The sequence below is a fragment of the Trichocoleus sp. FACHB-46 genome, assembly GCF_014695385.1.
GTDB lineage: Bacteria > Cyanobacteriota > Cyanobacteriia > FACHB-46 > FACHB-46 > Trichocoleus.
On sequence record NZ_JACJOD010000014.1, the window covers coordinates 230,685 to 288,355 of the forward strand.

51 protein-coding genes (2 of these 51 cut by a window edge) are annotated in these 57,671 nt (G+C 50.4%); 25 read left to right on the plus strand and 26 right to left on the minus strand.

The annotated features are described in order from the left end of the window. The 3 genes in view from H6F72_RS11375 to H6F72_RS11385 are tightly spaced (at most 58 nt apart) and all read left to right on the plus strand, a layout consistent with a single transcriptional unit that may run on beyond the window. Positions 1-288 carry the final stretch of a Uma2 family endonuclease gene (locus H6F72_RS11375; RefSeq protein ID WP_190434906.1) on the plus strand. 450 nt of this gene lie to the left of the window's left edge, so 288 of the gene's 738 nt are visible here — the last part of the coding sequence; its start codon lies off the left edge, out of view; the stop codon is at positions 286-288. Positions 289-346: 58 nt separating this feature from the next. Beyond that, positions 347-1,153 carry a DUF1838 domain-containing protein gene (locus H6F72_RS11380; RefSeq protein WP_190434908.1) on the plus strand — a complete coding sequence of 269 codons (807 nt, stop codon included), beginning with the start codon at positions 347-349 and terminating at the stop codon, positions 1,151-1,153. A gap of 24 nt (positions 1,154-1,177) precedes the next feature. Beyond that, the gene (locus H6F72_RS11385; protein ID WP_190434913.1) at positions 1,178-2,488 is read left to right on the plus strand and encodes a CHAT domain-containing protein; all 1,311 of its coding nucleotides are present in this window, start codon (positions 1,178-1,180) and stop codon (positions 2,486-2,488) included. 208 nt (positions 2,489-2,696) lie between these two features. Here H6F72_RS11385 and H6F72_RS11390 read toward each other — a convergent pair whose 3' ends face one another. Beyond that, positions 2,697-3,731 (minus strand): VOC family protein, encoded by a 1,035-nt coding sequence (locus H6F72_RS11390; RefSeq protein ID WP_190434915.1) that lies wholly within the window; start codon positions 3,729-3,731, stop codon positions 2,697-2,699. Positions 3,732-3,833: 102 nt separating this feature from the next. Here H6F72_RS11390 and cax point away from each other — a divergent pair, with 102 nt between their 5' ends. Continuing rightward, the gene (gene cax / locus H6F72_RS11395) at positions 3,834-4,931 is read left to right on the plus strand and encodes a calcium/proton exchanger (RefSeq protein ID WP_190434919.1); all 1,098 of its coding nucleotides are present in this window, start codon (positions 3,834-3,836) and stop codon (positions 4,929-4,931) included. A 199-nt stretch (positions 4,932-5,130) separates the two neighbouring features. Here the strand turns inward: cax and H6F72_RS11400 are convergent, their stop codons facing one another. Further along, positions 5,131-6,399 carry an acetylornithine/succinylornithine family transaminase gene (locus H6F72_RS11400; protein WP_190434921.1) on the minus strand — a complete coding sequence of 423 codons (1,269 nt, stop codon included), beginning with the start codon at positions 6,397-6,399 and terminating at the stop codon, positions 5,131-5,133. Between the two features lie 153 nt (positions 6,400-6,552). Between H6F72_RS11400 and H6F72_RS11405 the strand changes: the two genes are divergently transcribed. Next, entirely contained in the window at positions 6,553-8,235 is a 1,683-nt protein-coding gene (locus tag H6F72_RS11405; RefSeq protein ID WP_242016884.1) for a sodium:proton antiporter, read from the plus strand. Between the two features lie 112 nt (positions 8,236-8,347). On the opposite strand, the gene H6F72_RS30730 is transcribed toward H6F72_RS11405, so the two are convergent. Continuing rightward, positions 8,348-8,473, minus strand: coding sequence for a hypothetical protein (locus H6F72_RS30730; RefSeq protein ID WP_255525014.1), 126 nt, complete (start codon positions 8,471-8,473; stop codon positions 8,348-8,350). A 150-nt stretch (positions 8,474-8,623) separates the two neighbouring features. Continuing rightward, entirely contained in the window at positions 8,624-9,301 is a 678-nt protein-coding gene (locus tag H6F72_RS11410) for a TrkA family potassium uptake protein (RefSeq protein ID WP_190434922.1), read from the minus strand. A 162-nt stretch (positions 9,302-9,463) separates the two neighbouring features. Between H6F72_RS11410 and H6F72_RS11415 the strand changes: the two genes are divergently transcribed. After that, positions 9,464-10,552: a potassium channel protein gene (locus H6F72_RS11415; RefSeq protein WP_348228299.1), complete on the plus strand. Its 1,089-nt coding sequence runs from the start codon at positions 9,464-9,466 to the stop codon at positions 10,550-10,552. On the opposite strand, the gene H6F72_RS11420 is transcribed toward H6F72_RS11415, so the two are convergent. Further along, positions 10,549-11,199: a zinc ribbon domain-containing protein gene (locus H6F72_RS11420; RefSeq protein ID WP_190434927.1), complete on the minus strand. Its 651-nt coding sequence runs from the start codon at positions 11,197-11,199 to the stop codon at positions 10,549-10,551. The genes H6F72_RS11415 and H6F72_RS11420 overlap by 4 nt on opposite strands. 220 nt (positions 11,200-11,419) lie before the next feature. On the opposite strand from H6F72_RS11420, the gene H6F72_RS11425 reads away from it, so the two are divergent. The 3 genes from H6F72_RS11425 to H6F72_RS11435 are packed head-to-tail and all read left to right on the plus strand — an operon-like array spanning position 11,420 to position 14,750. After that, positions 11,420-12,853 carry a circularly permuted type 2 ATP-grasp protein gene (locus tag H6F72_RS11425; protein ID WP_190434932.1) on the plus strand — a complete coding sequence of 478 codons (1,434 nt, stop codon included), beginning with the start codon at positions 11,420-11,422 and terminating at the stop codon, positions 12,851-12,853. A gap of 13 nt (positions 12,854-12,866) precedes the next feature. Next, complete coding sequence (locus tag H6F72_RS11430) at positions 12,867-13,817, plus strand: alpha-E domain-containing protein (protein ID WP_190434935.1); 951 nt, start codon at positions 12,867-12,869, stop codon at positions 13,815-13,817. Between the two features lie 30 nt (positions 13,818-13,847). Beyond that, on the plus strand, positions 13,848-14,750 hold the full coding sequence (locus H6F72_RS11435; RefSeq protein ID WP_190434936.1) for a transglutaminase family protein: 903 nt from the start codon (positions 13,848-13,850) through the stop codon (positions 14,748-14,750). Between the two features lie 6 nt (positions 14,751-14,756). On the opposite strand, the gene H6F72_RS11440 is transcribed toward H6F72_RS11435, so the two are convergent. Continuing rightward, on the minus strand, positions 14,757-15,632 hold the full coding sequence (locus tag H6F72_RS11440; protein ID WP_370527485.1) for a peptidase: 876 nt from the start codon (positions 15,630-15,632) through the stop codon (positions 14,757-14,759). A gap of 37 nt (positions 15,633-15,669) precedes the next feature. On the opposite strand from H6F72_RS11440, the gene H6F72_RS11445 reads away from it, so the two are divergent. Continuing rightward, the gene (locus H6F72_RS11445) at positions 15,670-16,671 is read left to right on the plus strand and encodes a nuclease-related domain-containing protein (protein ID WP_190434940.1); all 1,002 of its coding nucleotides are present in this window, start codon (positions 15,670-15,672) and stop codon (positions 16,669-16,671) included. Positions 16,672-16,676: 5 nt separating this feature from the next. On the opposite strand, the gene H6F72_RS11450 is transcribed toward H6F72_RS11445, so the two are convergent. From H6F72_RS11450 to H6F72_RS11460, 3 genes are all read right to left on the minus strand, one after another. Then, entirely contained in the window at positions 16,677-16,883 is a 207-nt protein-coding gene (locus H6F72_RS11450) for a glycogen debranching protein (RefSeq protein WP_190434961.1), read from the minus strand. Positions 16,884-17,025: 142 nt separating this feature from the next. Continuing rightward, positions 17,026-17,541, minus strand: a complete 516-nt coding sequence (locus tag H6F72_RS11455) for a GNAT family N-acetyltransferase (protein ID WP_190434964.1) — start codon at positions 17,539-17,541, stop codon at positions 17,026-17,028. A 103-nt stretch (positions 17,542-17,644) separates the two neighbouring features. Then, positions 17,645-18,880, minus strand: a complete 1,236-nt coding sequence (locus H6F72_RS11460) for an RNA polymerase sigma factor, RpoD/SigA family (protein WP_242016885.1) — start codon at positions 18,878-18,880, stop codon at positions 17,645-17,647. Positions 18,881-19,646: 766 nt separating this feature from the next. Here H6F72_RS11460 and priA point away from each other — a divergent pair. Continuing rightward, positions 19,647-22,175 (plus strand): primosomal protein N', encoded by a 2,529-nt coding sequence (gene priA / locus H6F72_RS11465; RefSeq protein WP_242016886.1) that lies wholly within the window; start codon positions 19,647-19,649, stop codon positions 22,173-22,175. An 18-nt stretch (positions 22,176-22,193) separates the two neighbouring features. On the opposite strand, the gene H6F72_RS11470 is transcribed toward priA, so the two are convergent. Continuing rightward, positions 22,194-22,682 (minus strand): hypothetical protein, encoded by a 489-nt coding sequence (locus H6F72_RS11470; RefSeq protein ID WP_199299034.1) that lies wholly within the window; start codon positions 22,680-22,682, stop codon positions 22,194-22,196. A 171-nt stretch (positions 22,683-22,853) separates the two neighbouring features. On the opposite strand from H6F72_RS11470, the gene H6F72_RS11475 reads away from it, so the two are divergent. From H6F72_RS11475 to H6F72_RS11485, 3 genes are all read left to right on the plus strand, one after another. Further along, positions 22,854-24,635: an NAD+ synthase gene (locus tag H6F72_RS11475; RefSeq protein ID WP_190434968.1), complete on the plus strand. Its 1,782-nt coding sequence runs from the start codon at positions 22,854-22,856 to the stop codon at positions 24,633-24,635. Between the two features lie 30 nt (positions 24,636-24,665). Continuing rightward, entirely contained in the window at positions 24,666-25,121 is a 456-nt protein-coding gene (locus H6F72_RS11480) for a hypothetical protein (protein ID WP_190434971.1), read from the plus strand. A gap of 86 nt (positions 25,122-25,207) precedes the next feature. Continuing rightward, on the plus strand, positions 25,208-26,110 hold the full coding sequence (locus H6F72_RS11485; RefSeq protein WP_190434975.1) for a carbohydrate ABC transporter permease: 903 nt from the start codon (positions 25,208-25,210) through the stop codon (positions 26,108-26,110). On the opposite strand, the gene H6F72_RS11490 is transcribed toward H6F72_RS11485, so the two are convergent. Next, positions 26,096-26,803 (minus strand): DUF2834 domain-containing protein, encoded by a 708-nt coding sequence (locus H6F72_RS11490; protein ID WP_190434977.1) that lies wholly within the window; start codon positions 26,801-26,803, stop codon positions 26,096-26,098. The genes H6F72_RS11485 and H6F72_RS11490 overlap by 15 nt on opposite strands. A gap of 128 nt (positions 26,804-26,931) precedes the next feature. Here H6F72_RS11490 and cutA point away from each other — a divergent pair, with 128 nt between their 5' ends. Next, positions 26,932-27,264 carry a divalent-cation tolerance protein CutA gene (gene cutA, locus H6F72_RS11495; protein ID WP_190434982.1) on the plus strand — a complete coding sequence of 111 codons (333 nt, stop codon included), beginning with the start codon at positions 26,932-26,934 and terminating at the stop codon, positions 27,262-27,264. Positions 27,265-27,364: 100 nt separating this feature from the next. Here cutA and H6F72_RS11500 read toward each other — a convergent pair whose 3' ends face one another. The 5 genes from H6F72_RS11500 to psaA form a co-directional block, all read right to left on the minus strand. Continuing rightward, entirely contained in the window at positions 27,365-28,633 is a 1,269-nt protein-coding gene (locus tag H6F72_RS11500) for an inorganic phosphate transporter (RefSeq protein ID WP_190434984.1), read from the minus strand. A gap of 37 nt (positions 28,634-28,670) precedes the next feature. Next, on the minus strand, positions 28,671-30,503 hold the full coding sequence (locus tag H6F72_RS11505) for an EamA family transporter (protein ID WP_190434987.1): 1,833 nt from the start codon (positions 30,501-30,503) through the stop codon (positions 28,671-28,673). 324 nt (positions 30,504-30,827) lie between these two features. Further along, complete coding sequence (locus H6F72_RS11510; protein WP_190434990.1) at positions 30,828-31,286, minus strand: transposase; 459 nt, start codon at positions 31,284-31,286, stop codon at positions 30,828-30,830. A 160-nt stretch (positions 31,287-31,446) separates the two neighbouring features. After that, complete coding sequence (gene psaB, locus H6F72_RS11515) at positions 31,447-33,663, minus strand: photosystem I core protein PsaB (protein WP_190434993.1); 2,217 nt, start codon at positions 33,661-33,663, stop codon at positions 31,447-31,449. Between the two features lie 24 nt (positions 33,664-33,687). Continuing rightward, the gene (gene psaA / locus H6F72_RS11520) at positions 33,688-35,943 is read right to left on the minus strand and encodes a photosystem I core protein PsaA (protein WP_190434996.1); all 2,256 of its coding nucleotides are present in this window, start codon (positions 35,941-35,943) and stop codon (positions 33,688-33,690) included. Between the two features lie 671 nt (positions 35,944-36,614). Between psaA and H6F72_RS11525 the strand changes: the two genes are divergently transcribed. Both H6F72_RS11525 and H6F72_RS11530 read left to right on the plus strand, forming a co-directional pair. After that, positions 36,615-38,930, plus strand: a complete 2,316-nt coding sequence (locus H6F72_RS11525) for a hypothetical protein (RefSeq protein ID WP_190434998.1) — start codon at positions 36,615-36,617, stop codon at positions 38,928-38,930. A 32-nt stretch (positions 38,931-38,962) separates the two neighbouring features. Then, positions 38,963-40,492 (plus strand): thioredoxin-like domain-containing protein, encoded by a 1,530-nt coding sequence (locus H6F72_RS11530; RefSeq protein WP_190435001.1) that lies wholly within the window; start codon positions 38,963-38,965, stop codon positions 40,490-40,492. Between the two features lie 7 nt (positions 40,493-40,499). Here the strand turns inward: H6F72_RS11530 and H6F72_RS11535 are convergent, their stop codons facing one another. Together H6F72_RS11535 and H6F72_RS11540 are read right to left on the minus strand one after the other, a co-directional pair. Further along, positions 40,500-41,285 (minus strand): circadian clock KaiB family protein, encoded by a 786-nt coding sequence (locus tag H6F72_RS11535; protein ID WP_190435004.1) that lies wholly within the window; start codon positions 41,283-41,285, stop codon positions 40,500-40,502. 197 nt (positions 41,286-41,482) lie between these two features. Beyond that, positions 41,483-42,823 (minus strand): type IV pilus twitching motility protein PilT, encoded by a 1,341-nt coding sequence (locus tag H6F72_RS11540; protein ID WP_190435007.1) that lies wholly within the window; start codon positions 42,821-42,823, stop codon positions 41,483-41,485. A 440-nt stretch (positions 42,824-43,263) separates the two neighbouring features. Here H6F72_RS11540 and wecB point away from each other — a divergent pair, with 440 nt between their 5' ends. Further along, positions 43,264-44,376, plus strand: a complete 1,113-nt coding sequence (gene wecB / locus H6F72_RS11545; protein ID WP_190435010.1) for a non-hydrolyzing UDP-N-acetylglucosamine 2-epimerase — start codon at positions 43,264-43,266, stop codon at positions 44,374-44,376. A 66-nt stretch (positions 44,377-44,442) separates the two neighbouring features. On the opposite strand, the gene H6F72_RS11550 is transcribed toward wecB, so the two are convergent. From H6F72_RS11550 to H6F72_RS11560, 3 genes are all read right to left on the minus strand, one after another. After that, complete coding sequence (locus H6F72_RS11550) at positions 44,443-44,724, minus strand: hypothetical protein (protein WP_348252137.1); 282 nt, start codon at positions 44,722-44,724, stop codon at positions 44,443-44,445. 285 nt (positions 44,725-45,009) lie between these two features. Beyond that, the gene (locus H6F72_RS11555) at positions 45,010-45,528 is read right to left on the minus strand and encodes a TIGR00725 family protein (protein WP_190435012.1); all 519 of its coding nucleotides are present in this window, start codon (positions 45,526-45,528) and stop codon (positions 45,010-45,012) included. Positions 45,529-45,623: 95 nt separating this feature from the next. After that, positions 45,624-46,724 carry a peptidoglycan recognition family protein gene (locus tag H6F72_RS11560; protein ID WP_190435015.1) on the minus strand — a complete coding sequence of 367 codons (1,101 nt, stop codon included), beginning with the start codon at positions 46,722-46,724 and terminating at the stop codon, positions 45,624-45,626. 415 nt (positions 46,725-47,139) lie between these two features. Here H6F72_RS11560 and H6F72_RS11565 point away from each other — a divergent pair, with 415 nt between their 5' ends. Beyond that, positions 47,140-47,829, plus strand: a complete 690-nt coding sequence (locus H6F72_RS11565) for a response regulator transcription factor (protein WP_190435018.1) — start codon at positions 47,140-47,142, stop codon at positions 47,827-47,829. A 399-nt stretch (positions 47,830-48,228) separates the two neighbouring features. Here the strand turns inward: H6F72_RS11565 and H6F72_RS11570 are convergent, their stop codons facing one another. The 5 genes from H6F72_RS11570 to rsmA all read right to left on the minus strand — a co-directional run bounded on the left by H6F72_RS11570 (position 48,229) and on the right by rsmA (position 52,293). Further along, a complete protein-coding gene (locus H6F72_RS11570) occupies positions 48,229-48,960 on the minus strand; it encodes a PHP domain-containing protein (protein ID WP_190435133.1) in 732 nt (243 codons plus the stop codon). 419 nt (positions 48,961-49,379) lie between these two features. Further along, positions 49,380-49,580 carry a DUF2811 domain-containing protein gene (locus H6F72_RS11575; RefSeq protein ID WP_190435020.1) on the minus strand — a complete coding sequence of 67 codons (201 nt, stop codon included), beginning with the start codon at positions 49,578-49,580 and terminating at the stop codon, positions 49,380-49,382. A 567-nt stretch (positions 49,581-50,147) separates the two neighbouring features. Next, positions 50,148-50,489, minus strand: a complete 342-nt coding sequence (locus H6F72_RS11580; protein ID WP_190435022.1) for a DUF3082 domain-containing protein — start codon at positions 50,487-50,489, stop codon at positions 50,148-50,150. A 32-nt stretch (positions 50,490-50,521) separates the two neighbouring features. Next, positions 50,522-51,478, minus strand: coding sequence for a 4-(cytidine 5'-diphospho)-2-C-methyl-D-erythritol kinase (ispE, locus tag H6F72_RS11585; protein ID WP_190435026.1), 957 nt, complete (start codon positions 51,476-51,478; stop codon positions 50,522-50,524). Continuing rightward, positions 51,460-52,293 carry a 16S rRNA (adenine(1518)-N(6)/adenine(1519)-N(6))-dimethyltransferase RsmA gene (gene rsmA / locus H6F72_RS11590; RefSeq protein ID WP_190435029.1) on the minus strand — a complete coding sequence of 278 codons (834 nt, stop codon included), beginning with the start codon at positions 52,291-52,293 and terminating at the stop codon, positions 51,460-51,462. The genes ispE and rsmA overlap by 19 nt, the downstream gene beginning before the upstream one ends. A gap of 75 nt (positions 52,294-52,368) precedes the next feature. On the opposite strand from rsmA, the gene H6F72_RS11595 reads away from it, so the two are divergent. From H6F72_RS11595 to H6F72_RS30735, 6 genes are all read left to right on the plus strand, one after another. Beyond that, the gene (locus H6F72_RS11595) at positions 52,369-53,433 is read left to right on the plus strand and encodes an SH3 domain-containing protein (protein ID WP_190435030.1); all 1,065 of its coding nucleotides are present in this window, start codon (positions 52,369-52,371) and stop codon (positions 53,431-53,433) included. A gap of 111 nt (positions 53,434-53,544) precedes the next feature. Beyond that, positions 53,545-54,291 (plus strand): SH3 domain-containing protein, encoded by a 747-nt coding sequence (locus tag H6F72_RS11600; RefSeq protein WP_206755432.1) that lies wholly within the window; start codon positions 53,545-53,547, stop codon positions 54,289-54,291. 6 nt (positions 54,292-54,297) lie between these two features. Next, complete coding sequence (locus tag H6F72_RS11605; protein WP_190435036.1) at positions 54,298-55,263, plus strand: metallophosphoesterase; 966 nt, start codon at positions 54,298-54,300, stop codon at positions 55,261-55,263. A gap of 348 nt (positions 55,264-55,611) precedes the next feature. Further along, on the plus strand, positions 55,612-56,091 hold the full coding sequence (locus tag H6F72_RS11610) for a response regulator (RefSeq protein ID WP_199295758.1): 480 nt from the start codon (positions 55,612-55,614) through the stop codon (positions 56,089-56,091). After that, the gene (locus H6F72_RS11615; protein ID WP_190435039.1) at positions 56,088-57,317 is read left to right on the plus strand and encodes a helix-turn-helix domain-containing protein; all 1,230 of its coding nucleotides are present in this window, start codon (positions 56,088-56,090) and stop codon (positions 57,315-57,317) included. The genes H6F72_RS11610 and H6F72_RS11615 overlap by 4 nt, the downstream gene beginning before the upstream one ends. 241 nt (positions 57,318-57,558) lie before the next feature. Continuing rightward, positions 57,559-57,671, plus strand: the 5' portion of a protein-coding gene (locus H6F72_RS30735) for a hypothetical protein (RefSeq protein WP_255527324.1). It continues 16 nt past the right edge of the window; 113 of the gene's 129 nt are visible here — the first part of the coding sequence; the start codon lies at positions 57,559-57,561; the stop codon falls past the right edge of the window.

Here is a 57,671-nt window from a genome sequence, read left to right on the forward strand (position 1 = left end):
CTGGAATTTGCTGGTTTTCACCTGGTAGATGGCCGCTATGAACCTCTAGAACCTAATTCTCAAGGTTTGCTCTGGAGTCAGCAATTACAGCTATTTTTGGGCATTCATAAAGCTCAGTTGCGCTTCTTTACGGCTGAAGGCCAGCTAGTACCCACGCCAGAAGAATCGGCGGAGGCGGAACGACAGCGAGCTGGACATGCGTGGCAGCGGGCTGAACAAGAACAGCAAAGAGCCGATCGCTTGGCCGAGAAATTACGAGAATTAGGCGTAGATCCTTCAGAGATTTAGCAGAGCGATCGACCAAGCATGAGCTAACTTGAGACTAAAGCATTCCAGGAGAAAATTCATGGTTGCTGAAGTTCAAGAGTTTGATGCTAAGGCCTTTGTCAAAGTACGGGCCTCTCTGGATGCAAGGGAACAAAGCTGGTTAACTTGGGCAGGATCAATTTATGCCTTTATTCCCGGAGAGAAACGGCAACGCCTATTCAAAATGGTGGGTATGAGCGTCAGCCGCTGTATACCAGCAGAGCAGGAGGGAGTCTGGGACTTTGTCTCACGAGAACTGACTTATTACCTCGACCCTCACACCAACGAGATTTTGCATCAATGGCACAATCCTTGGACGGGTGAAACATTGCCTGTAATGCATGTCGCTAACAACCCGGTGCAAGGTTACTTTCAAGGTCAGTTTCCAGCCCAAGTGGATGGTGAAATTGCCACCTTCGTATTTGATTTGTTCCCAACTTATCCCAACCCTCTAGCGGGAGACGATCGGTTTCGGGACTACAGCCCTCAAGCTATCTATCAAGCGGCGGAACTGTTCAAACTTACGGTGCCTTTGGCAGAGCTGCTCAATCCTGAACTCAATTCGGTTTCTCAATTGCACCTCGGCTGGGATCGCATTGGGCCTTGGCTACCCTGGATGAAGATGGGCGATCGCCCTGGTCAGCTCATTTACAGTGCTTACGGTAGCAAGGTAGGTGGCTTGGCTGAGTTGCCACCACAGCTACAGTCAGAGATCAACACTAGAGTTCCCGCTTACCAATCAGCTCCTCAATCTCCTCAAGATGAGTCAGATGTAACTTCTTGGATCTACTTCAAACAGCACTTTGCCGACTATTTAGCAGGAGTCACCTTTCCGATTTCAGAATGAGAAACTGCACCCGGTTTAATCATCATGAAACAAGTGATTCGCCGCATTGGTTTATGGTTGGTACTCTCCCTCTTCTTCGCCTCTGTTGTCCATGCCGCTCCACTAGATACTGCGCTTGACCAAGGAAGGGTAACAGAGGCAGTCCCTCTAATTGAACAAACTTGGGAAAAGCAATACGAAGATTACTTTCGCGTCAATTTTCCAGACCCAACTATTACGGCGGCAGATGTAGCCAAAACCCTGAGTCAACTAGCAACGCAAACAGGCCAAAAGCCAGCTCTGATCTATGTTGTGCCCAGAGCCAAACAACTAGAACTGGTGCTCATTAGCCCTGGTCAACCCCCAGTGCAAAAACGCGTTGCAGCGGCTCCTGCTTCGGTGTTGTTGCCTAAGGTCAAGCAGTTTAGCCTAGCGATCACCGACCCCCGCCTCAAGCCTAGCAATCAGTACTTGCCAGCCGCACAGCAACTCTATGAATGGATGCTCTCGCCGTTAGAAGCAGAGTTGGCTGCTCAAAAAATCGACACGCTGATCTTTTGCTTAGGGGTAGGGCTGCGCACATTACCCTTGTCAGCGCTACATGATGGGCAGCAGTTTCTAGCCGAGAAGTACAGTCTGTCTCGGATTCCTGCTTTTACTTTGACGGATACTCTCTACAGCGATATCCGTAGGGCACCTGTTTTAGCGATGGGCGCTTCTAGCTTTAAGGAGCATATCCCTTTGCCAAGCGTTCCCGTAGAGTTATTCTTGGTGGCTCGCAATACTAAATCTCGGCGATTTTTTCTCAATCAAGACTTCACTTTGGCGAATTTGCAGCGCCAACGCACCAGTCAAGCTTTCAAAATTATTCACTTGGCGACTCACGCTGACTTTCAACCAGGATCTCCTCGCCATTCCTATATCCAGTTGTGGGATGACAAGTTGCAGCTGAACGAAATGCAGCAGTTGCGTTGGCAAAATCCATCAGTGGAGTTGTTGGTGCTGAGCGCTTGCAAAACGGCAATTGGCGATCGCAATGCGGAGTTGGGGTTTGCGGGGTTGGCAGTGCAGGCGGGGGTAAAGTCGGCGATCGCAAGTTTGTGGTATGTCAGCGATAGGGGGACTTTAAGCTTGATGAGTGAGTTTTATCGCCAACTACAAACGGCTCCAATTAAGGCGGAGGCTTTGCGACAGGTGCAAATTTCGCTATTGCGGAAGCAGGTGCGGATTGAAAACGGGCAGTTGCGGAGTTCTAGGGGACCGTTTTCGCTGCCTCCAGAACTGGCAGGGCAGAATGAGGATCTCTCGCATCCTTACTATTGGGCGGCGTTTACGGTGGTGGGGAGTCCTTGGTAGGTTGGGGGTGTTTGGGGTATAGCGAAGTCTGTTGAATTCGAGCCTATGGGGGCACTCGCCCCCAAACCCCCACTGAGGGACGGTTGCGTCCCCCAGGCCCCCTCCAAACGAAGCTGATGGTTGGGTGTTTCGAGTTTGGGGCCGTTACTTTTTAGCGTCTGATTCCTCACCCTTCACTCTTCCTTTTTCATCCTTCCTACTTCATCCCTCATCCTTCCCCACCCACTAATGTCCAAAAGTAACCATCAGGAGCAGTAAAGGAGAAGCTGGGTTCACCAAATTCGTTGGGGATGATGGCTGTGATTTGTTGAGCGGAACTGGATTGGATGCGATCGCACATTGCTTGAAGTCCTTGGACGCGGTAGGTGTAGAGGGACATGCCGAGGCTTCCGGGTTGGGCGTGGGTGTAGCGATCGCTCAGTGGGATGGATTCGGGGAAGCGGATGATATAGAGTCTACCGGAGCGGGCGGCTTGCAGGTCTGTGGCGGAGGAGCGGGGTTCGTCGAAGGCGGTGACGAGGAAGTGTTCTCCGGGTGCTAGGTCAAAGATTTGGCGTCCGGCAGGTGAGCTTTCGTAGCTGGTTTCGACATCGTCGCGGACTCGCACTAAGCCGAGCACGTCTTCGTAAAATTTGAGGCTGGTTTTGCTGTCGTCTTGAATCACCAGTCCCATGTGAGTAAACTGGCTGGTTTGGAAGCGGGCATGTTCGTGGATGGTGCCGTAGTGGGGCAGGCTGTAGCCGAATCGCTGAAACAAGACTTGGCGGGCTAGAGGTTGCAGCAGCAGCATTTCGCGCACGCCGATCGCATCGCTAGTGAAAGGCTGACTTTTGCGATCTTTGTTATAAATGACTTCCCAGTGCGGCTGGATGTAGCGGATGGGCCATCCTGCAATAGCCGCTTCTTCGGCATGGTTCCACAGAGTGAGGGCATCAGCGGTCATGGTTGTGGCCCAGCGATTGCCTTTCACCTTCATAGAATCTAAACCCAAGCCTTCATTGGTGGGATGATCCCAGTGCATTAAACGAATCAGGCCATGATCGGCGTTTTGGTGGTGCAATCGCAGCGATCGCACCGCTGAATTCACGCCGTACAATTGCTGAGCGGTTTCTGCCGTTAACTCGCCAATTTGCCCAATTTGATAGCCAAATTGCTCCCAGTACTGAATCGGGGCTAGTGGGTCCACTACACCGATACAAACTTCGTAGATGCCTGCAACAATTTGGGGTTGGCTGGAAATCATCGAAAATGCCACCAACGAAATTGAAGTGTATAGGCAGCATATTCTAATCTAGCCTGCTAGATTGGCAATGCCCGTTATCTCATCCACGCCACAAGTGGCTTTATGGTAAAAAAACTGTTTTCGCTTGGTCTATTAGTCTTTATCCCTATTTCCATTGCGGCAGAACAACTGCACTGGGGATCACTAGCTGTGTTTATCACCTCAGCGATCGCGATCGTTCCGTTAGCAATTTGGTTGAGTACAGCCACCGAGGAAGTCGCTGTCATCACTGGCCCCTCCATTGGTGGGTTATTAAACGCCGTTTTTGGCAACGCCACCGAGTTGATTATTGCCTTGGTTGCACTCCGGGCAGGTCTGATTGATATTGTGAAAGCCAGCATCACAGGAACCATCATCAGTAACCTGCTTTTGGTGATGGGCCTATCGATGTTTTTGGGTGGTTTGCGCTACAAAGAGCAAGACTTTCAACCGATTGTGGCGCGGGTCAATGGTTCATCCATGACCCTAGCAGTGACCGCACTCGTCTTACCTGCTGTTGTGCTCTACACCTCGGATGGCGTTGAACCAACGGCGATGACCAACCTTTCCCTCACCGTCGCCGCAGTTCTGATCATTGTTTACGGCTTAACTTTGTTGTTTTCTCTTAAAACCCATAGTTATCTCTATGAAGTCGGGCTATCAGATTTGGAAGAATCAACAGCTGCCCAAACTTCGCACTCCGAGGCAACTACGCACAAACCCAGCCTACCGCTCTGGATTGGAGTCCTGATCATAGCCACGCTGGGAGTCGCCTTTGAGTCAGAATTGTTTGTCGGCGTCGTCGAGGAAGCTACCGCAGGCTTAGGACTGACCCCCCTCTTTACTGGCGTTATTCTGTTGCCCCTAGTAGGTGGTGCCGCAGAATATGTGACTGCCGTTCGCGTCGCCATCAAAAACAACATGGACCTGTCCGTCTCCGTCGCCATGGGGTCCAGCCTGCTAGTCGCCCTGCTAGTCGCCCCCATCTTAGTCCTCGTCGGACAAATCATCGGCCAACCCATGGACCTCAGTTTCAACCCCTTTGAAATCGTCGCCGTCGCGATCGCTGTCGTCGTCGCCAACCTAATCAGCCTAGACGGACGCTCTAACTGGCTAGAAGGCGCACTCTTGCTCGCAACCTACACCGTGTTAGGCGCAGCTTTTTACTTCCATCCAGCGTAGGGAAGGGATGAAGGAGGAAGGATGAGGGATGAAAAGTGAAGACACAGAGAAAGGATAAGGAGCCAGAAGTTAGAAACTAAGAAGCAACAACCCCAAGTATCGAAGCACTCACACTTAGATTCGTTTGGAGGGGGTCTGGGGGACGCAACCGTCCCTCAGCGGGGGTTTGGGGGCGAGTGCCCCCAAGGCTCGGATTTAACTAAATTGATAAACTAGCGATCGCCCGCTCCACCGCCTGCAAAGCCAAATTCACCTCCGCCTCACTCACAATCAACGGTGGCACCCACCGCAGCACCTTCGGCCCCGCCGGAACCAACAACAACCCCTCCGCCATTGCCGCCTTCACAATATCGCCCGCTGTTAACGCCACCTCTGGCTGCAACACCAAGCCATTGATCAAGCCCCAACCGCGCACCTCAGCGAGCAAGGTGGGATAACGCTGAGCGATCGCCTCTAACCCAGCCCGCAATTGCTCTCCCCTAGCTTGAACATTCGCCAGCAAGTTTTCCTGCTCCAGCGTGTGGCAGACACTCAAAGACACCCCACAGACAAACGGATTGCCGCCAAAAGTGCTGGCATGATCGCCCGCTTCAAACACATCGCAGAAAGTTTTACACAGCAGCGCCCCAATCGGAATGCCACCCCCCAAACCTTTAGCAGAAGTAAAGACATCCGGTTCAATCCCCAGGTTCTCGTAGCCCCAGAGCTTGCCAGAGCGGCCCATACCGACTTGCACTTCATCCAGCATCAACAAAATACCTGTCTGGTCACAAATTTCGCGAATTCGCTGGAAGTAAGCGACATCGCCCGGATTTACGCCGCCTTCGCCTTGCAACGGCTCCAGCAGAATTGCTGCCACTCGCCGCTCTTGGCTGTCTAACTCCGCGATCGCTGCTTCTAGCGCTGCCAAATCGTTGTAAGGCACATAGTGGAACCCTGGCACCAGCGGATTAAAGTTCTTCTGGTACTTAGGCTGACCTGTAGCCGTAATCGCCGCTAAGGTGCGTCCGTGGAAACTGGCATGGGCGGTGATGATCACCGGATCGCTAATATTCAGAACCGTGTGAGCATACTTACGAGCTAGCTTGATCGCTCCTTCATTGGCTTCCGCGCCAGAGTTACAGAAAAAGGCGCGATCGGCGCAGGAATGCTCCACTAACCACTTGGCCAATTCACCTTGCTGCGGAATGTAGTAGAGATTGGAGACGTGATGGAGAGTTTGGATTTGCTGCGTTACAGCGGCCACCAAAGCGGGGTGAGCATGACCCAAGGTACAGGTGGCAATTCCAGCCACAAAGTCTAGATACTCTCGGCCTTCTGTGTCCCAAACGCGGCAACCCAATCCTCGCTCTAACGCCAAGGGAAAACGCCCGTAGGTGGTCATGACATATTCATCAAACTCAGCTGCATTAAAGGGAGCAGCTGCTGGCTCTACAGGAAGATGTGGGACTAGCGTTTCTGGGCTCACAGACTTAATCCTTGTACGAGTACTAAACTGCGAAAAACTGGTCAGACTCCTAGATTAATCGAATTTTGCGAAAACCTGTGCAGCTTCCAGGCAGAGTTTATTCAAGGTTTCTTAACGACTAAACTTTGGACTGAACTATAGGGCAACTTCAGCTTGCTCAATCAATCTTGTCGTTTGCAACTACCTCTTTCCCAAGCCATGCACTTGAGCCAACTGACTGGATTTTCTGGAAACATATCTTTATTGCTGATCACTTCCAATCAAGGGCAAGTTGCAGCCTTAGTTCCCACGCTGATTATTCTGTTGCTCGTCGCCACGGTCGTTGCCTTGTTGTCGCGACGATTTCGGATTCCCTATGTGACTGGGTTGGTATTGGCAGGACTGGCGATCGCGGAATTTTTGCCCAATCGCATCGGCCTGGATTCTTCCCTGATTCTGAATTTGTTTCTGCCAATTCTGTTGTTTGAAGCAGCGATCAACACTGATATCAGTCGTCTGCGGAGTCTGATAAAGCCGATTGTGTTGTTAGCAGGACCCGGTGTGGTGATCGCATCGGGGATCACAGCCATCATCCTGAAATTTGGTTTAGAACTCGCCTGGATTCCAGCCCTCCTGCTTGGCGTGATTCTAGCGATCACCGATACGGTTTCGGTCATTGCTGTGTTTAAGGAAGTTCCAGTTCCAGCACGGCTTTCCACCATCGTCGAAGGAGAGAGCTTATTCAACGACGGCATCGCTCTCGTTTTATTCAGCTTAATTTTGAAGGTTTATGAAACGGGCTCCGTCACTGTAGGCGAAAGTATTCAAGAACTAATCGTGGTGATTGTGGGGGGTTCTTTAGTCGGGGCGGCTTTAGGGTACTTAAGCACTGAGTTATTTGTGCGCTCAGATGACCCACTCAGCAGCATTTTGCTCACTGTAGCCGTGGCGCTCGGAGCCTTTCAGCTTTCCCAGTTGATTGCCGTCTCCGGGGTGGTAGCAGTGGTCGTGGCGGGTTTAATTCTCGGTAACTTGGGCTTGTCGCGGGGGGTGTCTGCATCTAGCCGGATCACGCTGTTGAGTTTCTGGGACTACGCGGGATTCGGAGTCAATACCTTTATCTTTTTGCTAATTGGCTTGGAAATTGATTTACCCGTGCTGTGGCGGACGCTGCCTGCGGTGTTGCTAGGAGTCCTCGCCTACCAAGTCGGGCGATCGCTCTGTGTGTACCCTTTGCTAGCAGTCGTGGGTTGGTTCGATCGTGCTGTGCCGTTACGCTGGCAACATGTGCTGTTTCTCGGCAATATCAAAGGGTCGTTGTCGATGGCCTTAGCGCTCAGCTTGCCAGCCAGCTTACCCGGGCGCGGCGAATTAATTGTGTTGGTGTTTGGGGCAGTGTTGCTGTCGTTGGTGGTGCAAGGATTGGGCTTACCTTGGGTCGTTCGGCAGTTGCAACTGTCTCAAATCTCCGATGCAGGCCAACAGGTGGAAGAGTTACAGGCGCAGCTCATTGCTGCCAAAGCAGCTCAAGACGAGCTGGATGGTTTACTCAAAACTGGAGTGTTGCCCCGCTCTATCTTTGAAGAAATGCGCTCTGGCTATCAGGTGCGCGTGGTCTCGGCAGAGAAAACTCTACGCGACTTGTTCAACCGCCGCATTGATACTGCCAATGTGGGCAATGGAGCGGCAGAAACCTTTGGCGATCGCATCAAGCTCGATGCCATCCGCAGACGCTTACTTTTGGTAGAAAAAGGCGCACTCAATGATGCGTTGCGGAAACGGGTTTTGTCTGAAGTGATCGTGCGATCGCGTTTGCGCCAGATTGATGAGCAATTATTAAAGCTAGAAGACGATTAAGAAGCTTTATCTAAGATTTTGCTTGAGGTGGTTCTACCTTAGCTTTTTGAGGGCCGAGTCAATGGCTGACTTCATTCGCCCTCAATAGCGACCACCCCTAGCAAATAACTACTTATTTCTGCACTTTAGAAGGCTCTTGACTACTAGGTGGAGTTGGCAAAATGGATTTCACCTGACCATCAGAAGGCTGAGATAATTTAGCACCAGTTTGATAAGGAATGGCAAATTCGGGTTTCATAAGTAATAAGGGTGTTTGTTATTAGATATTTCAGGTTTCATGTTAGTAGTTTGAGCCCCCAGATTTTCTCTATCTCAAGCATTGTGATGCAAGGCTAACTCCATGTAGGAGTTCCACCTCATGACATATCTCCTTCAAAAGGCTTTTGTATCAAGTGCAGCCCTGCACAAAATCAATCACCTCATGCAGGGTTCCTGGCTTAGTGACAATCAAAATGGTTGATCCGGGTTCTAACACGGTGCTGCCGTTGGGGATTTTCAGCGAGGTTTGCGGGTGGGTTTGATAGCCAATGATCAAAGATCCGGTCGGAAAGCGTTGATCTTGCGCCACTTCTGCCACACTGCGCCCGACCACATGACATTGGTTGGGAATCGCTAGCTTTAATACTTCAATCTGGCCTTGCTCAAAGTGCATGATCGATTCCACCTCTGGATATTCGATCGCATTCACCATTGTCGATACCGCTAGCTCGATCGCATTGATCACATGCGTCGCTCCAGCAATGCGGTAGGGTTCACCAAAGTCTCGATGCCGCATCCGCACCATGATTTGCGGCACCCCGTAATGCTTACCTAAAGTAGCCATTGCCAAATTCAGGGCATCATCCCGTAAGACCGCAGCCAAAGCATCGGCTTTGCGAATTCCCGCTTCCAGCAAAACTTCTGTGCTGACAGCACTGCCTTCAAAAGCCATGACTCCCACTTGCTCGCGGGCGTAGCGGCAAGCCACTGGGTCAATGTCTATCACCGCCACCGTATGTCCTAAATCCACCAATCTCTGGGCCAAGTTAAGCCCGATTAGCCCTGCTCCCCCAATCAGTACGTACATTGCTTTCCCTTGATGAAGGCCCCTTGCTTTACTTTACAAGTTGTCAACAACTCGCGGCTGTACCACGAGTCACCTGTCCTAGAGAGAGGAGCTCGCAACGTTTTTGCACCACACCCCTCGATCGCGGGTATTCTGCAAACAGAGACCCTTTAGCGTTGCTATGTGAATCCCGATAACCTCTTTAACTCTCAAGCCACCATTGAGCAAAGATATCGACGCATCAAAGCTGAATTGATCGGCGGCGCGATCGCTCTCATGGGAGTGTTTCTGATTGGCACGGTTTGGTATTGCTGGGTTGAGGGGTGGCGCTGGCTGGATGCTGCCTACATGACCGTGATCACCCTAGCGACCGTTGGCTTTATGGAAGTCCATGAGCTGGGCGATCGCGGACGGTTATTTACTATCATCTTGATTTTGATGGGAGTGGTGGCGATCGGCTATATCGTCAATCGGTTCACAGAAGCATTGATTCAAGGGTACTTTCAAGCAGGACTGCGGTTACAGCAGCGACGGCGCATCATGGAATCACTGACACAACACTATATTCTCTGTGGCTTTGGGCGAACGGGTCGTCAGATTGCCTTGGAGTTTAAGGCCGAGGGCATCCCCTTTATTGCCATTGATTCTGATCTGGCGGAGGTGCACGAAGCGCAGGAGCTAGGCTATGTGGCCATTCAAGGCGATGCCACGCTCGACGAGGTACTAACTGGGGTGGGGATTGAGCGAGCCGTTTGTTTGGTAGCAGCTTTGCCTTCCGATGCCGAGAATCTCTACACCGTGCTTTCGGCCAAAACTCTGAATCCGCAAGTCCGGGCGATCGCCAGAGCCAGCACCGAAGAAGCCCTCAAAAAGCTACAACGAGGGGGTGCAGATGCCGTCGTATCGCCTTACATCACGGGCGGTAAACGCATGGCCGCCGCTGCCCTCAGACCTCAGGTGATGGATTTTGTCGATGGTATTTTGACTGGGACAGACCGAGCATTCTACATGGAGGAGTGTTTGCTAGAGCCAGGCACTTGCCCCTATGTCGGCCAAACTCTACGCGAAGCTCGTCTGCGATCGCAAACCGGAGCCTTAGTGCTAGCGATTCGTCGGGCCGACGGTAGCTTGATTGCAGGTCCCACTGCCGACACCACCTTGATGACCGGAGATGTGCTCATTTCTATGGGAACCGCCGAGCAACTGCGCGAACTCAATCAAGTCCTGGGTCCAATTCGCCACCGCGTGCCCCGCCTCCCCAAGCACACCTAAGGTGCGGTTAAAGCATGACCACATTGAGCACAAAAGCGATCGCTGAGGCTAACTGCTTTGCCACACTGCGAGCAGAAGCGCTGGGCTGATTCGGTGGAGGAAGGTGCGGGAGCGGGAGCAGGAGTTAAAGGAGTTGAAGTGACGGGAGGGGTGCCAATCTGCATTTGCAGATTGCCCATTCGCATCTGCATGGGTTCTAGCTGCATTTGCATATCTCCCATCTGCATAGGTGGCATAGACGGCAGCGGCGACATCGGTGGCAGGGGTGATAGCGGAGAGATCGGCAGCATGGGTGGCATAGATGATGCCGCAGCAGCACCAGTATTGGTTCCAGCCACTGGTTGGAGTGGTAAAGTTTCTGCCCCTGTCAAGCTGGGTGGCGCAGTCAACAGATTGAGCCTGCCCCCTGCCAATTGCACAAAGAACTGGCCTTGAGCCGATTCAATCCGCAAGATCCAGCCAGCCGGAGTTCGGAATAAGGTGGGCGGCACCACCCAATGACCTGTGGTGAGGCTAGTCCACTGACTCTGCTGCTGACTAGAACTGGCGCTGGTCAAGGCGATCGCAGTTTGGGTTCCTACGTTCTCGACCTGGAGTTGCTCGGTACTGCTGAGATTGCCAATGTAAGCCATAGAAAGATTAAGCATGGCGATCGCGTTCATTAGCAAGTTAACGTGGAAGTTCGGAGAACGGGTATTAAGATTCCCTAGAAAAGTTTCGGGCAGGTTTCAGGAACAGCGGCGAGTGATAGAAATTGTTATTTGACTCTAAAGCGTTCTAAAGAAGATTCCGTATCAGCGGCTACAGTATCGAACTCTCTCAGCCTCTATCAAGGATGAATGACTCCAGCAAGGTGGGTGGTTTGCCGTGCGATTTGATCACTATGATCCAGAGGGTTTTTATGACGAGTTGTTTATTGCCAAAAGTAAGCCCCGTCCGGAAGCCACCCTCTTAATCGAGCGGTTTAATTCTTTCTCCGCTAGTGAAATCAAACGTCGCCAGCAATCTGCCCAGATCGCCTTGATGAAGTTGGGCGTAACGTTCAATGTCTATAGCGATGGTCAGGGCACCGAGCGCATCATGCCCTTTGACATCATTCCCCGCATTGTCTCGGCGCAGGAATGGAAAGAACTAGAACAAGGCTTAAAGCAACGCATCTACGCGCTGAACTTGTTTCTGCATGACATCTATAACGAGCAAAAAATTCTGCGGGATAGTGTGATTCCGGCAGAGCTGATTTATTCAGCCACCGGATTTCTCAAGCCTTGCCTGGGATTAAACCCGCCGGGAGGGATTTGGTGCCACATCACCGGGACTGATTTGGTACGCGATCGCGATGGTCGCTGGTATGTGCTGGAAGACAACCTCCGCTGTCCTTCTGGCGTGTCCTATGTGCTAGAAAATCGCCGCGTCATGAAGAGTACTTTCCCGCAACTCTTCAACACCATGCCGATTCAGCCCGTAGAGGACTACTCCAGTCACCTGCTAGAAACCTTGCTGAATCTAGCCCCAGAGCATCTGAGCGATCCTACCGTGGTGGTGCTGAGTCCTGGCATCTATAACTCAGCCTACTTTGAGCATTCCTTTCTGGCTCAGCAAATGGGCGTGCAACTGGTGGAAGGGCGAGATCTAGTCGTGGCGGATGGCTATCTACAAATGCGGACCACCAAAGGGTTGCAGCGCGTGGATGTAATCTACCGCCGCATTGATGATGATTTTATTGATCCCCAAGCCTTCCGCTCAGACTCGTTGCTCGGTGTTCCCGGACTGATGGAAGTGTACCGCTCTGGGCGAGTGGGGCTAGCTAATGCGCTAGGGACAGGCGTGGCTGACGATAAAGTCATCTACGCCTATGTGCCGCAGATTATCCGTTACTACTTGGGCGAAGACCCCATTCTCGCCAACGTGCCGACTTATCTGTGCTGGGAACCCCAACAACAAAGCCACGTTTTGGCTAACCTGGACAAACTAGTGGTCAAAGCTGCGAATGAGTCGGGGGGATATGGCATGTTGATTGGTTCCCAAGCCTCGGCAGCAGAGCGGGAAGCCTTTGCCGAGAAAATTAAGGCTAGCCCCCGCAATTACATCGCTCAGCCCACCCTTTGTCTCTCCCGAGTGCCTACCTTGATGGAAGAGCAAATCGAAGGTTGCCACGTCGATCTGCGCCCCTACATTCTCTACGGCAAAAACATTTATGTCAGTCCTGGCGGTTTAACCAGGGTGGCGTTGCGAAAAGGCTCTCTCGTCGTCAACTCCTCGCAGGGCGGCGGTAGCAAAGATACTTGGGTGGTCTGCAAGTAAGGAGATAAAAGTGATGCTCAGTCGAGTTGCAGATTCAATTTATTGGCTGAATCGCTATGTGGAACGAGCCGAAAATGTTGCTCGTTTTATTGAAGTGAATCTGAATTTATTGCTAGATTCTCCCCCTGGGGTAACTCAGCAATGGGAACCTCTAATCCTGACCACAGGTGATTTGCCTTTGTTTCAACAACGCTATGGTGAGGCGACCGCAGAGAATGTGATGCGGTTTCTCACCTTCGATCGCCACTATCCTAATTCCATCCTCTCTTGTCTGTCAGCAGCGCGCGAGAATGCCCGTTCTGTGCGTGAGGTGATCTCCTCCGAGATGTGGCAGCAGCTGAATGCCTTCTACTTTATGGTGAAAGAGGCGGCTGAGACAGATTCGCTGCCAGAGTGGCAGGACTTCTTTACTGAGGTAAAAATGTCTAGTCACTTATTCGCAGGCATCATGGATGCCACGATGACCCACGGCGAAGGTTGGCACTTTGGGCAGATTGGTCGCTTGTTAGAAAGAGCTGACAAAACAGCGCGGATTCTGGATGTGAAGTACTTCATCTTGCTCCCCTCCGCCAAAGATGTGGGCACCACCTTGGATGAGTTGCAATGGATGGCGTTGCTCAGATCAGCGAGCGCTTATGAAATGTACCGTAAGCGGCAGCGGCACCGAATCAACCCCACTGCCGTAGCGGAGTTTCTGATTCTCGATCGCGAATTTCCCCGGTCGATTCAGTTTTGCATCCTGCAAGCGGAGCGATCGCTGCATCGCATTACGGGCACCCCAACCGGAACCTGGAGCAATCCGACTGAGCGGGCAGTGGGACGGTTACGATCTGAACTCGGCTACCTGACGATTGACGACATCATTGAAGCAGGGTTACATGAGTTTTTAGATAAAATTCAGCGACAACTGAATGACATTGGCGAAAAAGTCTTTTCTACCTTTGTCGCCGTCAATCCGGTATAAGCATTGGCCCCTCACTCCTCCTGACTTTCCTTGCATTACCAAATCGCCCACACCACTACCTACAGCTACAGTCAGCCTGTGACGCTGGCTCCGCACTTGGTCAGGCTGCGTCCCCGCTGTGATGCCAGCCAATCCTTGCAGTCCTTCTCGCTGGTGGTTGATCCCAAACCACTGGGCATCTCGCAGATCACGGATTTAGATGGCAATGCGGTGGTTAAGCTGTGGTTCCAGCAAGAGTTGACCGATCGCTTGCAGATTCAAGTGTTGTCGCAAGTTGAAACCCTCCGCAGCAACCCTTTCGACTATTTGATGGAGGCTTGGGCGCTGAAGTTGCCGATTGATTATCCTGCCTCCCTCCATACACAGCTCAAACCCTACCTAAGCGGGCAAACGCTGCATTACTCCACCAGCCTTGATCCCGTCGCCGTGAAATTGGCCCAGGAGATCCATCAAGCGACTGGAGGAGATGCGATCGCGTTTCTCTCCGAGCTGAGTCAACGCATTCACCAAACCTGTAAACATACGATTCGAGAATTTGGCGAACCCCTAGCACCAGGGATCACCTGGGCGCAACGCTTAGGCTCCTGCCGCGATTTGACCGTGTTGTTTATGGAAGCTTGTCGGGCGATGGGGTTGGCGGCGCGGTTTGTCAGCGGCTACGAAGCGGGCGATCACCAAGCTACCGAGAGACATCTCCATGCTTGGGCAGAAGTATATCTCCCTGGAGCAGGCTGGCGTGGCTACGATCCCACCCAAGGTTTAGCCGTAGCCGATCATCATATTGCCTTGGTTGCCAGTGCAGCTCCAGCTTACGCAGCTCCCATTTCTGGGACGTTGAATCGAGCGGGTGCAGTGCAATCTAGCCTGAAATACCACCTATCGATTCAAGCCCGCACAGACTTTGGGCTATCCCAATTTGCCACGAATGCTTAACAGCTTTTAGTCGATAGGGATATCTTCGTTTGAGTCTTGCAGGGCGTGCTCCCACTCAATCTCTGGCATACATTCAAAGGCTTGACGCAAACAGGCTTCCCAATGTCTGCGAATTTGAGCTAAGTAAGGTGCGCCAATCCGGAGCCGCAGTTCATGCTTGATCCGGAAGCTATTAATTTCATACATGACCAAGCTGATCGGCGGCCCCACCGAGATATTGGATTTCATGGTGGAGTCAATCGATAGCAAGGCACATTTAGCCGCTGCTTCTAGAGGCGTCTCAAAGGTCAAGGTGCGATCGAGAATCGGCTTGCCATATTTAGTTTCGCCGATTTGCAAAAATGGGGTGTCTTTAGTGGCGTGGATGCAGTTGCCCTGACTGTAAATCATATACAGCTCTGGCTCTTGCCCTTTGATCTGTCCGCCGAGAATCACGGTACAGGTGGCATCAATGCCATCTTGCTGCAACCAAGAGCGGTCTTGCTCCTGAATTTGGCGCAGCTTTTCGCCGATGTAACGGGCAATCTCATAGAAGTTGGGCAAGGTATGAAGATTCACTTCTGCCCCAGACTGGAGGTCTTGCCGCAGCAGGGTTAAAGCGCCTTGCGTCACCGACAAATTCCCTGAGGTGCAGAGCAGCAGAATCCGCTCTCCGGGCTGAGACAGGTCAAACAGTTTTTGGTAGGTGGAGATGTAGTCAACGCCAGCATTGGTGCGCGAGTCCGCAGCCATGACCAAACCAAATTTAGTCAGGATTCCCAGACAGTAAGTCACGGTGGGTTCGGGGATGAAGAATTTTCCTTGATTGTAGAGCCAGAGCCGTTCTGGGAAAACTTTTTTTAAGATGAGCGATCGCCTTAAAAGATTGGGACAAGCGATCACCCAACGAGTTGAGCTTCAAAATCATGCAGGATAGCCAATGATTGTCAAAGAATTGGATGCTTTTGTCTCCCAAAATAAGTTTGCTAAGGCAGGGCGTACAGCCGAGGAGCAAATGGCATTCTACCTACGCCGCGCCTTTAGCGATGAGCAAAAGCTTTATGTGTTTAACGGGTTGCGTTTAGAGCAGGACAATGATGCGGCTCAAATTGACCATTTGATCCTGCACCGACATGGAGTCGTAATTATTGAAAGTAAAAGTGTTTCAGAGCAAGTCGAAGTGAATCAACATGGCGAATGGATTCGTTGGTTCAACGGCACTCCTCAAGGAATGCCATCTCCTATTCAGCAAGCTCGTAGACAAGCAGACTTTCTGAAGAAATACCTGAATGACCATGCAGATAGACTACGAGGAAAAATTTTAGGGTTACAAACTTACTTTGGTGGCATGGGCCTAGATGTTCTCGTTGCAATTTCTGACTCTGGCATGATCAAGCGCTCTGAAGGAATAACTTTAGAAGAGATTTCTAAGGCTGATCAAGTTGTAGAGCGAGTACAGGCAATCGTTGAAAAATATCGAAAAGCCAACAGCCTGTTTAGCCTCAATCTTAAAGATGCAGGCTACTGGTTCAATGACGAAGAACTGTCTAAGATAGCTGACTTCTTAGTTCAGCACCATCGGCCTTTAGGTCAACCCGTTTCTGAACCACCTTTAGTAGAAACGCCAAAGCTCAAAATTTCTCAGCTTGCTTCGCCCACTCAAGCAGCTACCTCCATACCAAAACTTCGTTTGTCGCCACAACCTAAAGAGGTCGTGGCTTCTCAGGCTCAAAGCTGCCAACATTGCCACAGCTCCCACTTGTCAGTCGAGTATGGCAAATATGGCTATTACTTGAAGTGCACTGAATGTAGCGGCAATACGTCAATTAAGGCAGTTTGCCCTGCTTGCAATGCCAAAGCAAAAATTCGCAAAAGTGGCAAACAGTTTTTCGCAGAGTGCGCTAGTTGTGAGACATCTGCGTTATTTCATACAAATCCTTGAGGCCGTTAGTCCAGCTTTAAAGCACTCGCAGGAACTTCATCCCAAGAATTGACCGTTCGCATCGTAGCAACCCAACCTGCTTTTTTTTGGGTTTCGGTGAGGTTGCTCTCAAACGACTCATGGCAATCCTTGGCGTGATCTTCACTGCAAGAAGCGATGCAAGAGTAGAGGATGCCAGAGGGATCAATTTGTTCGTTTACCCAAATTGTCATAGCGTCGTGTCTCCAAGCTTTGGGTTTACTATTCTATCTAAAAGAAATTTCTACAGGACAAGACGGTTCAGAGCAAGAAAAATCGTATCCTTTTTAACAATTTCCCAGAATTTGTAATGGCAGGTGCCAAAACTTGTTGCGCTTAACTGAGTTGAGTTATAGCAGGAGCGATCGCGGCCAAATTTGCCAGTGACTGACCCGTGACTCGACAAGTACGCCAATCGGGTAAAACATCGGCTCCCATCCGTTCATAAAACGCGATCGCTGGGGCATTCCAATCCAAAACGCTCCACTCTAGTCGACCACAATTTCGAGTGACTGCGAGTTGAGCTAGGTACGTCAGCAACGCTTTGCCAATTCCTTGACCTCGGTACTCTGGCAGCACAAACAAATCTTCCAGATAAATTCCTGGCTGAGTCAAAAAGGTGGAATAGTTGTGAAAAAACAGCGCAAACCCCACACCTTGAGCCGCCACTTCTGCCACCAGTGCTTCGGCATAAGGGCGATCGCCAAATAGATGCGACTCTAAAGTTGCTGGACTACCTACCACCTCATCAGATAGTTTCTCGTACTCCGCCAAGGCTTGAATTAAGGCAAAAATAGTCGGAACATCGGCGGCGATCGCAGGACGCACCACACAAGCAGTAGACAAGGCCATAAAGACAACAGGATAGACACGTCAAGGGCAATGCCAAACAGCCCTCGCTCTAGCCTACAATCTTCTTCCCCTTCCCTGCCAGGGAAGGCGCTAGGGGTTAGGTCTATTTCAGCCAACCTTTCAATCGTGCCGCCACTTGCGGACGACGGAGTTTGCGCATCGCTTTGCTTTGAATTTGGCGCACCCGTTCTCGTGAAAGGTTAAATAAACCACCAACTTCTTCCAGGGTGCAAGGTTCTCCGGTGGCCAAGCCATAGCGTAGAGAGATAATATCCTTCTCTCTCTGTGTCAGCACATCGGCCAACACTTCCCAGATATCTTGGCTCATCATCACTTCACTGATCTGCGCTTCTGGCGATTGGGTGTTGCCATCTTCTAGCAGATCCATCAGCTCTGTGTCTTCGCCTTTACCGACGCGATGATTGAGGGAGAGCGAGCGCCGCCGTACCTGTTGCAGCTCCCGGAGTTGCCGAGGTGAGACTTCTAAAGCTTCTGCTACTTCTTCTTCACTAGGGTTACGACCCAGTTCCCGCTTCAGATCACGGTGGACTTTTTTCAGCTTATTTAGCTTCTCCACCACATGCACCGGGAGACGAATCGTCCGAGCATCATTGGCGATCGTCCGAGTGATCCCCTGGCGAATCCACCAGTACGCATAGGTAGAAAACTTATATCCCTTATCGGGGTCAAACTTTTCAGTAGCGCGGTTCAGACCCAAAGCCCCTTCTTGAATCAGATCTAGAAAAGGCACGCCCCGATTCAAATATCGTTTGGCGATCGAGACCACCAATCGCAAGTTCGAGCGAATCATTTTGCGCTTGGCTACACGGCTCTGATAGAGACGGTGTTCGAGCTGCCGTTCTGTCAATTCCAGAGCTGCCGCTAAGTCTGCTTTGCTGGGATGACGGTCTAATTCAGTTTTGAGGCGTTCATGCAGTTCGTCGATTTCAACGAGATACTGGACTCGCCGCGCCAACTCGATTTCTTCGTTGGCTTTGAGTAGCGGGTAGCGAGCCATCTCCTTGAAGAAGGCACCTACAGCGTCATCCGATACAGTTTTGTTATAACCTGACAGCCTAGTCGCGATTTGTACCGTGGTATCTGGATCTTCCAACTCTAAGAGGCTGCTATCCCCTAAATCTAGAGCGTCGGGTGTGACTAAATCGGCTACACCTGGCTCTACTTCACCTCCAGCTAAATCAGCCTCCTCAAAAGTCGTCACACTTGTGAAATCAGGTTCTGTTTCGATTTGTAAGGTATTGGCAGGGTCAAACTCAGAAAAGCGCATATCAAAATCTAACTGGGTGTCTGGGTTAGAGAGGCTATTGGGTGGATACATATAACGAGGTAGCACTTGGCTTAGCAGTGTTCTCTTTGGGGCTAAGATTTAAGCTTTTAAGGCGGCTAAAGCGCTTCATTCACTCAGACTGAATCCAAGAACAACCATATAAGTGATATTTGATTCCAGTTTTGAAATAGGGTACGTAAATTACCAGAGACAAATTGCTCCAGTTGGAATATTAGGTACTTTGAGAATAAAGTTGGCCAAAAATAATTTTCAGCACTTTCTTCTCTAGTACGAGTGTTAAAAAGTCAACCTAGGTCTTCTGAAGCTGATGGGGAAATCAACTCGCAAACCCTTATTTCGCAGTCTCTGGAAGCACCCTGTTCTGTCAAGCGGGGTACTGATATCCGTAGTGACTAGTTAGAAAAAGTACTAGTACTCAAAAGAATATCCAGTAGGTGCGATAAAATCATTTAACTTTTTTAGTTTTAAAGTTGGATTGATCAACTTTTCTGTAACAACAGGATCTCATATTGACAAAAACATCCTTCTCTACCGTTGGGGAGAAATGCCCTATGCTCCTTAGATTGAAGTCTGAATCGCAGAAAATCTTTCTTATTTAATATTAATTTTATCTACCAGTTGATTAATACGAACTCAGCAATTAGCTTTATAGTTTTGAGCGTTAAATCTTTTGATTTGCCGCTTAAGCAAAGAATTTAGGACAAACTCAGGCTGGCTCCTTCCTTCTGGATCGAGGAAGTTAGGCGAAAATGAGACAGAGCGATTTTACGGGTCGTCTCGGGCCTTTGCAGTTGGGATGCGTTCTCGTATGTTTGATTCCAGTCTTAGTCTTGCTACTCCCCTATTGGCTGAGTCTGGGATCAATGACTCTTACCGTTTTGCCACCTTTTCCTGGGTTGAAGTTTTAGTAGACTGCCCTGGAGCCCAAGGGCTTTTCACTTATGCCTTGCCGCCTGATTTGACGGTGCAGCCGGGGGATATTCTGACAGTGCCGTTTGGGGCTCAACAAGTCGGTGCGATCGCAATTCACCTTTTAGCTCAGCTGCCTCCAGATCTACCTCCAACCCAGGTTAGAGAGGTGGAAGAGGTGGTCAGCACAGGGTTCTTTCCAGCTACCTATTGGACTCTACTGAACCAAGTTGCTGACTACTACTGCACTTCGCTGATGGCAGTGATTCGGGTAGCCCTGCCTCCTGGTTTATTAGGGCGATCGCAACGACGAGTCCGCCTGATTGAGCTAAAAGCTTTAGGTGGACTTGATCCCAGCGAATTAAGTTCAGTCGCGCAGCAAGTTTTAAGTAGGCTCCAAGCTCAAAAGCAGGGTAGCTACACTTGGCAGTATCTCCAGCAAAAAATTTCGGGTGCCGATCGGGGACTGCGAGAACTGCTGAAGCAAGGCTGGATCGAGAGTTACCTGGAACCTCCTGCCACAGTGCGTCCGAAGCTACGTCAAGCGGTTACTTTAGTGGCGGCTAGCCATCTGGAAGGCAGCCTGAGCCCACGCCAACAAGAAATTATTCAAGCCCTTCAGCGAGAAGGAGGGGATCTGTGGCTCAGTGATCTCCTCCAGCTTTGTCGGACTAGTTCTGGTACGGTGCAAACCTTAGCTAAAAAAGGTTGCATTGTTATTCAGCCGCGCGAAATTTTACGGGCTGAAGCAGGGGTAGCGATCGCGCCCGACCAACCCAAAGACCTCACCCCCGATCAAGCTCAAGCGCTTGCGACCATCACTTCACTCTCTGGCTTTGCCCAGGTATTACTGCACGGAGTGACGGGTTCTGGTAAGACCGAGGTTTATCTCCAGGCGATCGCCCCCGTCCTGCAACATGGTCAGTCAGCGTTAGTGTTGGTGCCAGAAATTGGTTTAACGCCTCAGCTCACCGATCGCTTCCGCGCTAGGTTTGGCAGCAAGGTTTGTGTTTACCACAGCGCCCTCTCGGAGGGGGAGCGGTACGATACTTGGCGGCAAATGCTTAGCGGTAGCCCCCAAGTGGTAATTGGGACGCGATCGGCGGTGTTTGCGCCATTGCCGCAGCTCGGCCTGATTATTTTAGATGAGGAACACGACTCCAGCTTTAAGCAAGACCAACCTGCTCCCTGCTACCATGCGCGCACTGTGGCTCAATGGCGAGCCGAGTTAGTCAACTGCCCTTTGATCTTAGGTTCCGCCACTCCTTCGATTGAAACTTGGGTCAGTGCCAAAGCTAAACAAGACGTTAACCCGCCCGCACCGCATTACTTGTCTTTGCCTAGTCGCGTGCGATCGCGGCCTCTGCCACCGATTGAAGTCGTTGATATGCGGCAGGAATTTCAGCAGGGGAACCGCACCATTTTCAGTCGCGCTTTGCAGGTAGCCCTAGAACGACTTCGAGAACGAGGCCAACAGGGAATTCTGTTTATCCACCGCCGAGGGCACAGCACCTTTGTTTCCTGCCGCAGTTGCGGCTATGTGGTGGATTGCCCCAACTGTGACGTCTCCTTGTCTTACCATCACACCCACGCTGAGGCGACTCAACTGCTGCGGTGCCACTACTGCAACCATACTGCTATCCATCCGCCTCAATGCCCGGAATGTAGCTCCCCTTATCTCAAATTCTTCGGCAGCGGCACCCAACGAGTCACGCAAGAACTGGCAAAGCACTTACCTGACCTGCGCTGTCTGCGGTTTGATAGCGATACCACCCGCACCAAAGGATCGCACCGAGCTTTATTAACGCAGTTTGCCCAAGGAGACGCAGATTTGTTGGTGGGCACACAGATGCTGACTAAAGGCATTGACCTGCCTCAAGTGACTCTAGTTGGCGTGATCGCAGCAGACGGCTTATTGCACCTGCCAGACTTTCGGGCCAGTGAGCGGGCTTTTCAGACTCTGACCCAAGTCGCAGGTCGCGCAGGCCGAGGCGATGAACCCGGACAAGTGATTATTCAAACCTATTCGCCAGAACATTTTGTAGTTGAGGCGGTGCAACGCCACGAATACGAGCCATTTGTCAGCGCCGAGTTACTGCAACGACAAACCTTACGATTTCCGCCTCACAATCGACTGGTACTGCTGAAATTTAGCAGTCCTGACCCACTAGCGGTCCAGAAAACAGCCAAACGCATTGCTGCGGTGCTCGCGCCTCAACAAGCAGAGTCAGGCTATGAATTACTGGGGCCAGCGCCAGCCAGTATCTTGCGGGTAGCGCGGCGGTATCGTTGGCAGGTGCTGCTGAAGTTGCCGCTGGATCGAGCAGTGGAGTTGCCCGACTGGAATGAGTTGCGATCGCTCTGCCCACCCAACGTCAGCATGACCGTTGATGTCGATCCGCTAAACTTGCTCTAAATTCAGCTCTACCAAATATTAATCAGGTGGTGACAAACCAGGCTCTACAATTTCTGTTGTAAGTTCTGGTTTGGGTGTGGATCGAGACTGGTCTAAACCTTGTTTCACCCAGCTGATGCACTCAGATTCACTAGAAAAGATTCTGGGGGCAGCGATGTTGTTGAGTCGGTTGGGGGGATAGTGATCGTAGAAATATTTACCTGCCATTTCAGAGACAATAATCAAGTTATGGCAGTAGGTATAGCGATGCTTAAAGCTCTCTAGGCTGCTTTCATACAGAGAGTTTTCGGCTAAATGCTCTTGAGCAATGCGAATAATTTCCTCTAGGTGACTAGAGTACATCTGAGCTGGATTTTCTGCTTGGTGGAATTCGCTTTTGTGTCCGACCTCCGCTAGTAGGCTATAGGAGTAGATGTAAGCTTTGTCCACCATGCCAAAGACAAATGGAATAATCAAATGACCTTTGTCAGGAACTGATTTTTCGTAGAGCAAACGGTTGAGTTCCATTGCCTATTTGGGGAGAAGCGAACCAAATACCGCACTATATACATCGCAACTGTAGCGCGGATAAGCTGAAACCAAGTTACACCTCGATCTGATTACCCTGAACCAGAACTAATCTGACAACTCATCTAAACTGAAAACAGCTCAGCTCCAAAAGATTTCAGCAATCTGTAGATGAAAATTGCGATCGCTCAACTTAATCCCACCATTGGCGATTTGACCGGGAACGCTCAGCGGATTCTGGCAGCGGCCCAACAAGCAGCAGCCCAAGGTGCACGTTTACTCCTGACCCCAGAACTCTCGTTGTGTGGCTACCCGCCTCGTGACTTGCTGTTAGATCCCAGCTTTCTAGAAGCGATGCAGCGAGTGTTGCGACAGTTAGCCCAGGATCTACCACCCGGATTAGCCGCTTTAGTGGGGACAGTGGAGTGGAATGAGCGATCGCTCGAAGAAGGTGGCAAACCGTTATTCAATAGCACCGCGCTTTTAGAGCAGCAACAGGTACGCCAGATTTTTCACAAACGACTGTTACCTACTTATGACGTGTTTGATGAGGACCGCTACTTTGAGCCAGGTCGCCAAATCAATCACTTTCACCTGGACTCCCTGCATGTGGGCGTGACTATTTGCGAAGACCTCTGGAACGATGAAGAATTTTGGGGCAAGCGCAGCTACACGACCAACCCGATCGCCGATTTAGCCCAAACAGGCGTAGCTTTCACCATTAACCTCTCTGCTTCCCCCTACAGCGTCGGCAAACGCAAAATCCGCCAAGCCATGTTGCAACATAGCGCCACTCGCTATCAGCAGCCGATTATTTATGTCAATCAAGTCGGTGGCAATGATGACTTGATTTTTGATGGCAACAGTTTTGTGCTGAATCGCCAAGGAGAGCTCATTGCCCAGGGTCAGGCATTCTCTAGTGACCTAGTGTTACTGAAGTATGACCCAGAACAGCAAGATTTAAGAGCGGTAGACGCTTCTCTTGCGGCGATCGCTCCTCACTCCAGTTCTGAAATGGCAGAAATTTGGTCCGCTCTCGTTCTAGGGGTTCAAGACTATGCCCGCAAGTGTGGCTTTTCGCAGGTGGTATTGGGTCTGAGCGGTGGCATTGACTCCTCTTTAGTAGCGGCGATCGCAGCAGAAGCATTGGGGCCAGAAAATGTTTTTGGTGTGCTGATGCCCTCACCCCATAGTTCCGAGCACTCCATTACGGATGCCTTAGATTTAGCCGAAAAACTGGGGATCAAAACTCATACACTGCCGATCGGAAATTTAATGCAGGATTACGATCAAGGATTAGCAGACTTGTTTGCTGGCACTGATCCTGGCATTGCCGAAGAAAACATCCAGTCTCGGATTCGGGGCAACTTGTTGATGGCGATCGCCAATAAATTCGGTCATCTGCTGCTCTCGACGGGCAACAAATCCGAAATGGCGGTGGGCTACTGCACCCTTTACGGCGATATGAACGGTGGATTGGCCGCGATCGCAGATGTGCCCAAAACCTGCGTTTACGCTCTCTGTGAATGGCTCAACTCTCCTTGTGAAGCTCATCAATTTTCTAGTCTCACGTCCAAAATCCAAAATCCAAAATCTGAACTAATTCCGACTCACATTCTCACCAAACCACCCAGCGCCGAACTCAAGCCAGGGCAAGTAGACCAAGATTCTTTACCGCCCTACGACATTCTCGACGACATTCTCGATCGCTTTATTCATGAGCACCAGCCTCCCGATGCGATCGTGGCGGCTGGTCATGATGCTGCCGTGGTCGATCGCGTGGTCAAAATGGTGACGCGGTCTGAGTTCAAGCGCCGCCAAGCTCCTCCGGGGATCAAGATTACCGATCGCGCTTTTGGTACTGGATGGCGGATGCCAATCGCTAGTCGCTGGGTTGCGGCTAGTACTCCAACTGCTGCATTGGCCTCTATGGCAGAAGCACCTAAGCATTAAGCCTTTCACAAAATAATCAACCACAAATTGATGACTTCGCTTAGTCTGAGACATAATTTACTAATTCGCTGGACTCAACGATCGCTCAAGTCGTACATTTCTCTTGCCTGCACTGCATCTTTACGAGCGAGTTGGGCGATCGCAGCTTTGTTAGGAAGCAATATAAATCTGTTCTGGGCTGCTCCCGGAACCGCAGGTGGGCTAGGAGGAGCTTGGTCGGAATGGTTGCCCTCAAGAGTGACTACCCAAACCGCTTGTTTGAGTAGAACCCGACAATTTTTGCTAGCTCAGCGCTTTGTGCGCGTTGCCTCAGACGGCACCCTGACTTACGGCGATGTCAACTCCAAGTTAAATATTTCGGTGTTCATGATTTGCTCCGAGTTGGGCGATCGCGTCTTAGTCCTGGTCAGCAGTCGGGATGTCAGCCAAGCAGAGCTACAAAGAATTCGCACCAACATTACCAACAGTTTTCGGGCTCAACCTTGATTGGCAGTGACAAGCAGAACCGATAATGAAAGTCGAAGCACCGTTCTTGTCCTTCCCATTTCTCTCGCCGCATCCTCTGAGCCGCAATGCAGAAATTAGTTTCTAAAGATGGCGTCTTTCTCAGACAACAGCTCACTCCCTATTTATTTCTGTTGCCAGCGCTGATTGTCTTGGCTCTAACAGTTTTTTGGCCTGCTCTACAGGCGTTTTACCTCAGTTTTACCCGCTTCGAGTACGACCTCACCCAAACTCCTCAATGGGCTGGATTCAGCAACCTAGAGCGTCTCTGGGCTGATCCGGTGTTTTGGCAAACGCTTCGCAATACAGTGCTTTACTTAGTATGCGTAGTGCCAATTTTAGTCATAGCACCTCTCGGTTTGGCAATTTTAGTCAACCAAAAGCTGCGCGGCATTCGCTGGTTTCGGGTGGCTTTCTACACGCCTGTTGTCATCTCGATGGTCGTGGCTGGGATTGCTTGGCGTTGGCTATACGCCGACAATGGCCTGCTGAATCAATTTCTCAAGGCGTTGGGGATGGCAGAAGGCATTCCTTGGTTAACCAGTCCTCGATTTGCCCTGTTTAGCGTCATGGCAGTGACGATTTGGAAAGGGCTGGGCTACTACATGGTGATTTATCTGGCGGGTCTGCAATCGATTCCGGCAGACTTGTATGAAGCCGCCGCGATCGATGGCTCCGATGGCATCAAAAAACATTGGGATATCACGGTTCCCCTAATGCAGCCCTACTTGTTTCTCGTGGCAGTGATTTCTTCAATCTCAGCAACTAAGGTCTTTGAAGAAATTTACATCATGACCCAAGGAGGACCCCGCAATAGCTCTAAAACAATTGTGTATTACCTCTACGAGCAAGCCTTTCAAGACTTAGAGATGAGCTACGCCTGCACAATTGGGCTAGTCCTGTTCTTGATCATTCTGAGCTTATCTCTTGTGCGCCTCTGGATTGGGGGCCAAGAATCAGCCGTGAGTTGAGTCGTAAGTAACGTCTGCGGTTGGTGGTGCGAGAGGCGACGAAGTCAGGTCTAATTCTGGCAGGGGAGGCCGCAGACAGAGGTAGAGCAAAGGCCCAAACAAAGGTACCAGAGCAGCTAGCCAAAAAAGCTGTGGGCTATGCAGACCCCGACGCGCCATGTCATCGTTCAACAAGGTCGAGAGCGGAAAGATCAGGCACATTAGGCAAAAATCAATGGCGATCAAGTGAACAAAAGACCTCGTTTGCCATTCCTGTACAAAGTTTCCCCAATCTCCTACTAGCAGCGCATAGGCAATCAAAGCGATCGCGCAAACCGTTAAACCAATTCCCATAGAGCGAGAATCTAACGTTCGTAGCCAGGCATCTTTAGGCCCAGAAAACTCTTGATTCGGCTGCCGCAACCCTAAGTAGGGCAGCAAACACAGCACCCCTGTCCCATTGGAGCCGAGAAAGTAAGGCCACGCCGGGATCGATTGCCTCCGACCGTCGGCAAACATCAGGCAGGCGTAGATCATGGGCCACACTCCCATGAGCCAGAAGATCACCACAAGATAAGTATTCAAGTCTGCCCAGCGGAGGGTGAGCAACTTGCGGGCGATCGCCCAAGTATCAGGTTGATCGAGCGGGGCCAAGCGGATGGTATAAACGACAAACCCCGCCCAAATCCACCACAGCAAAATCTTTCTAACCATGACCGAAAAGCGCCTGAAGCAGCGCTCAGCTCATTGATGTCCGCTCAGTCTAAAGTAGAAACGCAGCGGGCTACGTCTGCCTCAAGTCAAATCGAAAGTTAAATCAGAAGTTGAGTGGGAGGTCAAGTATGGAACTAGAGGCGACCGATGGCTATGGAGTTGTTTTAGTGACAGCCACCTCCCAAGCCGAAGCAGAGGCGATCGCAGAAACTTTGATTACAGCGAAGCTAGCAGCCTGTGTTAGTTTCACCCCTATTCACTCGATTTACACCTGGCAGGGGCAAGTCCACAAAGACCAAGAATGGCAACTTTTCATCAAAACAGATTTAGCGCAATTTGCAGCTTTGGTCGCTAAGGTTCAGGAAGTGCATTCCTACGACGTGCCAGAAATTATTGCCTTGCCGATCGTGGCAGGTTCCCCAGCCTATCTTCAGTGGTTAGGTGAGCAAGTACGCAGATAGGTTATTAATCAACTGTAGCCTGGGCCGCAGGAGCAGCGTTTTGATTACGGCCAATCTCATGTTTTGGTCAGCCGGATCGGTTGCACTGAAGCGATCGCTTTTATAACCACAGCAGGCGAATGCCAGCAAAGATTAGGGCTGACAGCACCGCTGCAATCGGAATAGTAACTAACCAGGCAAGACCAATCTCCCGCAAGGTGGCGAATTTCACGGCTTGCCAGCTTTTCACTAAACCAACGCCGACCACTCCCCCAACCAGGGCATGAGAAGTAGAGACAGGCAAACCAGCACGAGATGCCAACAGAACGGTTGCCGCGGTGGCGAGTTCAGCACAAAATCCTCCACTCGGCTGCAAAGCTGTGATGCCCTCACCAATCGTGGCAATCACCTTTTTGCCCCAAACGGCCAACCCTCCCACAATGCCTGCGCCACCTAGAATCAAAATCCAAATAGGAACACTAAAATCCTCGGTCGGGACTGTACCCGTTTGCTGGATATAAGCGATCGCAGCCAAAGGAGCGACGGCATTTCCCACATCATTAGAGCCATGAGCAAAAGCGACAAAGCAAGCACTCAACACTTGAAATTGCCCAAGTTGCCGCTCTACCGGGTTGCTAGCATCATCCTGCTGCACACGCTCAGCGAGTTGTTGCCAACTCACCCAAGTTAATCCCATCGTGGCGATCGCGCCTAGCAGCAATGGAATATCGTGCTGGGGCAGCGTCACCCCCAACTGAATCGCGAAAAACTGCTGAATGGGTTGACTCAGGGATGGCAACACAATCACCCCAAACACACTGAACAAAGCCGCACTCAACCAAGGAATCCATTCATATAAGCTCTGCATCGCATTGGGTTGATCGAGAATCCAATGCTTCACCAAACCGTAGAACGAGGCGGCGATCGCTCCACTAATCAGCGGCGTAACCACCCAGGTTAAAGAAATTAAACCAATGGCTTGCCAGTCTACCGCTTGCGACCCAACCGCAACCCAACCAAAGCCTGCTAAAGCTCCAACCACCGCATGGGAGGAAGACACAGGCAAACTTAAGCTCGTGGCGATTTGCAACCAAAGACCGCAACTCAGTAAAACTGCCACCATCCCTGCGACTAAAACTTGGGGCTGCGTCGCAAATAATTCTGGGTTTATTATCCCCGTTGCTAGAGTTCCAGCAACCTTACGCCCAAACAAAACCGCGCCTGTAAACTCCAAAATACCTGCAATCACCAGCGCTTGCCGCAGCGTGACAGCTTTTGAACCCACGGAAGTACCCATTGAATTGGCTACATCGTTGGCTCCTAGGTTCCAGGCTAAATAAAGCGCCAGTCCACTCGTTAGGGCTAGCGGTAGGAATGCTTGATGCAACATGAACTCCGAAGATCCAGGCTATATGCCAAGCATTCTACTAGCTGGACTTCGGTTTCAGCTGTCCTCGCAGCCGTTCTAAATTCAAACCCGCCACTCCTAGCGTGACTAACAGCACGCCAAACCACTGGCGGCTTTCCAGTTGGTCTTGAATAATCAACCAAGCGAGGATAGCGGTGAATGCGGGCCCTGTGGCACTAATAATCGAGGCAGGAGCGGCACCAATTAAGCGAATACCAATGTTAGTAAAGAGGTAGCCCAGCAGAGTAGCAGCGCCTAAGACTAAACAGCCTAGCATGAAACCAGGCCACATAGCTGGCTGAATCTTGACAGTCAGAGCTTGAGCCGGGAACATCAAAACGACGCTGGAGAGAACAAAAATTGTGACGAATTGAATCAGGCTGACAGGTACCGGATTTAGCATACGGGTACACAACCCAGTCAAAATTACATAGCCAGCAAAGGCAAATCCAGAGGCAGCAGCAGCAGCGCTTCCTAGCCAGAGATTACCGGTTGCGGGGCCTGTAACTTGGGGTAAGGCTAAAACACCACCAGAGCAAATCACTGCCATGACCACTAAGCGAAATACAGTGGGGCGATCGCCAAAAATCTTCCAAGCGAGCAACACGGTAATGGTGGGATAGATAAAGAAAATGGTGATTGCAGTGCCAGCCGCAATTTGAGCCAGAGCCGTGTAGATCAGCACTTGCGACAGAAACAAAAACCCCCCACTCCCCACAACATTCCTCAAAGGCCGCCGATCGGGTGCTAGCAAAAACCGTTTAATGTCACGCCACATGGGGGGATACAGCACGGGTGCCAGTAGAGCCAGTAAAGGCACAACAATCAACATCCGCATCCACAAAATTAATAACGAGTTACCCAGCCCTGGCATAATCACGCCACCGATCTGGCCTAAACCGAGGACCTCGTGAGACCTAAACAGGACTTTGACCACGACGTTATGGAAGGATAACGCCACAGATGAGAGCAACACTAAAATTAAACCCACTTGCACTTGAGAGGGGCGCTTGGCTTGGGGCTTCACCTGAGGGGAAACGGTGGGAGGCTCCTGAGCACCCTGAGCACTGGGTAGCGGTGCAGTTAAGGGAGGTTCTGGTTTGGAACTCGGTCTAGGCTCGAAGGGCAGATTAATTGCTTGCGAAGATTGAGTCAGCGATCGCCCTTCTGAAGTCGCATCTAGAAACGGCGTGAAGCGATCGCCTGCTAATAGTTGAGCAGAGCTGTTTTCTCCTGCCTGGAGTTGCTCTCGTAGGCGCTGAACTAGCGCAGATAAAATGATTTCTCCTTGCTGTTCTGGGCTGTCCACTCGGTTCAGCTGTTGTGATAGCCAGCTTTGGTGGCTGTCTAGCTCCTGCTGCAAAGTTTTGAAGGTGGTGCTAAAAGCTTTCTCTAAAGGCACCAGCAGTTGGGAAATCTCATCATTGGTTGCAAGGCTGCCTTGGCTCAACGGGTTAGCGTTGGTTGCCTGTCCCCAAGGCTGACGAACTGGAGCGGTTGACTGGTTGAGTCGCTGCCTCAAAAAGATTTGCCAATGGTCCGCGATCGCCTGCGCTAGTTGCTTAGCCCAAGTCTGCTGCTGAACAAATTGCCGCTGACCTAACACCTCGTGACCGTCAGCTTTCAACTGCTGGTGTTGGTCGCGCAGTTGATTAATATCTTCGATTAAGTGAGATTTCTCGGCCTGAAGGCGGGCGATATCTTGAGCAAACTGCACAATTAAGTCTTGATGCAGGCGCTTCAGGTCCTGCGACACGGCTTTGAGCGTCTGCTCCGTCTGTGGCTCTCCTGCTTCCGCGCTTGCTAATGGGTCGCGGAGCGGTTCTGATGGAGTGTTATTCAGTTGCCCCATGAGCGTTTAACCTCTAACCTCTTGGCCATTGAGCGATCGCTATCCTTACAACTGAGTCAGCGTCTCTGTCAGTATTCCCAGTATTTTTTATAAATTAAGTCTAATTTGATCAGGAACTCCTCCGCCCGCAATCAGGCCCGCACCACCTTGAATTAGCGCCTTTGAGCTGTTTGATCGAGCCGAAAACAAGCCGAAATCCCTTGACATTATCAGATTCAGCTACTCTTTTGGCTCACTTACTAAATTTCGTGGCGTATCTACAGAAATTCTTAAGGCTCAAGCTCCCGAAGTTTAAATCTCTCACTTTCTCACTTACAGCAGTTCTCAGATGAATAGACCACAGTGAGCGAACCAGCCAAGAGCATCCTCATCAGAAATGCACTCGTTGAGCACCTTGCTTAATGCTTGGTCGAGGGCTTCGCTAGTTCGAGTTTTCGCCGAGCATAACAGTTGCTTGAGTTTCGACCAACATAACTCGATTGGGGAAAGCTCGGGGGAGTAAGGCGGCAAAAACACAACTTGGGCTCCAACAGCCTCGATCGCTTCGTGAACAACTGAGGCATGATGAACCGGTAAGTTATCCATCACAATGATTGCTCCTACCCACAGTCGAGGTGTCAGAATCTCTTGGATGTAGAACAGAAACACGTCGGTATTGACGCTGCCGACAATCGTGAAGGTGGCAATCAAACCATCGATACTCATGCCACCAATCAACGAGATATTCTTGCCTCGATGCCCCTTGCAAGACTTACTAAGGCTACCAAGCTGTGGCTTACTCAAGCAATAACTGCGGTGATCAAGTCCATTACACCAAGCCAATGTTACTTAGCTCGATGTCAGCTTGTATCTACTTAATAGGTTATTAGACAAAACTCCCCCACCTTGCGGCAGAGGAGTTCGTTTGACCTATACGGCTAACGCGAGAGTCAATCGGTGAAGATTAACCGAACTTGCTAGCAGTGGAGGCGATGAGGAAAGCGGCGTAGGTGAGGACGTAGCCAACCGTGAAGTGGACTAGACCAGTCAACCAGCCTTGAACGATGGAGAGAGCAACAGGCTTATCTTTCCAGCGAACCAAGTTAGCTAGAGGAGTACGCTCGTGCGCCCAAACCAAGGTTTCGATCAATTCTTGCCAGTAACCTCTCCAGGAGATCAAGAACATGAAACCAGTTGCCCAAACCAGGTGTCCAAAGAGGAACATCCAGCCCCAGACCGCCAGGTTGTTCATGCCATAGGGGTTGTACCCGTTAATCAACTGAGCAGAGTTCAGCCAGAGGTAATCGCGCAGCCAGCCCATGAGGTATGTAGAAGACTCATTAAACTGAGCTACGTTGCCTTGCCATACAGCCAGATGCTTCCAGTGCCAGTAGAAGGTGACCCAACCAAGGGTGTTCAGCATCCAGAAAACAGCAAGGTAGAACGACTGTTCCCATGCAGAGGTCTGGCAAGTGCCGCCTCGTCCGGGGCCGTCGCAAGGGAAGGTGAAACCGAAGTCCTTTTTATCGGGCATCAGCTTGGTACCGCGAGCATCCAACGCACCCTTGACGCAAATCAAGGTCGTAACGTGCAGACCCAGAGCGATCGCATGGTGAACTAGGAAGTCGCCAGGACCGATGGTCAAGAAGAGGGAGTTGGTGCCGCTGTTGATGGCATCGAGCCAACCAGGTAGGTAAGTAGCGCCAGCATTGGAAGCAACACTATCCGCATTTGATAGCAGGGTGTTGAAGCCATAGAGAGCCTTACCGTGGGAAGCCTGAATGAACTGAGCGAATACAGGCTCAATCAGGATTTGCTTTTCAGGAGTACCGAAAGCAACTACAACGTCGTTATGGACGTAGAGACCTAGGGTGTGGAAACCCAGGAAGAGAGATACCCAGCTCAGGTGAGAGATGATCGCTTCTTTGTGACGGAGGACGCGATCGAGCACGTTGCCTTTGTTCTGATCTGGATCGTAGTCACGAACCCAGAAGATAGCGCCGTGAGCGAACGCACCAATCATTAAGAAGCCTGCAATGTACTGGTGATGGGTGTACAGAGCTGCCTGAGTGGTAAAGTCCTTCGCCATGAAGGCGTAAGGAGGCATCGCATACATGTGCTGCGCGACCAAAGAAAGCACAGTTCCTAGCGCTGCTAAGTGAATGCCTAATTGGAAGTGCAGAGAGTTGTTGTAGGTGTCGTACAAGCCTTGGTGAGGCAAGTTACCTTGACCTTCGGTCTTAGCGCCAAAGAAGTTCTTGGCGTTCAACATGTCTTTGATGTTGTGACCAATTCCGAAGTTGGTGCGGTACTGGTGTCCCGCAATGATGAAGATCACTGCGATCGCTAGGTGGTGGTGAGCCATGTCAGTCAGCCACAAGGACTGAGTCTGAGGATGGAAGCCACCCAAGAAAGTCAGGATTGCATTACCCGAACCTTCAGCAGTACCAAACAGATGTTGAGCACTATCTGGGTTCTCTGCATAAACACCCCAGTTACCTGTGAAGAAGGGACGTAGACCTTCTGGGTGAGGCAGAGTCGTCAGGAAGTTATCCCAACCCACGTGCTGTCCGCGAGATTCGGGGATAGCAACGTGAACCAAGTGACCAGTCCAAGCCAAAGAGCTAACACCAAACAAACCAGCGAGGTGGTGGTTCAGGCGAGACTCAGCATTCTTGAACCAAGAGAGACTAGGACGGAACTTGGGTTGGAGGTGCAACCAACCTGCGAACAAGAAAACCGCAGAGAGGATGAGCAGGAATACGGAACCTTGGTAGAGGTCACCGTTAGTGCGCATCCCGATGGTGTACCACCAGTGATAAACACCAGAGTAAGCCACGTTAACCGGGCCAGAAGCGCCACCTTGAGTGAACGCATCAATCGCAGGTTGACCAAAGTGGGGGTCCCAAATCGCGTGAGCAATGGGACGGACATTCAGTGGATCTTTGATCCAGGTTTCGAAGTTACCTTGCCAGGCGACGTGGAACAGGAGGCTAGAAGTCCACAGGAAGATGATTGCCAAGTGACCGAAGTGAGAAGCAAAAATCTTTTGGTAAAGATTTTCTTCCGTCATGCCGTCATGGCTTTCAAAGTCGTGAGCCGTTGCGATCCCGTACCAAATCCGACGTGTAGTCGGGTCTTGAGCGAGGTCCTGGCTAAATTTAGGGAATTTAGTTGCCATAGTTTTAGGGAGTCCTCCTCGCCCTTATCCTATCGAAATTGATCGAGCTAGGAAGAATGCCCAGGTTGTGACAATTCCTCCCAGGAGGAAGTGAGCCACCCCTACAGCACGACCTTGAATGATGCTCAAAGCACGAGGCTGGATAGAAGGAGCCACTTTCAGTTTGTTGTGAGCCCAGACAATAGACTCAATCAGTTCTTGCCAGTAGCCGCGACCGCTGAACAGGAACATGAGACTGAATGCCCAAACGAAGTGAGCACCGAGGAACAGCAAGCCATAAGCAGACAACGCTGTACCGTACGACTGAATAACCTGAGAAGCCTGTGCCCAGAGGAAGTCACGCAACCAACCGTTGATCGTGATTGCACTTTGAGCAAAGTTGCCACCCGTGACGTGAGACACGGTTCCATCAGGATTGACAGTACCCCACACATCCGATTGCATCTTCCAGCTGAAGTGGAAAATTGCGATCGAGATGGAGTTGTACATCCAGAACAAACCTAGGAAGACGTGGTCCCAACCAGAAATTTGGCAGGTGCCGCCACGACCAGGACCGTCGCAGGGGAAACGGAAACCTAGGTTGGCTTTGTCAGGAACTAGGCGAGAGCCGCGAGCGAATAGTACGCCCTTCAGCAGGATCAAGACAGTGACGTGAATCGTGAACGCATGGATGTGGTGAACCATGAAGTCCGCCGTACCCAATGCGATTGGCATCATTGCGACCTTGCCGCCGACAGCAACCGCACCACCACCAAACGCATAGCTAGCAGGAGCCAGCGCGTTAGGAGCAGTACCACCTGGAGCTAAGGTGTGAACATTTTGAATCCACTGGGCAAAGATAGGCTGCAATTGAATTGCAGAATCCGAGAACAAATCTTGGGGACGACCCAAAGCCCGCATCGTGTCGTTGTGCACGTACAGACCGAAGCTGTGAAGGCCCAAGAAAATGCACACCCAGTTGAGGTGAGAAATGATGGCATCCCGATGACGCAGGACGCGATCTAAGAGGTTGTTTTGGTTTACGACTGGGTCGTAGTCACGCACCATGAAGATCGCAGCGTGAGCAGCTCCACCAACGATGAAGAAGCCACCAATCCACATGTGATGAGTGAAGATGGAAAGCTGTGTCGCGTAGTCCGTCGCCAGGTAGGGGTACGGAGGCATTGCGTACATGTGCTGAGCCACGATGATGCTCAAGGAACCAACCATTGCCAGGTTGATCGACAGTTGAGCGTGCCAAGAAGTGGTCAGGTTTTCATAAAGACCTTTATGGCCTTCGCCTGTAAAGGGACCTTTATGATTTTCCAGAATGGTTTTGATGCTGTGGCCAATACCCCAGTTGGTGCGGTACTGGTGACCAGCAATCAGGAATAGAACTGCGATCGCCAAATGGTGATGTGCAGTGTCAGTTAGCCATAAACCACCTGTCACTGGATTCAGACCACCTTTAAAGGTCAGGAAGTCTGCATACTCACCCCAGTTCAAGGTGAAGAAAGGAGTTAGACCCTTAGCAAAGCTGGGGAAAATCTCTGCCATTAAGTTGGAGTTCAGGATGAACTCGTGGGGCAGAGGAATCTGATCAGCTGGAACACCTGCATCTAGCAAGGCGTTGATAGGCAGTGCTACGTGGATTTGGTGACCAGCCCAAGATAGCGAGCCCAAACCGAATAGACCAGCCAAGTGGTGGTTGAGCATAGACTCAACGTTTTGGAACCACTCCAGCTTCGGAGCCCGTTTGTGGTAGTGGAACCAGCCAGCAAACAGCATCAGAGCAGCTGCTACCAGACCACCGATAGCGGTGACATATAGCTGGTAGGTATTAGTAAAGCCAGCAGCGCGCCAGATATAGAAGAAACCAGAGGTAATCTGAATACCTTGGAAACCGCCGCCTACGTCTGCATTCAAAATTTCTTGGCCAAAAATCGGCCAAACCACTTGAGCGCTAGGTTTAACGCCTAGAGGGTTAGCCAGCCAAGCTTCATAGTTTGAAAAGCGAGCGCCATGAAAATACATCCCGCTGAGCCAGATGAACACTACAGCCAGGTGGCCAAAGTGAGCACTGAAGATTTTACGGGATACGTCTTCTAAGTCACTAGTATGACTATCAAAATCGTGAGCGAGGGCATGAAGATTCCAAATCCAAGTAGTGGTTTTGGGTCCTCGAGCGAGGGTCCGGTCAAAGTGCCCTGGTTGCGCCCACTTCTGGAAAGAAGTAGGAACTGGGTCTTTGTCAACGACCACCCTTGCTTTAGCCTCTCGCTCCTGTGGACTAACTGCCATTGAGACTCTCCTCTCTTTAGACAAGGAACGAGGAATCTCCCACCCTCAGAGGTGCTGTGAATTCACCTAGAGCCCTTTTCTGAACCGTTACAGAAGCCGCATCCAAGTTTATGAGACCTGAACTAAGCTTTGTAACCCCATCTGAATTTGGGATTCAGAAAAGAATGCAATCGCTATCATTATCGTCCCGCGAGAGGTTGAAGTATGATGCGGAGTGCCTGAGGGGAGCTTCAAGGTGAATTATAGGCTTGCCTTAGGTTGGGTTTACGTAGCAGTTAACAATAATTCAAGTTGTCTAAACCATTAGTGGGTCTGAGCTTGACGTTTTGTGATGCTGAGCAAAATGTCAAGGAGATTTGCATAAGTTCACATAGCGCTAAGAAGTGTAAAAAAACGATCGCTAGTAAAGCCCACTTTTAAGTCAGGTTACTCCTACTAGACGCTGCGACACGCTCTAGCGAAATTGGCTGAAAAGCAGGCGAACTAGCTTTTTCCAAGTGACAAGACCTGGGAATATAGGTTTTAGCCTTAGAGTAATATCGTGCTGTAACTCCGCAATGACTCATACTCAACTGAGGTGCAATCGGGGAGTGAAAGCCTTTTTCGTTATAGTTCCTTAGGAACGACTTGCGTAAAGATTTTTGATGTCGGTCGCTTAGGAGTAATGCTGCGTGTTTGCGATGAATTGGCGGTGTGCTGCTAAAGGTTTCGTTTCATTCCTAGTAGCAGTCAGTTTGGTGATGGGCCTAGTAAGCTGTGGCGATCGCTCCGAAGCGCGACTTCCTAGTCCCGCCGGATCTCCTCAACTTGTAGGAAAAGCAGGCAAAGTCTCAGAAGTTTCTCCGCCGGAAGTCATTCAAACACTGCGGCAAAGCTTAGAAAAATATCAGCCTCAAGTCTCGATTCTTAGCCCTCGCCCGAGTGAAGTGCTGGAAGACAACACTGTATCGGTGCGATTCCAAGTCACAGATTTACCTCTATTCAAAGATGCTCAACTGGGTCTGGGGCCACATTTACATGTGATTTTAGACAATGAGCCTTATGAGGCTGTTTATAACGCTGAGCAACCTTTGATCTTGAAAGATGTAGCACCCGGAACTCATACGCTACGAGTCTTTGCCTCACGGCCCTGGCATGAAAGCTTTAAGAATGAGGGTGCTTACGCTCAAACCACTTTTCATGTCTTTACTAAGACCCAAGAAAATACGCCAGATTTAGAACAACCGCTGCTAACTTATAGCCGCCCCAAGGGAGAGTATGGCGCTGAGCCAATCATGCTCGACTTCTACCTCACGAATGCGCCTTTACATTTAGTAGCGCAGGAAGAAGACGATGACGACATCTCCGATTGGCGGATTCGTTGCACGATCAATGGCGAGAGCTTTATCTTCGAGCGCTGGCAACCGCTTTACCTCAAAGGTTTTCAGCCCGGTAAAAACTGGGTACAGCTAGAGTTGCTGGATGAGAAGAGTAAGCCGATTGGGAATGCCTTTAACAATACGGTGCGACTAATTACTTACGAACTCAACGGCCAAGATACTCTGTCTAAGCTGGTCCGAGGCGAAATTTCGGCAGAACAAGCGCGGGGCATTGTTGATCCAAACTATAAGTTGCAAATTCCCGCGCCTGAACCTGAGGCGATCGCGCCAGTACCCAGTAGCCCTGCCGTAGACGAGCAGCCAGTAGACGAGTTGCCGGAAGAACAACCAGAAGAGCAATTCTCTCCCACACCTTTTACAGAAACTCTGCCTGAGCCAAAGGCCAACCAATCTCCTGCTCCACCTCAAATTCAGCAACCAGAGGCTCCCAAGCCAGGTGGCTACTTCAATCGCTTCCGGAGTCCGGCTGCTCCGATTTACACCACCCCGAAGCCAAACTTCGTCCCTAGAAGTAAGCCCGAGGTGATTGAGACTCCTGCGCCTGAGACTCTCCCAGAAACTCAGCCAGAACCAGCGATCGCACCTTCTCCAGAGCCACTGGAATCTATCCCTCCTTCTATACCTGAGGAAGAAACAGAATCACCAGCAGTAACCACAGAGCCGCTAGAGACTGCAAAGCCCAAATCAGGTGGTTTCTTCAACCGCTTCCGTCGATCAGCACCTAGCCCTGTGATTCCAGTTCCTACTGATGCGCCCACTTTGCCAGACTTACTGGAAGCTCCAACTCCAGAAACTTCTAGTGACATAGAGCCAACCCCTGCTGCGACTCGTACTGCATCGCCTGAAGCTGCTGAGGAGCCCGCTAAGGTTGAAACACCTGCAACTTCCAAGCCAACTGGGTTCTTTAATCTCCGTCCGCCTGCTCCCAGCCTCGCGCCAGAGATCATCGCACCAGAGGTCACAGAAACTCCAGTCGTAGAGCCAGCAGTCCCAACTGACACGGCTGAATCTGCTCCAGTGGAGACGGAAATTCCAGCAATAGAGGCAGAGCCGCAAGCTCAACCGACTGAATCTAAACCGGGTGGCTTCTTTAATCGTTTGCGGAATTTAGTGCCTGCTCCAGCTGCGCCTCCAGCACCAGAGGCGATCGAGGCTCCAGAAATAACTCCTGGCGTAGAAGCTGCGGAACCCGCGATCGCTCCTAGCCTAGAGCCGTCTGTAGCAGAGCCTGAAGTCCCAGAGCCAACGCTGGAGTCTAAGTACGGAGACATTTTTGAGCGGCTGCACCAGGCAACTCCTGCTCCTGTGATGCCTGCGCCAATTGTGACTCCTGCCTTGCCAGAGGTTGTGGTGCCAAAGCCCAAGCCTACGCTACCGCAGCAGACAGCTCCAACGATTCGTAAACGTTCGCAGCCAGCACCGATTGCACCTGCTGCGCCCAAGGAAGTGCCTATCATTCAAGCACCAGAGCAGTCCGATCGCGTACAGCAACTGCGCGAGAAGTTTGCGGCTCCCAGCTTACCTGCAACTACTGATTCGCCCGATAGCAGTACAGAAGTTGAGGCTGGCAGTTCGGTTGACAACGTAGAATCTCTCGAAACTCCTTAAAAACTTTGGGGCTTGATTGCTAGGAGATACTCATGCCTCGCGTTAGAGCCCCAGAACTCCCACAAGACCGACCTTGGTTGAACACAGCTCATCCTTTGACGCTGCGATCGCTCCGGGGTCGGTTTGTTTTATTAGACTTTTGGACCTACGGCTGCATCAACTGTCTTCATGTTCTGCCAACTGTGAAATACCTGGAGCAGAAGTACAAAGACAGCCTCACAGTGATTGGAGTTCACTCCGCTAAATTTACCAACGAGCAAGAGCTAAACAGCATCCGTCAGGCAGTTCTGCGCTACGACGTTGAACATCCGGTGCTGGTAGACAGTGAGTTTGAAGTTTGGCAGCAGTACGCGGTTCGAGCTTGGCCCACTCTAGTCATCATTGACCCTGCTGGGTATGTGCGGCATTCTTTGACTGGGGAAGTCAGCTGCGATCGCCTAGAAGCTTTACTAGACGAGCTATTCCAAAACTCTCAAACTCAAGAAACTTTGCGCTTAAAAGAACTGAGCTTTACCCTCGAAAAGCAACAGCAAACCCTGACCAGCTCTCTTGCTTTTCCGGGCAAAGTTTTAGTTGGGCAGGTGGGGACAGAAGTTTGGTTATTTGTGGCTGACTCTGGTCACCATCGGCTAGTTATAGCGACGCTGACAGGTGAAGTGCGACATGTGATCGGGACTGGGGAACCGGGGTTAGTGGATGGCACTTTTGCAGAAGCAAAATTTTTGGGGCCTCAAGGGATGAGTCTTGACTCAGACCAGTTGATTCTCTATGTAGCCGATGCCGAAAACCATGCACTGCGTCGTGTTGACTTGAGGCAACAACGGGTAGATACGATCGCTGGCACCGGAATCCAAAACCGTTTAATTCGACCTCAGCAAGGATTGGCTTTAGAAACGCCGTTAAATTCTCCCTGGGATGTCGAAAAAGTAGGCGATCGCCTCTTCATTGCGATGGCAGGGCCACATCAAATTTGGGTCATGCGCTTATTAACTGGATTTATCGAGACATATGCAGGTAGTGGCGCAGAAGCAGGGGTCGATGGAGAGCCGACGCAGGCAGCTTTTGCTCAGCCCAGCGGTATCACTACAGATGGGCAGGAACTCTGTGTAGCTGATAGTGAAATCAGCGCCATTCGGGGCATAGGCTTAGGCCCAAACTATCAAGTTAGGACCATCTGTGGCAGCGGAGAGTTATTTAGCTTCGGTGACGTAGATGGCATAGGGGAAGCGGCGCGCCTTCAGCATTGTTTAGGCATTACCTATGCTCAAGGAAACTTGTGGGTTGCAGACACCTACAATCACAAAATTAAGCGAGTTGACCTAAGCACTCAACATTGTCAAACTTTGGTGGGCAATGGACAAGCTGGGCATCAAGATCGGCAAGGTACTGATAGCTCTTTTGCCGAACCCTCTGGTCTCAGTATTTGGGGCGATCGCCTGTATGTAGCGGATACCAACAACCATGCCATTCGCTGCGTTGCCCTGGATACCTTAAGTGTCTCGACCTTGACTTTTCCTGGCTTGTGCAGTCCAACTCTTTGTTGGCCAGACTTCACCCTCTAGTTCTTAGCTAGCTATCTGGTGTGCCAAGGACCTGTAGAATTCGGTTCACATTATCTAGCTCTCCCACAATGCGCCGCACTGGATGAGGCCATACTCGCACCAGTGTTGGTGTAGCAGAAACTTGGTCTGTCTCAGCTTGTTCGGGGTGCTTCAGAATATCAATGACCTTGAGTGTATAGGGGTGATGCAGCGAATTCTCTAAAAGTTCATGCAAGGTTTGTAGAGTTCGCTCAGTTGCCGCACTATGTCCAGATACAAACAATCGGAGCACATATCCCTGGGTGGTGCGCTTAGATGCCACAGGCGTCTCATCTAGCTCATGGAGCGATCGCGACGGTGCCGTAGCAGCACTTTCCCAACGAGAAAAGTTTTGGTCGAAACGGACAATTAATTCATGCGATTCCCACAGTTGGGGAAATTGGCGGCGATAAGCGGCCAAAACCATAGGGTCACATAAGCCATCAGCGATCGCCACAGGTTGCCAAGCTAAATGTTTGGTTTCAAATAAAGCATTGAGCAAGGCTTGATGACGTAAAACCGGCGGATAAGCTTCTGCAAACACGCGCACCTGCTTAGTTTGAGGATCAAGCCAGCGATCGATCGTGGCAGTGTAGCAAGGAACGAGAAAGTGAGGCGGTTCCGGTAAGCGCAAAATTTCTTGCAAAGCCACACATAAATGCAAATGCCAACGCTTTTGCTTGTTTGGATCGATGCAATAAATTAGATCCCCTTTAGGCGTAAATAGGGCAATGCCTTTGAATAGTTGTGGCGGTGAAGAGCGAGCTTGATTCAAGAGATGTTTATGGCTAGGAGATCATGTATAGAAGTTGTAAGGATTTAATCTAGCACTGCGCTGAACTAACCTATGGAAAAAAGCAACTACTTTCTAGGTGAAAGCAGTTGCTTGAAGTGGATGACTAATGTAACAGAAACTCACGGGTAGGGTTAGAGAAAATACTTTTACCCTAAAGCTGAGTGAGTTGGCTCTTGCTAGATACGGCCTCTCAGGGTCATAGCCATTTCGTTCGCCTTAGGTGACGCTTCTAGTGCGGTTTCCTCAGTAATCCGACCTGCTTCGTAGAGTTTGTACAGCGACTGGTTCATCGTGCACATACCGTCAAAGGTACATTTCGGAATGATCGCCTCAACTTCGTCCACTTCGCCCCGCTTAATGTAGTCACGGATGGCGTCAGTGTTGATCATGATTTCGTGAATCGCGGCCCGTTTGCCGTCGGTCGTCCGCACGAGACCCTGAGCAATGACACCGATAAGAGACTCAGCTACCTGAATCCGCATGGGGCCTTGCTCCTCTGGGTTATAGAGGTTCAGAATCCGCTCAATCGTTTTCACAGCGCTGTTGGTGTGCAAGGTACCAAACACTAAGTGACCTGTTTGCGCTGCCTTGAGTGCCGTGTTCACTGTCTCGCGATCGCGCATCTCCCCGATCAGGATGATGTCTGGATCTTCCCGCAAAGAGGCCTTTAGGGCGTTATCAAACTTGAGGGTGTTAATCCCGACTTCCCGTTGCTTGATCAGCGATCGCCGACTTTTGTGGACGAATTCAATCGGGTCCTCAATGGAGATGATGTTTTTCGGCATCTCCTTATTGATGTAGTCGATCATCGCCGCCATCGTGGTGGACTTACCGGAACCTGTTGGCCCTGTCACCAAGATCAAGCCTTTGTGGTAATGGCACAAATCGCGGAAGACCGGAGGTAGGCTGAGTTCCTCCATCGTCAGGATCTTCACCGGAATCAATCGCAGCACCATTGCAGGGCCGTGTAGGGAATCAAAAATATTGATCCGGATGCGGGCAAAGTCGTACTGAGAGGCACCGTCAAAATCTAGCGTGTCTTGAAAACGCCGAATTTCCTCATCAGACAAAATCTCTCGCAACCAACTCATAAAGGTGGCTTCATCTGTAACGGGGTAGTTCGTCGTGTCAATTTCTCCCCGGTTCCGGAAGCGCGGAGTTTCACCAACTCCCAAGTGAACGTCAGAAAAGCCTTTATCGTAAGCTTCCCGGACCAACTGCTCTAGGGTGGGTGCGCCAGTATTGGTTTTGCGAGCCGCATTAGGAGAACTCGGTGGCGCACCAGGACGGTGCCCCGCAGGAGATCCAGGAGGCGCTGGGGGAGGAGCCATTGGGGGCGGCGCAGGGTTTTGAGCTGCGGTAGCCGTTGGCATAGGCATCGTCTGGGGAGACATTTGCTGAGTAGCCCCTGTAGGTACAGTAGTGGCAGCAGACCGCATGGGAGGTGGAGGCGGTGGAGGTACGCGGGGACCAGGAGCAGGGGGCGGCGAGATGGGTGGGCGCTGTGATTCTGTCATATACTACTTCTCTACAAGAACGCTGAGATGCAAACAACCCGTAGAAGTCTGTCAAGCCGATGCAGATTTGACTGGGAAAGCTTCAATCTCCCGACTGCCTTAACTTCCTGGATGAAAGGCTTGACTTTTTTGTCAGGATACGCAACTACCTATCATTCCATAGAGTAACTGCAAAACTTTTCTAACGTATATACCTAAGCCAAAGATTTTGGTCGAAAGCATTTTACTGACTTCCATCTTGCTCAGGGTTCCCCCGTAACTTTGTCAAAGTATCAAAGAGATTGAAATTACTGTGTCCCATGTCTTGGGGAAGCAGCAACAGGCAGGTATAGGAGAGTCAGGTATCGGGTATAAGTGTTATGAAGTGAGGCAGGTTGGTAGAGGCGATTAGCCTAGGAAAAGCCTTTGCGTGAGTTGTTATTTACAAGCGATTCAGTTCAATGCAGCAATTTCCCATTCGAGTTTGCGTGACGTTAGGCACCCGCCCCGAAGCCATCAAAATGGCCCCCGTAATTCAACAGTTTCGGCGTTCTGAGCGTTTCGACACGCAAGTAGTTTTGACAGGTCAACATCGAGAAATGGTTGCACAAGTGATGCAACTGTTTGACTTGCAAGCCGATCAAGACTTGGCAATTATGCAACCTCAGCAAACTCTCACTGATATTACTTGCCGCAGTTTGCAAGGGCTAGAGCGTCTATTTAAGGAAATTGAGCCGCAAATTGTTTTAGTACAAGGCGATACTACTACAGCATTTGCTGCCGCTCTGGCAGCGTTCTACCAAAAAATCCCGGTGGGTCATGTGGAAGCGGGTTTGCGCACGGATGACCTCTACAACCCTTATCCCGAAGAAGCGAATCGTCGGTTGATTTCGCAGTTGACTCAGCTGCATTTTGCCCCGACGACTCTGGCTGTAGAGCATTTACAACGCTCTGGTGTGGTAGGCGAAATTCACCAAACAGGTAATACGGTGATTGATGCTTTGCTATCTGTGGCAGCGCAGCACCCTGTTTGTAATATTCCAGGCTTAAACTGGCAGCAACATCGAGTGCTGCTGGCAACAGTACACCGCCGAGAAAACTGGGGTGAGCCGTTGCAAGATATTGGTCAGGGGTTTTTAGAAATTCTCGATAAGTTCCCTGACACCGCTTTATTGCTACCGCTACACCGCAATCCGACCGTGCGAGAACCCTTGCAAGCTCTTTTAGGCAAGCATCCTAGGGCTTTTTTGACTGAACCGCTAGATTATGCTGATTTAGTGGGGGCGATCCAACGTTGCTATTTGCTACTGACAGACTCCGGCGGACTGCAAGAAGAAGCACCTAGCTTAGGTAAGCCTGTATTGGTCTTGCGCGAAACCACAGAACGGCCCGAAGCGATCGCGGCTGGCACGGCTAAGCTAGTAGGCACACAACCAGCGGACATCATCAATGCAGCGACCGACCTCTTGAGTCATCCTACTGCTTATGAAAAGATGGCAACTGCCGTTAATCCCTTTGGAGATGGACGAGCAGCTGAGCGGATTCTAAAAATTGTGACTCAGTATTTTGAATAATTCAGAATTTTGATTATTTAGGTCTGAGTAATTTAGCTCGGTGGCCTGAAAAAGCACAGCAGCAACTCAATCTTCGTCAGGTAAATCAACTTGGCGGGGGCGCTGCTGATCTAACAAACTTTGTTTAGAGGCTTTGAGCTGCTGCCATAACTTCTGAATTTCCTCATAAGCTTCTGTCGGAGAAATTTTGCCGCCTGCTTCTAAGCCACAAATAATGGAAACCCGTTGAGTAAACTCTTGCAAGTTGGCATTAAAGGCTAAATATTCGGGTGTGAACTCACCGTAATACCGCCCGGTTGGATAGAAAAACTTGTCCTTATTGGTATTGATGCCTGTATTGTCCACCACAACAATCACCCCAGCAATATAGTTCAGTACTTCACGCGCTAACCTTAGTTTGCCCAGAGGAAGCTTTTCTTTGACACTGTCTTAGTAAGCATCCCTTGACATCAATCTAGAGGTTGTCAGCCGGAAATTCAGTGAACTAGTAGGATGAGGAGTTGAAGGCCAAGCGATCGCAAATGTAAGTATTACTGAAATTTAGCTAATTTTTATTTACACAGATCGCTAGCGCTAATCTTAAAGAGTGGTTTATAGGACTATTGCTTAGCCTAATTTGACCGCTGATTAGATTTATTCCACTGTTCTATTTACGTGATCTTCATCACTTAAAAAAGCTTTGATTATTTCAATCGCTGCAATTGGCTGCTCCACGACAGATACTAATTCGGGAGCTAGACCTTTAAAGAAGGTTTGGCTAGAGGCGTTTTTATTTAACAAAATCACCTTTTTCTGAGCTTTAAGGGCTAAGGCAATTTCTGAAGCAGTTCCTGCGCCCATGCCACAGGCAACGACCACTTGGCTAGAGAGCACATTAATGTTGTTGCGGGCGCTCCCCATGCCTGTCAAGACAGGAATATCGACTGCCTCTGACATTGCTGCCCTGGCAGCGCTGGGCAAAATTCCTACCGTCAGTCCGCCTGCTTGTTTTGCACCTTGACTCGCAGCCTGCATTACGCCAGTATTGCGTCCACCCGTGAGCAGCACCCACCCTTCTGTGGCAATCAACTGACCGACTGTATAGGCATTCTGCAGGTCTATGGCAGTTGCCTCAGACCCAGGCCCCATCACTCCGATCACAACTTTGGGCATAATTTTGCTGCTAGTGGTGTGAAGGGCAATTTGAGAGATTTTAGGTGCACCTCTCTCAAATTCAAATCTTAGGATTCAATCTGAAGGCGTTCCAGTTACAGGCGCTGTCTGACTGCTTGACGAATTTCTTCTAGGCGTATTGTTCGGCCTCCTCCAGAACCGGGACATTCTGTTTGCACGCGATCGCGATGGGCACAAATCCGGGGGAGTTGACGAATCCCAAAGGCATTGGTGGGCGTTGGTACAAGTTTCACCGGATCATCAATGCCATAGCGTTTGCATAGGGTCGTGCACAGAGCGACAGCAGACTGAAACTGGGCAGGACTGATGGTGGCGCTGGTGTAAACTCCATCGAAGGCGATTCCCAGACCATCATTAATCACGTCATGGGCTCCACGTTTCCGTTCAAAGCGAGCTTCGTAAATTCTGCCACTAGGCATGATTACGTAGTGATAGCCAATATCGCTCCAGCCATTCCCGCCAACATGGCTTTGCCAAAGCTGCCGCATCCGTTGGATTTCTTGACTCTGATTGGCACTAGGTGCCAAGGTAGGACTAACAAAGGTGTGATGCATGGTAATCCGCCGAGGTTGCAGATTAGCCACATCCGAAGGAGTGGGCTTGCTTGTCCAAATGCTACGGGGCAGTACTTGTAATGCCGCGGGCTGCACTTCCAAAGTGGTTTGAGCGCGGTCTTGGTCGGAGCCAATAATTTCGATTAGGCGTTTGCCAGAACCGTGAAATAGCAAACTTGCTTGCCACTGACCTGCCTGCACCCGTGGTCGGGCCAGTTCGATCGTTTTGTCAGCTCTAAGAATTAGCTGATCCCCTTCTTGGTAAGAATCCGCAAAGCCGCGCAGAATAAAAGCTTCTTCTGCACGGACATTTTGAGGTAGTGGAGCAAAACGCAGGCGGGGCGAGATGATCGGTTTAACCGCTTCAGCTACTACTTCGATCGGCACATCTACGCTTTCATTCGCGATCGCCACTTCTAGCTGACGATTACCAGGTTGTAAAAAGACGAACTCAACTCGCCAAGCTCCGTCTGCACCTACAACTGGCCCGGAAGTTTTAATCTGGTCATCGATAGTTAAGCCGATAGCTTTACCAGCATTTTCTGGAGAGGTCGTTCCTACAATCGAGAATTTTTGCCTGACTACAACCGGATCAATGGGGGCTTGTAGAACTTTAATCATTTGGATGACACCTTGGGGCAGCGGTAAAGAAATTATGGAAGCAGAAGTGCTAGTTATTGAGTGAAGTACTAGTTTTTTTTATAAAGGATCGTATTGAGATTCAGAGCTGAATTTAGGCGGAAATGATGATTAGAGCCTAGTGAGAACTGATCTGTGCTACTCAACGGCTTATAATTCGAGTGCGACTCAAGAATTCAAGTGCAACTCAAGCAATCTAGCTCCACCGCCTTTCAAAGTGTAATTTGATTATTTGTTATAGCGATTTCTAAGATTAATTGAACTAGCTCAAACTCATCAATTAACCTTCTGGATTGTTATTCAAAGCCATAAATATAGTAAATTTCTTGCCCTCGGTAGAGACTTTTAAGGGCAAATGCTAAGAAAATAATTGATGCTACATAGTAGGTAACGATTGATGGCGGGACAGGTGCTGTTGGTAGATGATGAACCTGGTTTGCGGGAAGCAGTGCAAGCTTATTTAGAAGACAGTGGTTTTGCTGTAGATGTTGCTGGCAATGCTCAGGAGGGTTGGCAACTACTACAACAAAAGCTACCTGATCTGGTGATCTCCGATGTGATGATGCCGCAAGTAGATGGCTACCAGTTCCTGAAGCAAATGCGAGAAGATGCTCGCTTTAAGGCACTGCCAGTGGTTTTCTTAACTGCTAGAGGCATGACAAGCGATCGCATTCAGGGATATCAAGCAGGCTGTGATGCTTATTTGCCCAAACCTTTTGACCCAGATGAACTAGTCGCGATCGTGGAAAATTTGCTAGGACGTCGAACTGCTAGGGCTGGCACAGAAGATGGAGAAACTCCAGATATTGCCGATATGGCTCGCCAGATTGCTGAAATTAAAGCCCTCTTGACGCAGCGAAATGCGATCTCAGCGACTCCTGCTCCGATCCCAGTCGATTTTACACCGCGTGAACAGAGTGTGCTTGACCTAGTTGCTGAGGGATTGATGAACAAAGAAATCGCTCGCCGCCTCGACACGAGTGTGCGGAATGTAGAAAAGTACGTCAGCCGTCTATTCAGTAAAACTGGGACCAACAGCCGTACTGAACTAGTCCGGTACGCGCTTGAGCATGGCTTAACGAAATGAAAACTGTGGAATTTCAGGTTAGTAACAAAAGCTAAAAGTTAATGAGCTAAAGCTCCCATTATTTTTAACTTAGATTGATTTAGATTAAGTTTTCGTCATCTTATGTCTCAATCTGAGAAGGGCTGATATTCTCAGTAAAATTCCTTAGACGTGGAGACAACCATGAAAACTTCTAATCATCTAGGTCAATCGCTCTCGATGGGTCTACTTTTGGTCGTTAGCAGTATTGGGATTGTGGGACTAGTAGCGCTCCAAAGCGGAGCCTTAAGATAAGAAAACTTTACGCTTCTTGATTTTTACAATTCAGACTTTTCAAATTATAAAATTGCAGAAGTTACTGAGAGGTAGTCTATTAAGTCGCTATCTCCAGTGCTTCAGCAAAAGTGATTAAATATAGAATTACAAACGCTGTAGTAAGTTCAGGCCGTGGGTATCGGTTCCACAGGTGCTCAAGAGTTGGTGGTGAGTCGCTAACTTCTGAACTTGCTCGGTTTGGCTAGGACTTGGCTTCCAAGGATTAGGGTTGTTGTAGGCATAGTAAGTTTCAATGCCATCGATCCCTAAATGAGCTGCTGCTTGAATGAGGTCTATCGGCGATCGCCGATAGCGAGCTGGATGGGCCAACACTGCTAAACCTCCAGCTTTTTGAATGGCAGTGATGACATTTGCTGCTTGGTAGGCGTTGCCTTGAACGGCTCGGTGTTGCAGATAAAGTTGTAAGCAGGGATGAGCAGGATCGAAAGCGTAGCCCAAAATGTGGACCTCGATCCCTAGTAGATCGGCGTTAATTTCCACGCCTGTCCATAAATAAGGCACAGACTGACAAGTATTGCTGCTACTACCCCTCCTGGAGCTTGACCGCCACTTCCAATCGTCTAAGTATTGCTGTGCTATGCGGTAACCACTGACACTGTGGTGGTCAGTAATAGCCAAACCTTTTAGACCGATCGCGATCGCCTGTTCGATCAAGTCTTCAGGCTGCAATTGGCCATCGGAATGGGCTGTGTGCATGTGGAAGTTGAAAGAGTAAGGACAGCTATCAGCACGAATGGTTTCCAAGACCCGCTTGAGAGCTGGCATGTTCTGCGCTGCTGGCCTAGAAACAGCAACCGGAGCAGGATTAACCGCCATATGAACTTGTAAATTAAGGTAAGTTCGTCTACTATAACCAAGTTTAATCTTGGTCATCTTGCTGCGATGAGGCACCGAATCGTCTCTAAAGTTAGGGAACGATTACATCAAGCCCATCAAACTAAAGTGAAAACTATTAAACGGGTAGTGGCACCTGAAATAGCCAAAGTCCCTGATGGTATAAAGCCGCTCCAGCCTGAGCTGCATAGTCGTGGATGTAGAGAATGATTCGTTGCTTAATACCAAGCCCTACCTTAACGCAGCTAAAAGCTTATAGGGTTTGGTTGAGCAGGAAAGCCGACACAGGCTGGACAAAATAGCGGTCTTGAAGTCAACTATTAAATTTTTGCAGTAGTTCAGTATCAAGCTTGGCCCAAATTCAGCCGAGCTGGGCTGAAGTGGGAGCTCCCAATCGGAACTTAAACCGGATGTTTAAACAAAGTATCCAGATAAACACGAGCGGCCCGGCGATCGCCATCTCCGTTTTGGAGTAAAAACAGCGACAAGGCTGCCGAAAAGACACGGTCTTGATCCCAATCAGGATGGGATTCGAGATAGTGGGACAGAGATTCGTGAAGGGCTTCAGGAATTTCTGCCAGGATGCTGACGGTTGCGTTCATTAGGACCTCTACTTGGACCAAGGTGAAATGGATAGGATGCGGATTAGTACCTGTCTGACGGCAAAAGGGTTACAGCAAAAAGCAGCGCCGATCTAGCTTACGGGAACACCTTTCACCCACGCTCTGATGTGGAAGCATCAGGTTTCGGGTGAAGCTAGCGCGCTCAGCAACTGCTACAAGCTCCAACTGCGATCATCAGAACTCCGCGTTGCATTTAAGTGGGTCGCATCATTTTGCGCTATCAGGGGGGAGGGTTGTCAATGCTTCGAAATGTTGCGATCGCCTTCAGACAAAAAAAAGATTTACGAGAGAATCAGCTTTTGAGGGCATTTCTTGTTACTTTCCTTTACAAGAATTTAGGCGTTCTCATTTCCAGAGGGGGTTAACTGAAAAATCCCCAAATTGGCGCAAAGCTACGGTTCTACATACTTAGCCTGTGGAAAACTCCTCCTAACCTGTGGAAAAACTAGGCTGTTTCTGTGGAAAGGCTGTGGAAACCGTGGGGAAAAGTCTGGGGAATGATAAGAATTGCAAAAAGTTCAAAAGCTCTTCGTCTCTTGACTTGCCTTAGGAAGGATCAGCAGGGGGATGAGGCTGGCTGAATCGTTGGATCGCGACTTGCACGCCTAAGGCTAGGAGGCCGAGCGCCGCGAAGCCAAACACACCTGCACCTAGGGCTACCACCCCAACTACTAGAGTTCGGACGGCAGAAGCGATATTGAGCACGGTTGCGTTGTCCGAGTGAATTGGTTTGGCGGCAAAGGTAGTGGCGATTGACATCGTGAGTTTATAGCCAGCAAAGGCAAGACTACCCGAAATCAAAGCGCCGCTCAAACAACGGAAGGGACCAGGGAGGGCTTGAGCTTCTGAAGCTGAGTTGGACTTGGGGGGAGGCGTGAGGTTAGCCATAATTCTTCCTGTAGAACTAAGGAGCAGGCAGATTAAACCGGGCGGGAAGAGGCAATCCGAATACTGGTGTTGGTGAGCGGAGCTACCCAAAGCTCTAGATCTGGGTCTGCGATCGCCACTTGTACTCGCTCCCGGACTTGCTCTGCTTGCGTTTGCGATTCAGTGAGGGCAAAAACGGTAGGGCCAGAACCAGACATCATCGTACCTAATACGCCTTGCTGCTGAAACTGCTCTCGTAAACGCTGCACTTGGGGGTACTCTGGCAACACAATTCGCTCTAAGTCGTTGTAAAGGCGTTGCCCAATCTCGGTGTTGTTGCGATGGGCGATCGCCGCTACCATCGGCCCTGAATGAACGCGCTGCCTGCGAGTTTCTAGTTCCTGGACATTGGACACATAAGCATGCCCGAATTGTTGCCGAAAGGTTTGGTAGGCCCAAGCAGTAGAAACCGAGAGGCTGCGGTACTTGGCCAAAACCACATAGATCTGGTTCAGGTCTGGTAAAGGCGCGAGTTCTTCGCCACGGCCTGTCGCTAGCATGGTGCCGCCAACAACGCAGAAAGGCACATCTGAGCCTAAGCGAGCCCCCAACTCTTGGAGTTCTGACTGAGTGAGACCTAGTTGCCACATCAAGTCCAACCCGACCAGCACTGCCGCTGCATTGGTTGACCCCCCTGCCAAGCCTGCGCCGACCGGAATTTGTTTGTGAATATTGATTTCTACGCCACCATACTGAGCAAAAGTGTCAGGAAATTCTGCAGCCATCAGCGCAGCAGCTTTGTAAGCCAAATTTCGCTGATCGACAGGGACTTCTGGATGGTTGCAATGTACTCGGATTTGGTCTGTAGAAAGTGGGCGCAAATCGATGCGATCGCAGAGGTCAACGCTTTGGAGCACCATCGCCAGCTCATGGAACCCATCTGGGCGATCGCCAATGATTTCTAGGTGCAGATTAATTTTGGCTGCGGCAGTTAAGGAGTAGGAGCGCATGCAGGTGTCAACAAATTACTTAAAGCCACCCATTCAGCTACGCTCAAATCTTCGGCGCGGGCTTGTGGGTTCACGTTTAATTGTTCCAGCAATTGCGTCAGGCGATCGCGATCGATCACACTTTTCAAATTATTTCGCAACATCTTGCGCTTCGTGGCAAAGCCCATTGTGACCAAGCTAGCCAACTGCTTAGGATCTTGGGCGGGCGGTTCTGTCGGTCGGGGGCGTAACCGCACTACCGCTGAATCTACCTTGGGTGGCGGTTCGAAAGCCTTAGCAGGTACATCACAAATGAACTCACACGCAGCCAAATACTGCACCCGAACAGACAATGCGCCATAAGCTCTAGAACCGGGTTTGGCACACAAGCGATCAGCAATTTCTTTTTGCACCAATAAAACAATCGATTCTAGCGGTGAGGCGGCAGGCTGAGCGATATTGCCTAATAGTTTTTCTAGAATCGGTCCCGTAATGTAATAGGGAATGTTGGCAACGACTTTTTTGGGGGCTTGAAACTGTGGAAAAGGCGTTAAGTGAGCCTCTAAATCTAGCGTTAAAAAATCCCCTTGGAGCAGCAAAAAGTTTTCCTTTGGTCCCAATTTCTTGGCTAGGAGGGCGCACAAATCTCGGTCAATTTCTACCGCTACAACTGATTGAGCTTGTTGTATTAATTGCCGCGTTAAAATGCCTGTGCCAGGACCAATTTCGAGTACGCGATCGCTCGGTGCTAGAGCTGCCGCTTTAATAATTTGGTTGAGAGCTTTATCGCTGCGCAACCAATGTTGACCAAATTGTTTTCGAGTCGGAGGTGCCATTGCTTTATTGTATCGGGGGCGATCGCACTTCTTTGAGAAAATTTGATTGGGGTGTATCACAGCAGCATTTTAGATATGAAAAAGCTTCCCGTTTGGGTGGGCTGCGGAATAGCGGCGATTGCAACCGTAGCAGGCATCAGTTATATGGTGCACAAAAACTCGATTCCTACAGTAAATTCCAGCGCTAATTCCACAGGGTCAGCTATTGGGGTATCCGAAAAGGCTTCTGCAAAAGTGATTCAGTCGCAAAGTTGCATCACACTCGTTAGTGATCCGACGCCACCCTTAAATGTGCGAGCTAGCCCAGTGGTCGCCTCAGATAATGTTGTGGGCCAACTCACCAATGGCACCCGCCTCTTTGTCTTAATGGAACAAAACGAGTGGTTGCAAACCAAGGCTCCGATTGCAGGGTGGGTTTATAAGTCGCTGACGATCACCAGTTGCCCCACGACCAATGGCGTCCCTGCTCCCAGACCTGCTACTCCAGCTAGCGCGACCCAGCCTGTAGATGCTGGTCCGACTTTATTAACGACGGCCACTGAGCAATACCAAGCAGGTAATTTAGAAGTAGCAATGGCTTTGGCCAAAGCGGTTTCCAAAAACAGCATTGCCTACGCCGAAGCTCAACTCGCGATCGCCCAGTGGCAACAAGATTGGCAACAGGCAGAAACTCGCTTTCAAGCCGCGCAACAAGCCTTCCAAGAGCAGCGCTGGCAAGATGTTCTGAGCCAAGTGAATGGGTTTCCGGAGATTCGCTTTTGGAAAGAGAAGTTAACACCAGTGGTAAAGGCCACCATTGAGCGACAGGGCCATGCAGGTGGAAACTACGACAACAAAACTAAGTCGATTACCCTCCCTGCCAATCACCGTCCCGCTACTGTGGCTGGCCGTTTTGCCAGCTCAGGAGTTCACCAATACTTACTGAACGGAGTGCAAGGACAAATTCTCACAATTGATACTGGCGGGCTCGGTCCTTTACCAGGCATCATGGCTCCAGACGGCACCTCCCTAGGTGAGACAAGCGATCGCAGTCAGACTACGCGCTGGACAGGCAAACTACCGCTCAGTGGCACTTACAGGCTCAAGCTCGATTCTCGATCGCAACCTTATGATTATGCCTTCTCAGTCCAACTCAACTGAGCTGCATCGGTTGGTTGAGTTCTAACCCTGAGACTCCGTAAAACCTTAACCCAAACTGCTCTATCCAACCCCTCTAAGGATTTCATTTATATGTCTCCTCAATTTCACAGAATGCTTGGAACTGGTCTGCTCACGCTGGTGTCCTTGGTCTGTGTTGCCTGCGCCTCAGCCCCCGAAACGGACTCAACAGCAGTGAGCCCTAGCCCGACAGCCACTACAACCCCAGCCGCTCCAAGCTCTAGCCCCGCAGCCGCTCCCCCCGTGACGGCCCAACCCCTCAAATCTTCTCCTGATAATAGTGCTCAGGATAATGAGCCAGCGGTACAGGTGGAAAACTGCGTTGTGACTCAAGCGATCGCGGCTGATCCCAACCCCCCTCTAAATATTCGTTCTGGTCCAGAAGTGCAATCTGATAACGTGGTTGGCACCCTCAAGAATGGCGCTTGGGTTTCGGTAGTAGCTGAAAAAGATGGTTGGTTTCAGATCAGGTCAACGGATGGCAATGAAGTTACGGGTTGGGTCGCCAAAAATCGGACTGAGAGCAACTGCAACCAAAAGACAGCCCGGATTGCGCTTCCTCAAGCGGGTGGAACGGTAGCGATCGCCGATCGCTTTGTCGGTACTGGGAGCCACAAGTATGTATTGCGAGCTAATCAAGGCCAAACCTTAACCGTTACGAATCAAAAAGATGTCTTCCCCAACATCTTGACTCCCACAGGCCAGCCTTTGATTTCCGGGAATTATGATGAAAATCGCCAAAACTGGACTGGCGAACTTCCTGCTACCGGAGAGTACACCTTGGAGCTAGACTCAAACTTCAAAGGCTACGATTATGCCTTCTCCGCTCAAGTGAAATAGGGAATTATGCGTCCAGTTGTGGTGGTGCTTCTAGCTGTGGGATTGGCATCGGGGAGTTATTGGGTTGCCAATCAGGTGAAGCAGACGCAATCTACGCAATCTGGTAGAGCGACAGGAACTAGAGCTCCAGGAACTGCTCCAGCGATCGCGGCGGCAGGGGACATTGCCTGCGATCCGGACAGTCCCAAATTTAACGGGGGGCGAGGAACCGCCACAGCTTGCCGCATGCAGGCAACAGCCCAACTTTTGCTCAACGAAGGTTTAACTGCCGTTTTGCCTCTTGGGGATTTGCAGTACGAAGTAGGCAGTGCCGAAGCCTTTCAAAAATCTTATGCACCTAGCTGGGGCAGGCTCAAGTCGATTACTCGGCCCGTGGTAGGCAATCACGAATATGAAGAGCCGGGCGCTGCCAGCTACTATCGCTACTTTGGGGCAGCCGCAGGCAGTCCGCAGCGGGGTTATTACAGTTACGACATTGGGCAGTGGCACCTGATTGCGCTCAATTCTAACTGTTCGGAGGTGGGAGGCTGTGGCATAGGTTCGCCCCAAGAGCGATGGCTCAAAGCAGACTTGGCAGCGCACCCTCGGAAATGTACCTTAGCTTATTGGCATCATCCCCGCTTCTCATCGGGGCATCATGGCAACAATTCTGACACTCAGGCTTTTTGGCAAGCGCTTGCCGCTGCGGGCGCAGATGTTGTCCTGGCAGGGCATGACCACCACTATGAGCGTTTTGCTCCCCAAACTCCGCAGGGCAAGCTAGACCCCGATCGCGGTATACGTCAGTTTGTGGTGGGAACTGGGGGTAAAAATCACTATGAGTTGGGCGAGATTCAACCCCACAGCCAAGTGCGAAATGCTGATACCTATGGCGTTTTAAAGTTGACCTTGCACCCAACCCGCTACGATTGGCGCTTTATTTCCGAAGCTGGCAAGAGCTTTTCAGACTCCGGTAACAGCCCTTGTCATTAAGGGAGTTGCTTTGTGTCAAAAGGTACAAAGTTGACTGAGGAGTTTTGAGGAGTCGGCGATCGCACTGAGGAGCGCTAAAAACTTCCTAGCTCTCCCTCGGCAATCCTTAAGGATTCATGTAGAAACCGAGCCAGCAGTTTGTTCGTACGAAATCGTACTGAATCTTCTCAGCGATCGCCCTATGCTAAGAGAAAATAGCATTAAGGTTTGTAACGACTCAATGTTATTAATCAGCAATTTACCCTTTTCATCAGCTTCGCAGTTTTTCAGAAAAAAGTTAAGTTCTTCTCAAAACCTATACTCATCAAGTCAAACAACCAACTGCTTTCGTCTTTGGAGCAGAACGATATGTGCCCCCTATCTGCCGAGTTTGGCTATGCCTTCTCCACTAAGACCAGGCCTCTGGAGACAATGCGTCATCCAAGGTTGATGAAACAGTTGCAAGTGCTAGTTGTTGATAATGACCCTGATTCTAGACACCTGCTCACCGTGTTGTTTGCAGCCTATGGCATCAGGACGATTGCTACAGCTTCGGCCTGCAAAGCACTGGCAATTTTGCAAGATATCCAACCAGATTTACTGATCAGCGAACTTGCCCTACCCGGCGAGGATGGCTATTGCCTGATGCAGCAAGTCAAAGCCCTAGAGAGTAGACAACAAGTTCAAATTCCTGCGATCGCCTTGACTGGCTACAACCGCAAGAGCGACCAAGCACAAGCCCTAGCTGTCGGCTTTCGCAAGTATCTAGTAAAACCTGTTGATATTGACGAGTTAATGACCACGGTTGCTGACCTGACCAAATCCCCCCAAATGGTGCCTACGACATGAATGCAACCACATTTTCTCGACAGGTCGCAGCAATGTCTAATCGCTTGAGCGATTTATATCAAGGCATCAGCGCCTCCTCTAGCTTATCGCCCGCTCTACTACCCTCTGCTCTGAAAGAATTAGGCATTGCCTCTGAGCGGCTTCAAGTGGCAGCCGATTTACTGAGCGAGCAAAACCAGCAATTAGTATTGGCAAGCCAAAGCGCTGCAACTGAACGCCAACGTTATCAAGAGTTGTTGGAATTTATTCCCGATGCCTGTTTGATTACAGATGCCGCTGGAGTGGTGCAGCAAGCCAACCAGGCTGCTACCAAGTTGCTAAACCTCCCACCTTCTTTTCTCACAGGTCGTTTACTGACGGCATTTGTGCCTCCAGAGGCTCGGCTACAGTTTCAGACTGAGCTACAGCGGCTCCAACAAAGACCTTGGAAACATGAATGGCAGGTGCAGTTGCAGCCATATCAAGGGACCACTTTTAATGCCAGCATTCTGGTGGAAGTGAGTCAGCCAGACGCCAACCAACCCCCAATGCTGCGCTGGCTATTGCGCTACCTCAGCGATCGCCAGCCGTCTGACCATAGCCCCAACCTGAGCTATCCGTTGCGGACCTACCACAAGGGAGAAACGATTCCTCTAAGTCTGCAAGGAATTTGGCAAGTGCACTCAGGATTGGTGCAGTTAACCACTTTTTCGCAGACGGGCCAAGAAATATTGATTGGCTTAGCGGGGGCTTCAGCGCCTTTTGGCCCTAGTCTGACTGCGCTTACGCTCTATGAAGCTACTGCTCTAGCGGATACACAGTTATGGTGCATTCCCCTGACCGATTTTGCTGCCTCCTCGGAGCTACAGCAACGGCTGCTGCCCCAAATTAGCCAACGGCTCAAACAAACTGAGCTGCTGCTAACGGTTTATGGGCAACTCCGAGTCAGCGATCGCTTGTACACTTTGTTGCAGTTGTTAAAGCAGGAAGTAGGACAGTCTGTGACCGGGGGGACTCGGTTGAGCGTGCGCCTGACCCATGAAGACTTGGCGATCGCTTGCGGCACGACTAGAGTCACCATCACCCGGCTACTCAGGCAATTTCAGCAGCAACAAAAGCTGAGAGTAGACTCCCAACATCACCTGATTTTGTTAGAAGGCAACAGTAGCCCTCCCGTATCTGCCCTCTCGCTTGAACAAGTTGCATCCACAAAAGGGCAAAGCTTATTTGTTACTCAAGGAGTCTAACGGTGCTCAGTCATCAACCCAAGATAGCTCCCCAATTATTTTGGTGGTGGAACCCGATGACGAAACACGGCCCCTCTTAAAGCACAACCTCAAGCACCAAGGCTACCGGGTCATCATCGCTTTAGATGTATGAAGATGCGATCGAGCGGATGATGGGTGGATTTCATTGCCCAGAGCTGATTCTGCTCAACCAGTTTAGGCAATCGATTGAGGAGGCGGTGCCAAGAACACACCGATCGTTGTGATTGCTGAACGGTATAGCGTGGATTTGGAAGGCAAGGACATGCAGGTGGGCGATCGCGAGTACGTCAGTTACCCAGAAGATGGGCAGCAACTGATGGATCTGCTCCAGAA

What these genes read in the sequence shown, in the direction of transcription:
- H6F72_RS11380 (WP_190434908.1), top strand. Translation starts at nt 347, where the DNA reads ATGGTTGCTGAAGTTCAAGAGTTTGATGCTAAGGCCTTTGTCAAAGTA.
- H6F72_RS11385 (WP_190434913.1), top strand. Translation starts at nt 1,178, where the DNA reads ATGAAACAAGTGATTCGCCGCATTGGTTTATGGTTGGTACTCTCCCTC.
- H6F72_RS11390 (WP_190434915.1), bottom strand. Translation starts at nt 3,731, where the DNA reads ATGATTTCCAGCCAACCCCAAATTGTTGCAGGCATCTACGAAGTTTGT.
- cax (WP_190434919.1), top strand. Translation starts at nt 3,834, where the DNA reads ATGGTAAAAAAACTGTTTTCGCTTGGTCTATTAGTCTTTATCCCTATT.
- H6F72_RS30730 (WP_255525014.1), bottom strand. Translation starts at nt 8,473, where the DNA reads ATGAAACCCGAATTTGCCATTCCTTATCAAACTGGTGCTAAATTATCT.
- H6F72_RS11410 (WP_190434922.1), bottom strand. Translation starts at nt 9,301, where the DNA reads ATGTACGTACTGATTGGGGGAGCAGGGCTAATCGGGCTTAACTTGGCC.
- H6F72_RS11420 (WP_190434927.1), bottom strand. Translation starts at nt 11,199, where the DNA reads ATGCTTAATCTTTCTATGGCTTACATTGGCAATCTCAGCAGTACCGAG.
- H6F72_RS11430 (WP_190434935.1), top strand. Translation starts at nt 12,867, where the DNA reads ATGCTCAGTCGAGTTGCAGATTCAATTTATTGGCTGAATCGCTATGTG.
- H6F72_RS11445 (WP_190434940.1), top strand. Translation starts at nt 15,670, where the DNA reads ATGATTGTCAAAGAATTGGATGCTTTTGTCTCCCAAAATAAGTTTGCT.
- H6F72_RS11450 (WP_190434961.1), bottom strand. Translation starts at nt 16,883, where the DNA reads ATGACAATTTGGGTAAACGAACAAATTGATCCCTCTGGCATCCTCTAC.
- H6F72_RS11455 (WP_190434964.1), bottom strand. Translation starts at nt 17,541, where the DNA reads ATGGCCTTGTCTACTGCTTGTGTGGTGCGTCCTGCGATCGCCGCCGAT.
- H6F72_RS11460 (WP_242016885.1), bottom strand. Translation starts at nt 18,880, where the DNA reads ATGTATCCACCCAATAGCCTCTCTAACCCAGACACCCAGTTAGATTTT.
- priA (WP_242016886.1), top strand. Translation starts at nt 19,647, where the DNA reads ATGCGTTCTCGTATGTTTGATTCCAGTCTTAGTCTTGCTACTCCCCTA.
- H6F72_RS11470 (WP_199299034.1), bottom strand. Translation starts at nt 22,682, where the DNA reads ATGGAACTCAACCGTTTGCTCTACGAAAAATCAGTTCCTGACAAAGGT.
- H6F72_RS11475 (WP_190434968.1), top strand. Translation starts at nt 22,854, where the DNA reads ATGAAAATTGCGATCGCTCAACTTAATCCCACCATTGGCGATTTGACC.
- H6F72_RS11480 (WP_190434971.1), top strand. Translation starts at nt 24,666, where the DNA reads ATGACTTCGCTTAGTCTGAGACATAATTTACTAATTCGCTGGACTCAA.
- H6F72_RS11485 (WP_190434975.1), top strand. Translation starts at nt 25,208, where the DNA reads ATGCAGAAATTAGTTTCTAAAGATGGCGTCTTTCTCAGACAACAGCTC.
- H6F72_RS11490 (WP_190434977.1), bottom strand. Translation starts at nt 26,803, where the DNA reads ATGGTTAGAAAGATTTTGCTGTGGTGGATTTGGGCGGGGTTTGTCGTT.
- cutA (WP_190434982.1), top strand. Translation starts at nt 26,932, where the DNA reads ATGGAACTAGAGGCGACCGATGGCTATGGAGTTGTTTTAGTGACAGCC.
- H6F72_RS11500 (WP_190434984.1), bottom strand. Translation starts at nt 28,633, where the DNA reads ATGTTGCATCAAGCATTCCTACCGCTAGCCCTAACGAGTGGACTGGCG.
- H6F72_RS11505 (WP_190434987.1), bottom strand. Translation starts at nt 30,503, where the DNA reads ATGGGGCAACTGAATAACACTCCATCAGAACCGCTCCGCGACCCATTA.
- psaB (WP_190434993.1), bottom strand. Translation starts at nt 33,663, where the DNA reads ATGGCAACTAAATTCCCTAAATTTAGCCAGGACCTCGCTCAAGACCCG.
- psaA (WP_190434996.1), bottom strand. Translation starts at nt 35,943, where the DNA reads ATGGCAGTTAGTCCACAGGAGCGAGAGGCTAAAGCAAGGGTGGTCGTT.
- H6F72_RS11530 (WP_190435001.1), top strand. Translation starts at nt 38,963, where the DNA reads ATGCCTCGCGTTAGAGCCCCAGAACTCCCACAAGACCGACCTTGGTTG.
- H6F72_RS11540 (WP_190435007.1), bottom strand. Translation starts at nt 42,823, where the DNA reads ATGACAGAATCACAGCGCCCACCCATCTCGCCGCCCCCTGCTCCTGGT.
- wecB (WP_190435010.1), top strand. Translation starts at nt 43,264, where the DNA reads ATGCAGCAATTTCCCATTCGAGTTTGCGTGACGTTAGGCACCCGCCCC.
- H6F72_RS11555 (WP_190435012.1), bottom strand. Translation starts at nt 45,528, where the DNA reads ATGCCCAAAGTTGTGATCGGAGTGATGGGGCCTGGGTCTGAGGCAACT.
- H6F72_RS11560 (WP_190435015.1), bottom strand. Translation starts at nt 46,724, where the DNA reads ATGATTAAAGTTCTACAAGCCCCCATTGATCCGGTTGTAGTCAGGCAA.
- H6F72_RS11565 (WP_190435018.1), top strand. Translation starts at nt 47,140, where the DNA reads ATGGCGGGACAGGTGCTGTTGGTAGATGATGAACCTGGTTTGCGGGAA.
- H6F72_RS11570 (WP_190435133.1), bottom strand. Translation starts at nt 48,960, where the DNA reads ATGGCGGTTAATCCTGCTCCGGTTGCTGTTTCTAGGCCAGCAGCGCAG.
- H6F72_RS11575 (WP_190435020.1), bottom strand. Translation starts at nt 49,580, where the DNA reads ATGAACGCAACCGTCAGCATCCTGGCAGAAATTCCTGAAGCCCTTCAC.
- H6F72_RS11580 (WP_190435022.1), bottom strand. Translation starts at nt 50,489, where the DNA reads ATGGCTAACCTCACGCCTCCCCCCAAGTCCAACTCAGCTTCAGAAGCT.
- ispE (WP_190435026.1), bottom strand. Translation starts at nt 51,478, where the DNA reads ATGCGCTCCTACTCCTTAACTGCCGCAGCCAAAATTAATCTGCACCTA.
- rsmA (WP_190435029.1), bottom strand. Translation starts at nt 52,293, where the DNA reads ATGGCACCTCCGACTCGAAAACAATTTGGTCAACATTGGTTGCGCAGC.
- H6F72_RS11595 (WP_190435030.1), top strand. Translation starts at nt 52,369, where the DNA reads ATGAAAAAGCTTCCCGTTTGGGTGGGCTGCGGAATAGCGGCGATTGCA.
- H6F72_RS11600 (WP_206755432.1), top strand. Translation starts at nt 53,545, where the DNA reads ATGCTTGGAACTGGTCTGCTCACGCTGGTGTCCTTGGTCTGTGTTGCC.
- H6F72_RS11605 (WP_190435036.1), top strand. Translation starts at nt 54,298, where the DNA reads ATGCGTCCAGTTGTGGTGGTGCTTCTAGCTGTGGGATTGGCATCGGGG.
- H6F72_RS11610 (WP_199295758.1), top strand. Translation starts at nt 55,612, where the DNA reads ATGTGCCCCCTATCTGCCGAGTTTGGCTATGCCTTCTCCACTAAGACC.
- H6F72_RS11615 (WP_190435039.1), top strand. Translation starts at nt 56,088, where the DNA reads ATGAATGCAACCACATTTTCTCGACAGGTCGCAGCAATGTCTAATCGC.